Origin of the sequence: Acinetobacter genomosp. 15BJ, from assembly GCF_000400715.1 — a bacterium.
Taxonomy (GTDB): Bacteria; Pseudomonadota; Gammaproteobacteria; order Pseudomonadales; family Moraxellaceae; genus Acinetobacter.
The window spans coordinates 90,407-148,077 of the sequence record NZ_KE007349.1; the positions used below are offsets into that span (position 1 = coordinate 90,407).

Sequence of the window (57,671 nt, forward strand, 5' to 3'; positions counted from 1 at the left end):
ATTCTTTGCGTTTGACCGTTCAGATGCCAATGCAATAGAACCAAGTTCAACCAATCTTGCCACTATGGTCAGTGCAATTCAGCAATCACAAAACCTTGTGATTGTTTCTGGCTATGCAGATCGCTTAGGTAAGTTTGCTTATAATCAAGATTTATCTTCACATCGTGCCAATACCGTGGCGCAATTGTTGGTACAGCAAGGCGTTGAGCCTAAACGTATTCAATTGCAAGTCAGTGGAGGCACGAGTGTCTATCAGGAGTGTTCAGGACAGACTCGTACGACACAAACGGTACAATGTTTAGCACCAAACCGCCGTGTAAATATTCAATGGTAATGAATGAAAGTCAGAGGATTTGAAAAGTCATGCGTATGATGCAAATCACTTAGATTGAAAAAAATGTAATGGTAGGCTTCTAACCAATAACGGACAAGTATAGTATGCTTGTTCGTTTAATTTTCCTAAAATGATTATTTATTTAATATAAAATGTAAAATAATGAATAAAAAAATTTGATAAGCTTTATAGAGTTGAAATATGAGATGGATAATATGTTTCATACTTTTTCATATTGTGAAAAAAATATAAAACTGCATATTATTGAGGTTGGAAATAGAGAGTTAAAGCATGCAGTTATTTTTTTCCATTTGGAAATAGATAAATTTTTTTCTTTAATTAATAGTTTGTCTTTAGATCATTTTCGAATTGTTTTGATCTATAAGTGTGAGGTATTAAGGCAGGACTTTTTAAGTCAAGATTTATTAAATGGATTTAAATATTTGACGGAGAGTTTGAACGTAGAGAATACACATTTTATATTTGAACCCTGTGTGGATGATCTTTATAAGCATGCTTTATATTCCAGTGACTTATTCGACTCAATTACGATTTGCAAAAAGTTTGATGAACTGTGTATGCAAGCATTTTTTGCATCCTGCCCACGTAAGAGTGAGGGCATGATAGATTTTATTGAGAAAGTGAATATTCAAATCAGTAATATTTTATCTGAAGGAGAACCCTATTTAACCAAAGTTGCAAAAAAAATGAGGCTAACACCGAGAGTGCTATCCAAAAGAATAAGAAATGAAGGCGAAGAATTCAAATTATTAGTCAAACAAAAAAGACATGAAAAAGCATTATTTTTATTGAGAAATGAAGATGTGAGTTTGTCGGATATCGCCTACGTATTGGGTTATACAGAACATAGTGCTTTTACACGGGCATTTAAGGGGTGGACTGGATGCTCCCCTGGCCAATTTAGAAAGTATTTAAAATAATGCTATGTGAGGGAAAAATATTGGATATTAGGGATTTAAAGACGTTTATATATGTAGCTGATCACCAGTCTATAACCGTTGCTTCTGAGAAGCTAGGGGTGAATCAGTCAACTGTGACGAAACGTATTTTCAATATGGAAGAAATTGTTAAGGGGGTATTGTTTAATCGAAGAACGAGACCATTACAACTGACACAATTAGGTAAAAAAGTTTATTTCAAAAGTTGTTTTATATTGCGACAACTTGAGTCACTTAAAAATTTTCATACTGAAAGTAGTGAGGTTTTTAGAAAAAATATAAAAATTGGTATTGCTCAAGTATTGATTGATGATTTGTTCGATTCAGTCATGAGTGAGTCCAAAAAAATTAATCCATATTACGATATTGATATTTATAGTGGATGGGGGAGTAGCCTTATTCAGCAAATTCATGAAGGTGAAATTGATTTAGCGGTGTTGATGCTACCACCTAATCTGAGCCTAGCTGCCACAGTTTCTTTTGTTGAGGTTGGTACGCTTCCCTTAGTTATTGTTGCCCGAAAAGGAGATGCTTATAAATATAATAGTTTAGAAAAATGTAGTAAACGTGGGTGGGTACTCCATCCTGAGAGTTGCTATTTTAGGGAAAGCTTAGCCAAACTTTTATATGATAGAAAATTAGGTTTTTATATTAATAAAGAAATTTATGGAGTCGAGCTACAATTACAAAGTATTTTGAATGGTGATGGCTTCGGTATTTATCCAAAATCTTTATTTGATAAATTTATAGTTAATAATGATGGGTTGGAAATAATTGAGTTAAAAGACTTTTCTATATCATTGAGTTTAGGTGTTGTGAAATCTCAGCACGTTGGTCGTGATGAAGCTGATGCATTTATCGAGATCGTGAAGAATTATTATTTTTAGTTATTTCGTTTTATTCGCAACGAAAACATTCTCAAAGCATTTTTATTGTTTTGAGGAATCTAAGATCAAAAAGCCCTTATCAAAGATAAGGGCTTTTATCTATCATGGGTTGTAGTTTTAGCCCAGACTTCATCAATGACAAGGTAATCGTCAAATCTTTATGCTTCTTTTTGATATTCATTAATGACTTCAAGTGCCGCTCGAAAAGCTTCCTGTGTTGCTGGTGCACCACAATACGGAAGGCTGTGCAGCAGCACTTCTTGGATTTCTTCAACAGTTGCACCGTTATTCAAAGCACCACGGATATGCCCTTTCAGCTCGGTTGGACTTTTCAGTGCCGTTAAAAAAGCGATGGTCACAAGAGAGCGATATTTACGCGGTAACACACCTTCACGTTGCCATGTCGAACCCCAAGCATGTTCATTGATCCAGTCCTGTAAGGGTTGGGTAAAAGGCACAGTATTGTCTTGCGCACGTTTTACAAAGGATTCACCCATCACTTCAGTGCGAACTTTTAAACCATTTTCATAATCTTGTTGTGACATATTTTTACTCTTATAGCTGTGAGAAAAGATCGGATTGGTCTCTTGGTGGTCTTTATCCTAACTGAATCATTGTGTGAGCTAAAGTAGTTGATTACGACATTCAGGTTTTTAATTAAAAGCTTACATGTCTCAACAATGAGATCAATATCCAGAACATTTTTGCTTTAGCAAATATCAATGAAACTTACCCATAATGGAAACGGATAACAATGCGGATTCAGTGCAATTGGACACTCTTTAGAGGATGATTTTTGATCTTGTTCTTTGTGTTGAAGATGGCTGTAAATTATTTTACGGTAATTGTAATATTTTGATAAATAAATATAAGTTTTAGCATATTTTACTGTCGAGTAAAAACTTGAAAATTTTTTTTAAAAAAAAGGCTACAATTTTAATCCTCTAGATTGATGAATTCAGCTAGAATAAAAATAGGGATCAATCTCATTTCTAACGATAAAGATAAATCTGTCTGTCGTGCTTAATATTGGAGTTTACATGGGGAAAGACGCATTAGCTCTAACCGTTTCGGAAGACATGTTGTTGTCTCACGATACTGAAACGACATTAGAGCATGTTGTCAGCATTATGCCTCAGTTGATTCATTGGCTGATTAAGTCAGGGATTGGTTATAGCGAATTTAGCATTGCATTAAAAGCGCTGTTTTATAATGAAGCGATCAAAGAATTAGATGCAATCAAGCAAAAGAAAACAGATTCTGCCATTAGTTTATTATCAGGGTTAAATCGCCGTGATGTGCGTAGCTTTTGCCAGACGCATGGTGAATATACTCCAGTAGATCAATTCAATTTACAATTACCAATCAGTGTGCCTGCTCGTGTCGTCGGAATGTGGCTTAATCAGAAGCTGCCTTTGCAAATTCCATTTCAGGGCGATGAAAATAGTTTTGAAAGTATCGTCAAGCAAATTTCTTTAGAGAAACACCCGAAGTCTATTCTATTGGAATTAAAGCGTTTAGGTATCGTTACCGAAGACCATGATCAGGTAATCCTACAAAATTCAAGTTTTACACCAAATCCACAAGCTGATGAAAGCAAACAATTATTCACGCAGAATATTTCAGATCATCTTTCTGCTGGGATTAGTAATTTAACCAAGAATAAAAATTTTCTAGAGCAGGCAATTTTTGCGGACGAGCTAACTCAAGAATCTGTTGATAAGCTAAATCAATTGAGTATTGATTTATGGAATATGATGTCAAAAGCCATTGTCTCAGCCGCAATCGATTACTGTAAGCATGATGAACAGTTATCAGATGCAAATAAAAGATTCCGTCTGGGAATTTATCAGTATGATGAATAACAACATATCAAATAAAAATGTTCTTTACTGCCTTTTCTCTTTTTTAATACAGCCTATTTTATTGAGTCCTCTCCATAGAACTGAATAGGAAACGCTATAACCAAATCTCTGCTCAAAAGGTTCGATCAGATCACGGATCTGATCGAACCTTGTCGTTTTTATAAATTCCTGAAAACTTTCCATATCCTTAATCGAAAAGGGACGTCCGTGGCGAATGGCCGGTAAGGGAATCAATGCCTGAGTTTTTTTCTCAAGCATAATCCATTTATCTAAGGTTGTTCTTGCAATATTAAACTCCTTACAGACCTTAGATTTATGCTCTGTTTGACGATAAGCAGCCATAACTTTTTCACGAAGATCTAATGAATATGCTCGCATAAATTTACCGCAAGCTCCTTTGCTATTTGGGGGGACGTTAAGTCGGTGTGCTTAGAACGAGGCATTCATGTCGGCTGGCGGAAGAAAAGATCGTTATGCCAAGAAATTTATCATTAAAAACAAAATATGTACATATTGAACATATTTTTTTGAATTATTTTTATTTCACTCTACTTGAAAACCTAAATTTAAATCAAATTAATTTATATAAATCATGAAATTATATTTATTTTTATGTCTTTAAGCGTAATTTAATCAACTATTGCGCACTGCTTAAGTTCTATGTTAGTTTTTTAAATATGTGCATATTACACATATAAATTGATTTTATTGAATTGCTTTGCTTAATTGTGAGTTTAAATAAAATCTTTATTAAAATTTATGCTTATCAATAAGATAGATATTATTCAGAAGGGAACGTGTAATGAAAAAAACTTTTCAATTATCGGTAATAGCTGCTTCATTATTGGCCGCGAATGTCTACGCAGCCCAAACAAATATCGGGACAGGCAATACTGCGACTGGTCCGAATACAACAGTGGTAGGTACAGATAACAATGCTGCGGATACAACAGTGGTTGGTTCGAATAATAATGTAACTGGCGGTGAGGGATTTGTCGGTGGTACAGGCAATACTGTGGATGGATTTGGTTCCGCTGTGATCGGAAATAGCAACACGACTCATGATCAGTATGCAGTTGCTGTGGGGAGTAATAATGAGGTGACCGGAGCAGGCGGTACGGCTGTTGGTAATAATATTACTATTCATGATAGTCAAGCTACAGCTGTTGGTGGCAATATTGATGTTAAAGGTCAATACGCTAGTGCTTTTGGTGATTCAGTCACTGTCAATGGTACAGGCGCGACAGCAGTAGGCTCTAACTCAGAAGCAACAGGTGAGTATGCGACAAGCCTTGGTTATGGTGCAAAAGCAACCGCAGACAATGCGATTGCAACAGGTAGCAATGCTATTGCGAGTGAGAAAAACTCGATTGCGATCGGTAGTGGTGCAGAAGCAAGCGTAGAGGGCGGTGTTGCACTCGGTGCAGGTGCAAAAGTAACAGGTCAGAACTCTGTAGCAATTGGGGCAAATACTGTTGCAGATGAAGACAATACCGTCGCAATGGGAGATCGTCGTGTGGTTCATATTGCAGAGGGTGTTGCTGATAATGATGCGGTGAATGTTAAGCAATTAAATGATGCCTTAGCAAATATTGATACCACACCAAGTCAAGCGGATTTGGATGCGATTAACACTAAGATTGCCACTGAAAAAGCTGACCGTATTGCGGGGGATCAAGATCAGGCAGATCAACTTGCAAAAGAAGTGACAGAACGTCAAGCCGGCGATGCAGATTTACAAACAAAAATTGATAACGAGGCGACACTTCGCGCCAATGCAGATGCAGCTGAAATCACGGCTCGTACCGCAGCGATTAATAACGAGGCAACACTTCGCGCCAATGCGGATGCGGCAGAAACCACAGCTCGTACTGCTGCGATTAACGCTGAAAAGGATGAACGTATCGCAGGTGATGCAGCGGAAAAAGCAGAACGCATTGCCGCAATTAATACTGAAAAGGATGCACGTATCGCAGGTGATGCAGCGGAAAAAGCAGAACGTATTGCCGCGATTAATACTGAAAAAGACGCACGTATTGCTGGGGATGTGGCAGAGGCCAAAGCACGTTCGGATGCTGACTTTGCGTTAGGGCAGCGTATTGATGTGGAAACCGCAACTCGTACCTCAGAAGTTAAACGTCTAGATAGTCGTGTGGACCAATTAAATACACGTTTAGATCATGTTGAAACTACAGCAAACCGTGGTATTGCCATTTCATTGGCAGCACAGCAAGCGATTCCAAGTCTACAACCTGGTCAAGTTGCTGTATTTGGTGGCGTTGGTTATTACGAGGGAGAAGCAGCGGGTGCGTTGGGTGCTGTGACGTCATTTAGTGACCGTTTCTCAGGCAGTGGTGCATTTGGTGTTGCTGATGGTGGAAAAGTGGGTGGTCGTGCTGGCGTAGCGTATGTCATCGGAGGGAACTAAGTCGTACTTGGTGATACGCACTGGGTGAGATTTGGTCAGAATAAAAGGATGATGTAATGAAAAAAACTTTTCAATTATCAATAATAGCTGCTGCCTTGATGGTAAGCCACGCTTATGCAGCACCTGTATGGGAAGGGCCAACTGGAACGGGCTCTGGTTTAAGTAATGCAATGGGTGGGCAAACGAATTATGCCAATGTTCCATCTACAGCCAACGGTATTATTTTGGGTCAACTCAATGACGTAGATAATACCAGTATTGGTCTGGGTTATAACAGTAATGCCATGGGGAAAGAGAGTTTTGCTGCTGGTTCAGCAAATGATGCCACTGCTGATTCCTCTATTGCTATCGGGCGTGACACACATGCACAAGCGAATGCAAATGATAGCATTGCGCTTGGTGCTACAGTCGTTGCAGAAAAATCGGGAAGCGTCGCTGTCGGTAACAGCCAACACGTCTATGATGAAAATGCAACAGCGGTAGGTCGTGGTAGTCTGGTTGTTGGTCAACAAGCGAGTTCTTTGGGGCATCTTGCTTGGACGGGCGGTGAAGGTGCGACTGCGATTGGTAGCGAAACATGGGCAAATGCCAAAGGTGCAACCACATTAGGCTTTAATGCCGAAACTGGTAGTGAGAATGCCTTAAATATAGGTGCTCAAGCACATGGCGATGGATTGAACTCTATTCATATTGGTTATAATACTCTAGGTGCGGCAGAAAATACGATTGTGCTTGGTTCTAGTGGGACAACCAGAGGATGGGCTGATGATAAAAACTCCGTCGCGATTGGTTATGGTGCAGATACAGATGGCCAAGGCGCTGGTAATGACAATACGGTCAGTTTTGGTGGCTTATTCAGTGGTTCTGTTCGTAAGGTGACGCAAGTTGCTGATGGTGTGAATGATCAGGATGCGATCAATGTATCACAGCTCAAAGGGGCGATCTCAAGTTTAACTTCTGGTGCCGAACTGATTGCTCATGCAAATGACTTGCTTGCGACAGAAAAAACTGCACGTATTGCAGGTGATCAAGATCAAGCAGATCAACTTGCAAAAGAAGTGACGGCACGTCAAGCAGGCGATGCAGATTTACAAACGAAGCTTGATAATGAGGCGACACTTCGTGCCAATGCTGATGCCACTCAAACAGCAGCTCGTACCACTGCGATTAATCACGAAGCAACACTTCGTGCAGATGCAGATGCCGCAATAACTGTTGCTCGTACCGCAGCAGTGAATATGGAAAAGGATGCGCGTATTGCAGGTGACGCAGCAGAAAAAGCAGACCGTATTGCAGCGATTAATACTGAAAAAGCAGCGCGTATTGCAGGTGATGCAGCAGAAAAAGCAGACCGTATTGCAGCGGTTAATACTGAAAAAGATGCACGTATTGCTGGAGATGTAGCAGAAGCCAAAGCACGTTCCGATGCTGACCTTGCATTAGGGAAGCGTATTGATCTAGAAGCCACGACTCGCACTGCTGAAATTAACCGTCTGGATGGTCGTATCAATCAAGCAAGTCGCCGTTTGGATGATATTGAGAAGAGTGCTTATCGTGGCGTAGCAATTGCATTGGCTGCTCAACAAGCAGTACCAAACATTCGTTCAGGACAAGTTGCTGTATTTGCAGGGGTAGGTCATTTTGAAGGGGAAACCGCCGGTTCGGTTGGTCTAGTCACTTCATTCTTTGCAAATCGTGTTTCATTGAGTGGTTCTGTTGGTTATGCCGGTGGAAATGAAGTCGGTAGTCGTATTGGTCTGAGCTATGCCTTCTAACTGATCACTATAGATAACATGGCAGACGAATAAAAATAATAAAGTAAAGAGAAGCTGAGTTTTCTTGATTGGCAAAACTTCAACTTAGATTCTCTTGAATAGATGTTCCTCTTGGGTTGTTCTCTATCAGCATGGAGACAGCCTTTTTTTATTGAAAATCAATTGAATAATGGAGGTTTGGCGTAATTAAAATGTATTATCTATTTGGGTGTCTGTTAAAATATCAGTAAGGCAAGAAAATAAGCAAGAGGATGTTGCTTGTCAAACTTTGATAATAATTTTTAATGAGAAAACACTATGGGACACGTCAGTTTAAAACCTTCTTTAGTATTCATCGGGGTTTTGATTTTCACAGGATGTACAGATGAAAATGGTGATTTTAGTGTAGGGGTGAGTTTAGGTGGAACTGGAACGGGAGGAGTGGCGGTAGGAACCGAAAGCCCTGTGCCAAAACCTCAATCTGATGTTAAACCTGATCGTATGGAGGAGGATGGATTGTTGTATGCGGTTGCATATCCAAACCCTATCACTCAATACTGTAATGGAATAGAGCGCACGATTCAGTTTGTTCGTCATTATAGTCCACATATTCCCATGGTGATGGGAGATAGGATGGATCTTTTCGCAATGAATGATTCAGCCCCAATACGTTTAAAGCTTCAGGTTATTGTCAAAAATACCACCCCATCTCCAATTTATGAATATACCAATAGTTGTAAGGCAGCTTTTCAACTTACTGGTACAAAAACTGTAAAAACCACACAAACAGATTACTGTTTAAATGACGAAACAGTAAATGTGTATCAGCCAAATGAGTCACGAACATATTTCTACACATTCAATTTGCCGAATATTCTACAAAATTGGACAGCAAGCTATCAGGCACAATATTCAAAAAAATTCTATGCAGAGGCTCAAGGTTCGATCTATGATATTGATAGTATGAAGGAAAGAATAAAATGTGATCCTTTAAACACAGTTTTGTTATTAGATGAATATCCGTCAACAAGATCTGGCGTTCCGCCTACTTCAAACCCCGGAACAGAGAATGGCTCAGATTCAGGACAGAACGATTCAACAGGATCGTCTGAGCCACCAATTTTTGGAGGATTTGATTTGGGAGGAGAAGATACAGATCCTCCTCAATTTGGGGGTTTTGGTTTAGGTGATGAGCTTTAAACCCATCTATCATAAAGAAGCCATCTGATGATGGTTTTTTTTATTGGGAGATTTAACAAGAGCCGAAGTTGCGGGGATTAATAGATGAAGTGTTAGGGGAAATGAAGACATATCAACAATCGATAAATCTGCTACAATTGCGCCAATTTTAAATTCTTTCGCATGCCATTCGTTCATGTCTTAGTTTACAGATACGAAATGGGTGCACTAGTGTAGATTTTTCTCATGTTTAAAGATGAATTAGCGGCACAGGTTGCCCAGCGTCGCACCTTTGCGATTATTTCCCACCCAAATATTTGATATCTATTCAAGCTCATTCAACCTATTTCAAATATAATAATAAAATCATTGTAAGTGCTGTAAAAATATAAAAATATTGCTATTCTTTATCTGACATATCTTTCAACCCCGTTCAATAGATTTCAAGTCTAGTCAGTATGTTTGTGTACATATGTGTGTACATATTTTCTAGAATTAGCTACTTGAAAAAAATATGTACACAGGTGGAGTAAAATGCCTTTAACAGATACTTGGCTGAAGAAGAATCTAGATCGTGAACGTCCAGCTATACATACAGAGCCTGATCAAGATGGATTGAGCGTTCGTGTATCGCAAAAAGGAAAGCTCACTTTTCAGATGCGTTTTCGATATAACGATAAGCAAGCTCGTTTAGACTTGGGAACCTATCCAAATATGAGCCTTAAAGAAGCTCGTATTGAATTGCAGAAAATGAAAGCAATTTTAGAAAAGGGACATGACCCACGTATTCATAAAAAAGTAGAGCTTCACAAGATCACAGAGGCTATAACTTTTGAAGCGTTATTTCGTGAGTGGCATGCGAAATATAGTATTCCTAATAAAAAGAATGCAGATCAATATTTGAGATCATTTGAACTTTATGTTTTCCCAAAGTTAGGTAGCATACCTGCTGAGCAAATCACATTACATATGTGGTTAGATTTACTAGAAGAGCAATTTAAACAGTCACCATCGATAACTGATCGCATTCTTACGAATACAAAGCAGTGTTTGGATTGGGGGATCAATCGAAAATTAATTGAGCAAAACCCCATAAGACATATCACTGGAAAACGTGACTTGAATATTAAGAAAAATAAAACTGTTCGAGTATTACAAGATGATGAGTTATCTTTAATTTTTAAAATTTGTGATGAGTCTAGAACATCATTAAGGAATGTTTTATTTCTCAAGTTATGTTTGTTTTATGGTAATCGATATAGTGAGTTGAGGCTTGCACGGAAATCAGATTTTGATTTTAGTAAAAATACATGGACAGTACCGTATGAAAATCATAAGACAGGAGAAAGTAAAGGGGACATTGTTCGACCTATTATTGATGAGATCAAACCGTGGCTTCAGTCTGCAATGGATTTGAGTAATTTTGAATACATTTTCCCACATGAAAATGGCAAAGAGCCTATGGGGCGTAGTGGGCCAACAGATACCCCTTATAACTTCATGCAATTTGCAAGGAAGAATTATAAAATTGAAATGGAACATTGGTCTATGCATGATTTACGGCGTACAGCAAGGACAAATTTCAGTGCGTTTACGAGTAGGGATGTTGCGGAACTGATGGTTGGTCATGTGATGTCTGGGGAACAGGGGACATATGACTATTATGATTATCAAAAAGAGATGTCGAAAGCTTATAAAAAATGGTGGAAAAAGTTAAGTAATCTGTCTAGCTAGACAGATTACTCATTTGGTTGTTATTGAAATATTTGAGTAGCCATTCATTAAACATTTCTTCATCCCAAAGACTAGAAGAGCCAGCACATTTTTTAATAGGTTGTGGCATCGGTTGTTCGAACATTTTTTGATTAGGTTGTTGGTAACGCCATAATGTTGAAGGAGAGCAATTTTTAAGTTTGTGGCGAATTTCTTTAGATGTTAAGTAGCCCATACCTTTGATCCTTTTGTAGTCATAACAATTAGATGAAAGAACTAATTTCTAGCTTTAAATACAGGTCAGAGAGCAACGCGTATTTTTAAGTCATTAGTTCTGTTTGTTGATGAGGTCACTATAAAATTTAGAAAAGGATTAAAGTAGATCAGTACTCATGTATAAAAGAATTTTAGCATTATCCTGTTATAATATTTTGTAATATAAGGGATTAAATAATTATGGATTCGAAAATAATTTCAGATCTAGCGTTGCTCGAACAGAACATTCTTGAGAATTTCTGTTACTACTATCAGTGTGATTTAGAGGCAGAATTGGGAAATCCATTATATGCAGCAATGACAGACAAAATCATGCTCCGTATGAAAGAAAATGATTTTCGACTCAGTGAGCAAGCATTAAGTCTGATAGAGGGGAGTGATGATATTAAATTGATTCCTTTCAAGCCAGACCAAGTTTTTGAACTTCTAGTACAGATCAATAGCTTAAGAGAAGATATGGAGCAGTTGAAAAAGAGGCTCCAAAAAAAATGTTACTCAAATATTTTAATGACGTATGTTGATGTATTGGGAGGGAGGATATATTTAATTTACAATACGGCTCTTGAAAGGCAAGCTAAAACAACAAAAGCAGCAATAGAAAAACATACAAAAAGCTTGTACCCAAGACGAGAAATAATATGCAGAGTCTTACGTGAGCAGGTAGTTCAACGTGGTCGTAAATGGGATAATCCAACTCAGGCGGTTACATCAATTATTCCTATATTGATCAAAGAATTTGAAAAAGATGATGTCATTTGGATCAAGTCTAAAATTACTCGCATGCAGAATGAGCTTCAAAAACTTGAACAAGATGATGTCCCTATGTTTGAATCACGGTCAGATAATTTAATAAAACGTAAAAAAGCATCATCTACTGTAAAAGCTAAAAAAATCAATAAAATCCAAGTTGAAATTAAAAAACTAGAAAGTATTCTTCATTCTAAAAATCCTTCACTTAAGCTGAAGGATTTGAATTATAAAATGCCATATAACAACACTGCTTATTTAGATGAAACGATCATCCATTGGTTGAGGGGACAACCTGAAATATTGAAGGAAATATTGAATTCAATTTAAGCTTATTTGTTGGTGAATGGTTTTATTGGGTTTGTAAGGTACTTTGGCACAGCTTTCTGTTTGTTATCAGTTTTTTCCTCTATGCCATCATGAATAATTTCCCCTTGTTTAGTAAATCCTGAAGGTCGTGGATAAATAAGTGGGTAATCGTTTTCGGAAATAGGCGAAAGAGTTGTATGAAGGGGATTTGTGGTTTCTGATTTGAGTTCCAGTGTCGCTTTTATGCGGAGAAGGTTGTTATTAAAATCAGATTGTAAATTTGATTTTATTATCCTACGAGAGTTCTCCTTTTCTTCGTCACTTTGAGAAGAATAAATTTGGTCAAGGTCATCTTCATTCGGAAATTGGTTTTCTAGGACTTCCAATTTTTGCTGGGTTGAAACCCATTGGCTGAATAAGTAATCCTGAATTTTCTCATTGAGTGCATGTGCTGTCTCAAGCTCAAATTTGTGCTTACTATTTAGATACGCTTCAAAATCTCGCAGTTTTTGAATTTGTTCCTGTAATTTATTAATTTGAATTTGTTGCTTTAATTTGTCTTCATCAAAACTATTAATGATATGTTCAAGTGTCCCTGAAGCACTGCTATGTTCAAGCTTTTTTTTGATTTGTTCAAGCTTGGATGTTGAGCTTTTACTTATTCTTGCCTGAATACGGCTTTTGTGCTGTTTAGAGGTTTGGTGCTTGTGCTCCCTAAATTTTTTACGAATGGTTTCATAGAAATCTTTAGATGCGGCGACAAATTCTTTTGTTGAAAGTATGGCTTGTTCTTGATCATAACCGAATAGGATTTGGGGTTGGGATATAGACACTGTAAATTGTTTTGGGGTTAATTTGCTCCATGCATCTTTATTTTTTTGGATGAAATCTTCCTTCGCTTTACTGTCTTTCTTCATCCAATTTTCAAAATGTTCGTATGGTCTTGTCATGATGAGCATTCTTATGAAATTAATAGCAGGAATAATATTAACTTATTAGTAAGTTAATGTTAACTATAATGTTAAATTAATATTTACTAAATTTTAATAGTTGCGTATTTGAGTTTTATCATCCATATTTGTGAAATTACAAGTGGGTAGTGTTCGATAGATTCATGGAAGATAGATTTTTACTTTTTTTACTTGCACACGAATTTTCCCCTGTTACTCTGACTCCAATAGCACGATGGTTGTTACTCCAAATAATTCAAATGTATGGAGGGCAAGAATTTTGTTTAACATCTGCAATGAGTGCAAAGGAGTTTGTATTTCATGATAAAAAATTGCAGACTACGCTGAATGAATTACAAGAGCATCAAATAATTGTTAGAGGAATTGATGAAAAATCTTGCAAAGAATTTGTAAGAATAGATATTGAAATGTTTGGTCTTTGGGGGAGTGTAAAAACGATAGGTGATTTTGAGAAAGAGCGATGGTTCTCTAAGATGATGAATCATGAACTTCCGCTGAAGGCTCTTTTTTTTCACCTTGTCGATACCAAATTAAATGACTTTTATGTACATCACTTACAACATACTAAACCGATATTATTTGGAAAAATAGATTTCAAAACGGCATTGGTATTAATGGTATTGGTTAGACATAGTAATCAATTTGGAATTACCAATAAATGCGGAATTCATAAATTAAAGCATAAAACAGGACTGTCTAAAGATGCGATCTTTCGGTGTATCAAAAAATTAAAGCAACAGGGACTCATTCGTACACGAGTCGATGGTACTCAATCAAGCAAGATTATCAGTCGAATGAATCCATTTTACGCACTCAACTTATCGCATGAGCTTTGGGGGGATAAAGCTCGATATGGTCGATTTTATATTGAGAAAAGTAAACCCACTCAGCTTTTTGAAGTACAACGGGTAGGTCGTTTATTTCAGTTGTTTAAAACCTTTAATAGAGAATTGGACTATTATTTAAATTTTAGACAAGATCCACATTCAACATATATCAGTTTGATACAGCATGAACCAAGAATATTGAGTGATCGCTTATGCCAGCGAACGGTATTCAATTTTGAAAATTCATCCAAAATGGCTCAGGATGATTTAGAAAAGGAGCTTGTGCTTAATTTATTGAGTGGTTACTTTGAATTAAAAAAATACCCTTTAGCTCAGTCGTGGTTGAAAGAACTAATTAGCTATAATGAGTTGAACACCAGGTCGAATAATTTTGTTAACGCTTCGATGGCTTGCGCATTATTTCAGTGTTATTTGGAACAGTGGAGTTTAGAGTTATATTCCTCCTCAACTAGATTGAAGCAATTATTACTAAATTTTGATGTTGTAGAAGTAAATGATCTCAAGAGGCTTGAAAAAAACCTTAAGCTAAGTTCTTTGCTTCAGATAAATGATCGCGATTTGAGTAGATTCTTCGAACAAGAAATTCAAAGTGTTACCTTCTTAATTAGTTTTTTACTGACATTGATTGCAAACAATAAGCTTTATCCGTTCCTTGCTAAGCAAAGTAATATTAAGCAGTTGAAGCCTTTCAGTATTATGCCTCGTTCATATCATCAACAAACATATAGCTGCATTTTTATGATTGATCCAACCCTACGAGCAAATGAGTTTTGCTTATTGGATGAAGCAGATGATGATTTCTCCGAGTGTCGAAAACACAAAAATCATGATTCAAATTTCAGTTCTTTTGACTCACCAAGTTTACAGCAATTACAAGATTTTGGTTTGCTTCCTGTGGAATGTAGGGGGGTAGATTGCTTAGTTAATATTTAACTATATTGGCGTAACTTTAGCCTAAGCAAATTTCGATATATCTTTGGATATATCGATGGTTAGCATCATATGGTTCAATGATCTTACCGAGGCAATAGCTTAAGGTACTTAACAGGTATCTTATATTATTATCTATAAGTAATATATTAATAATATAAACAATATCTTATCTAGTTAAGTAAGTACAATGAGTTGCTTAGTTCAGTATTGATATGTGCTGAATTAGCAGGAGACTTTCACTTGGGATATGCTAGGCAGCTAACCGATAAAAGTTCTCTGCTATTTGATTTGGCGTTTTAAAATCCAAACTCTTTTGAATTCTTCGCTGATTATAAAATAACACAATGTATTTTGTAATATCTGCTTTAGCTTCATCTCTGGTTTTATAGTTGCAATGATGCACTAATTCATTCTTGAGTATGCCCCAGAAACTTTCAATCGGTGCATTATCGTAACAGTCCCCACGTTTGCTCATTGAACCTTGAAAATCACATTTTTCCAGTATCTTTCGATATTCATGGCTGCAATATTGGCTGCCTCTGTCCGAATGAACAATTAAGCCTTTCGTTGGTTTTTGATTACGAATCGCCATAGTCAGTGCATTGCAAACAAGTTGTGCGGTCATACGCTCATTTAAGCTATAGCCAACCACTTGTTTCGTGTACAGGTCTTTTACTGCTGCCAAGTATAACCAACCTTCAGCAGTCCAAATGTATGTAATATCGCTTGACCATGCAAGATTGGGCTTAGTCATTGAAAACTGTTGCTCTAGTAAATTTGCGTAGATCGCTCGATTATGATCACTCTTCGTAGTTCTTTTGAAACGCTTATGACGCTTACAATACAGCTGGTTGAGCTTTTTTATTTGACGTACAGCATACGTACTGATTTTGATACCTTGCGCTTGTAAATGCTTAGTTAATCGAATATAGCCATAGCTTTGTTTAGTTTCCTCATGAGCTATTTTGACCAAAATTGTCTGTTGATTTCGCTGAACCAATCTTTTATTCATGCCTCGTTTTAGCCAATCATAAAATCGTGACACTGAAACGTGAAGTAATCTAGCCATAAAGCTAATCGGGAATAAATGTCTTTGCTGTTTCATATAGGCGTACCTTACTGACTTTCTTTCGCAAAGTACGCTGCTGCCTTTTTTAGAAATTCACGTTCCATTTCAGCTGTTTTGAGCTGTTGTTTGAGCTTTTTATTTTCTTCGAGTAAGGCATTTAGATCAGGTGAATATTGTTTAGTGCCTGCTAAGGTGCCAGTCTTTGCTTTATTATTCCAATTTGAAAGAGTTTGCATTGAAATGCCAAGTTGTCTGGCTGTTTCCGATACATTGCCTTGATTGGCTTCAATCAATTTTATTGCTTCAACTTTAAATTCTGCGGTGTAAGTCTTCTGTTTCTTGCTCATGGTAAACTCCTGATGAGTGTCTATAGTTTACCAAGTTAAAACCTCCTGTTTTCTCAGCACACATCATATAGCCCATACTCAAATGGGCTATAGATAACGTATCCATATCAAGTCACTAAAAACATGCAGAACTAACCCTATAGTATGTTCCAAAGTCTATGAGCATATTCAGTAGAGCAGGATGACTACAGCATCCTGCTTTAGAATTAAGATCAGTAAAAAAATATATTCCTCACTTACATATGAACCTTATGTTTCAGTGAGAACCTAAATGTACCAAAATGTTCAATTTCAAAATAATCCATATGATCAGCTTTACCATGAAGCCGAAGTGCTGGCAGGAGTAGACCATTTCATTCAAGAGGTTTGCTTAGGTAGTTATGACCTGTATCCTCAAAACCTGATGATAGACCTACAAAAATTAGTTCAGTCATTTAAGCCAATCTATAACGCTAATTTTTTCTATTGCAATACAGTGCAGATATTCATTGAGGTGGTGAACATCGTTGATCACACACTCAGTCTAATGCCACAGGCAGACTATGATTGTATAGTCTGTTTGGATGAGATGACCGTCTGGCATATTTTGACTTACATCCAGTCATTATCAGGCTGTGTAAAACAGCAACTGATCGATTTTCAACAACGTGAATTAAAGAATCAGCAAAGCCTATTCGACTATACATCCTCATTGATCAATCATTATGCAAGACTATTAGTTGTACGTGTGGATTTATCCATTCTTCAGGAATATCAAGCCTTATACAACATTCAGGCATTTAACAAAGCATTAGACACTTTGCTTCGTCGAATCGCAGATCAGGATACTTGCTTTAATGCTTTGCAGGGTTATGCATGGGCATTAGAGCATGGTGTTAGCAAAGGCTATCACTGCCATCTTCTGCTTATGTACGATGGGAATGTACATCGAAGTGGTTTTGAAATGGGGCAGTGGGTAGGTGAGTGTTGGGAGCAGATTACACATGGCTGTGGTTATATTTTTAACTGTAACCATCCTGACTATATGGATACATATAAAGCGATGGGAACATTAGGCATTGGCATGATTCATCGTGATGTTGAGCATGAAGTTTTTAACTTTCTTAATTATGCTGCCCCTTATCTAGTGAATTGTGAAAAAGAGCAGCAGCATCCGAGAGGAAAAGATAAGTCAAACATGCGCAGTTTCGGTAAAGGTGTGATCGATTCGAAAAACCGAAGAGGTTTATAAATATTGATTTTTCACTAGAGAACATGACTGATAGTCATGTTCTCTATGTTGTGCAATCTGATATCAAAATGACAAAAATCTGTAACCATTATAGTTTCAAGTAACTGATTACAACGGTACTTGAGTAAATAGAAAACTGTGGAACTACTATAGCTTAAAATTCTTTAGAGTCAGTTTGTGATTTTATATAAGTGATTCTTTCTTTCGCAGGCTTTTCAAGTAACTCTACATGTATTGAATATTGGAACAAGTTTTTTGCAGGTAGCCTGATTTTCTCAAAAAATGGAACTTGATCTTGCTTTATCCGAAACTCTTTCAGACCATTGTTAATCTCATTGAGATAATTGCGGTACTGACTAAACAAGCCTAAATATTGGCGATGGCTATTTTCAATCAAAACTTGAGAAAACTCCTTTTGATTTAGTCGATGCGAAAGAATAAATTCTAGATGCATTCCAATGGGTAGTATTTCCATCATTTGTTGGATAAATTGCATAATTAGCTCAACATGTTGTTGTGAACTAATTTTTTGAGTTTGTACTAAACTTAGTAGGTTTCCAATAAAGGAGATTAAATGATTTTTAAGCTGTATAGAGGATGACAAAGTATTATTAGCTAACTGATTAACATCTGTAAGTGGGGTTCTTTTGTCTAGTAGTAATTTAAAAGTCTGTAGTGAAGCTAAATACTCGCTCGCTTTGTCTGTATAAAATAAAATGTTTTGTTCTATGATATCCTGAGAAACCTTTAAGACGCACTGTTTTACAGCCTCAATTTTTTTACTTAAAATTTGAGTTTGGATAACCATTGCTACCATTAACGTCGCAGTAGAAATAGCTTGAGCTGCAACAATTGTGGTTTGTAATGTTGATTGCAAAGAGCCTAATCCTTGAACAAAAGTTTCAACACCTACAGAACTGACTTCTTTTAAAGGAATATGTTGAATAATGCCTACATGTTCGAGCCCCTTTTTCCAGTAGGCAACACCATCTCTAAAAATCACCTGGTCATTTGCTATAGCTACTAAAAGCTCTTTTGAGAATTTTTCGATGTCGTAACTAAATACTTTATCTAACATACTGATACCTTAGAACTCATTGTAGTTATTTTTATTTTCTTCATGCTTAATCCTCATCATCGCAACAATACAAGCAGCAGGTATCGTAACGCGATAAGCTGGAGCTGTAATATCTTTTGCAGTTAAAGGTAATGTTGCGGCTGCAACGAATGGATTTACCTTAATAAAATTTTTAGCCATATTTAATCCAGCTAAAAGTCCACCAGCTGTACCTGAAGCGGTTCCACCTCCAAGACTATTTTTAATCGTTTTAAGAGGGCTTTCTTTAATTGAGGTTAGTCCTAAGTATCCTTTTTCTTTCAATTTTTTATTGATGAAGTCCAGCTCATTAAGTTGAGTGATTCGACCAAAAAGGGTTCTTAGTACTTTTTCTTCAAGAAGACTGATATCAGAAGTATCTTTATGGAAATCTACACCTGTTTTTTTTGCAACATCTTCTAGTAGTTCACGATATACAACCCCTTTTCCTCTGACAAGGTTGACTACTGTATCTCCGCCAAATAGTTGAATTTCAGCAGCAATTGCTTTCCAGCTATTTTTATATAAATCGTCTTCAGTTGAGTACATGCTCATGTTTTTAACAAGTGTGCTTTTAAGCCCCCCTGTCCATTGTTCTGTACCTTCACTATCAGCGATTAAAGTGTTTGATAATAACTTAAGATCTTGAAAATCAGAATATTGTAGAAATGCTAGATCAGGATCTTCGCGAAATTTTGCTTCTGTTGCCATATGAAGTGTTCTCTTTATTACAAAATTTAAGTAAAGCTATTAGGATGCGCGGTAATACCCCCATTTTAATTGAATTAATGAGTAGAAAAACCAACCCTCTTATCATTGTTTAAAATTAGGTGGGCTAGCATTAACTGACATGTGAGGTCGCTCATGATTATAAAAGTGCAGACATGCAGTTGTATAGTCTTGAGCCTCGCTTAAATCTATGAATAAATATTGATTCAAACACTCATAACGTACTGTACGATTAAAACGTTCAACATATGCGTTCTGCTGTGGATTACCAGATTGCGTGAATACATGTTCGATACTGTGCTTTTCACACTACTTTTCCATGAGATCATTAATGTATTCTGGGCCATTGTCGGATCTGATTTGCTTGGGCTTTCCTCGCCATGCAATGAGTTGGTCGAGCCCTCTTAGTACCTGTTCAGCAGGTAATGAGAAGTCAATCAATATATCCAATGACTCACGGTTATAATCATCAATGACCTTATGAATAAGATAACCAAGGGAGCTATTTCAACTGTAATCGAAAAGAGAACAAAGAAAAGTTTGCGGTTAATGATTTGCTTGGTATAGGAATGATCCATAGAGATCAACCAAAACAACGTGAGAATGCTTTTCGTGCAGGTATATAGTTTGTGAATCCTAAAAAAGTAGACCAACGTTTAGTGCCAAGACATCTCTGAATATGAAAACATTTGGAATTAGCCAGTTTGATGTAAATTGGCGAAGAGGCATATAAAGAATAGGTCATTTTGAGAATAGAGAACACTGTTAATACCATGTTCTCTATTTTATATATTCCTAACATCAAAAAGACAAACTCACGTTACCTTGGTCGGTTGTCAATTCAGCCTCAAGGACTTGATCACCACGGCATTTCAATAAGTACGATACCGTTGAACTATAATTCATTTGTACAGGCATCTTGCTATGGAAATCTGCGGTGTAATAACCACAACGACCACGATTAATACTCATACCTTGTAAAACAAAAGGTTGATCGTTGGTCGACTGGATTTCTAGAATATATTCAATCGCCCCTTGTACATTAAATGCAGATTGTGACTCACGACTGGTAATTTGAGCACGAACAGATAATGCAGGCTGTTCCATTTCCATGGGAATATGATTGCTATATTCAGCGTTGTTTGGATCAAGATCAGACTCCATCATGGATTTGAGCGCTTCAGGATATTTCTCCCAACTCTCAAGAAATGACTGAGCTTGTTTGACCGCAGCAGGCAAATACTCGGTATCATTTTCTACAATCTGAGTTAAAGCTTGTACTTTGGCTTCAACCTCTTCCTTACTATATGGAGCATATTTAGATTGCTCCTTTTGTGTAGCAGTATTAGATGAGCTGTGTTTAGCTTGATCTGTAGCACTTTGTTGAGCTGGCTGATTGTTTTGGCCACAAGCGAGCAGTAAAGTTGAAAGTGCTACTGTGGAAAGTATTTTTTTCATGATTGCACTCCGTTATAACTTAGGTCGAATAACAACGAACCAAATGAATAATAGGATCAAGATACCACCTACAATTTTACCGATGACTGGAAACATTACCGCAGGCCACACTAAGCCTTGCCCCAAATTGTAAGTAAATGGCTTGTAGTTATACTGTCCCCAAAAGTGTTGATAGATGGCAAAGAAAAAACCAATCACCAAGTAGCTACTAATCATCCATGTCTTAATATTTGAATTCATTTACTTTCCCCCAATTGCATATTTTGCCAATGCGATAAATAGTCCCATCACGATCATGAAGCCAATAAATGGCAAACCTAAAAAGCAAATCACTGCAATGATGCAGATGATGCCAGCAAGTGTTCTCATGGTTATTCCTTCATGCACTGATAGGAAATATTGACCATATCTTTTTGGAAGGATTCAGTTTGCTGCAAGGTGTAGAGGTTTTCTTTAAGCCCATCTTCCCCATATTTATTTTCAAGTTTGTCGTAAATACATGAACAGGTACTGCCATCAATGCCACCTGTTTTACAACCACTGATAAATTGACGTTCGGTTTTGCTGGCACAACCTGAAGCCATTAATGCAACAGAGATGAGTGCAAGTGAAGTTTGAATTTTCATCATTTCCCCTAATTTTTTATTGTGTTATTTGATGTGTAATAAATTTTGCTGAATGGACTAAAGTGTAGATGCAACAAAGCTTTCCAAGGCTAGACAGCGTTTAGATTAGTCAAATAAGCAAAAATTTATGAATGCTGTTAATGCAACAGAGAAATATAAAATCGTTTCAGGGAAAACAATATAGATAGGAAAAACTTAGTCATGGGTATGACTCCTTTGGCTATGAAAGAAGCTTCACCACGTTACTGCTAAATAATGGTGGCGAAACGAAAGAGGGTTAGCAGACTGATAGCCAAAGGATCAGCACACCTGAAGGTGTCCCCCTCCCGTTCCGCCGCAGAGGGGGCACGCAGGGTCGCCCACCAAAAAGATATACTTTTTAGTGTGCTTTGGCTGAACGGTCTGCTAAAACCGACTGACGATGTAGGTCAGCAGTTGAATGATAAAATTAAGGTTTCGCTGAGTCAATCAAGTGGTGTGAAAAAACAAATAAAATCAAAGGTAGAAAATGCATTTTATGTGAGGTTAGGGGGTTATTTAACAATGACAATAAATGATCGATTTATATTTAATGCTTGTGCAGGCTTGAGGTTGGTCATTGCTTGAGACATTTAGATCATTGATTATGGAAGTAAAGCAGAATCCAAGAGTACTGATTGAATTTGTATATTTCCACTTCATGATGAAGTGGAAATATATCTTGATGATGCTAAGACGGATTAGCAGTCTATAATTTCAATTTTTTCAGGGTCATTTTGAGCTGTAATAATAAATAAATTATGATCAAACTCTGATCTGTCATTTTTAAATTTTTGTTTATATTTTAACCCCTTAGTCGTCTTAAATACCATTTCAAAACTAAAGATAGCGTCTTTATTTGCAGAAATTGTAATTGTGACTTCTCGTGTTGTGGTGTTCGTTTTCAGTACAGGAATGTAAGAGGTCATATGCTCAATGTTTTGGTCTTTAATTAAAGAAATATCAATAACGGGAGAGCCGATATTAATGACTTCAAAATAGTTGTAATTTCCTGCGAATTTAAACTGGATAACAGGCATTGAATTCAGCTCATCTTTTAACTCTTGATCGCTACGTTGATTAGCTAAATTACTTTGGTTTTGATTATATTGGGTGATCAGCAAATCATACTCATTTTTAGCTGTTTCAACTAATGCTTGCTGTTCTTGTACGCTATTTCTAAGTTCTTGGGCTTGAATTTTCAAGGCGCTTGTATTGAGCATATAACCTAGAATTAATAAAATGAATCCTAATGGGGCAAATGTTCCCGCTAGAAAATCCCCAAGGGCATTGGGTTCAAGTGCTTTTATTTTATTAAAATCAACCCCAAAAAAATGATAGATACCAAAAAAGTAAATGCCAGTGATGATAATAAAAATGACAAATTGAACTATGGGTATTTCAAGAAACTTAGTCTCTGCTGTTGAGGTATTGCTTCCTGTAGGGTTATTGCTGGTATTCATGGGAATTTTCCATCTTATTTGAAAGTTATAACTATAAATAAAAACGAGGTTGTTCAGCTTTCTTGAGTAAAGCTTGTCCTCTTGTAAGTGATGATCTCAGATCAAGTTTTGTTCGTCTGCATACAGTCATTAGAGACCATCAAAATGAGAATCTTTTGCAGTAAATTAAAGCAGTGAAAACTAGACCGACGGCTCTTTAAAAGAGCGGGAAATGACGGTAAGAGCATCAACTCTTTGAGATCATTAAAATAATAGCTTGGTCAGGGCTATATTCCAAATAATTTCATATACATAACATACTAATGAGAATCATGAAACTCTTTTGAGAGGACATGAAAATATGAAAACAGAGCCTGCCATCGAGCAGGCTTTTTTATGCCCAAAATTTAAGGAGTCGAGCCATGAGCTTGAGCTGTCCCTTTTGTCATTCAACAAATGTGATATTGGTTGAAGCAAGTACACAACAATCAAATACGACCTTAACCAATTTGGTCACACCGACCACATTGGGTGCATTGGGAACCACGGTCGCAAAGTCTTTCAATCTGCCACCGATTGTCGGTGGAATTGCAGGAACAGTATTGGGTAGTGTGTTGAATTCATTCACTGAACAAAGCACATCATCACAGCAGAATTTGTGCTTTTGCCACAATTGCTACCAAAAATTTCCAACTCATCTTTTGCACTAAAGAATATTCATATCCACACAGATTCAAATTTCAGTTTAATTTAAAAGGAATACAACTATGGCACATCAACTTGAACAAATGGCTTATGTCGGTGATACCCCTTGGCATGGTCTAGGTAATCAACTAAGTCAAAACCAACCGATAGAAATCTGGGCACAACAAGCAGGCATGGATTGGCGGATCGAATCCTCTAATGTCAGTTATATGGCACAGAATGAACGAGGACAAAGCATCATCATGCCTTATGAAGAACAACGAGTACTTTATCGTTCCGATACTCATGCACCACTATCAGTCGTCAGTCAACGCTTTCAGGAAGTCCAACCGAGAGAGATTTTAGAATTCTATCGTGACCTGACTGAGCAATCAGGTTTGGAATTGGAAACCGCAGGGGTACTTAAAGGCGGTAAAAAGTTCTGGGCATTGGCACGCACAGGACAAACTTCATCACTCAAAGGTAAAGATGTCAGTAATGGCTATATTCTTCTAGCTACCGCTTGTGATGGAACTCTTGCTACCACCGCACAATTTACCTTAATCCGAGTGGTGTGTAATAACACGTTGGCGATTGCACTGAAAGGTCAGAACAGCAGTGCAGGGGTGGTGAAAGTTCCTCACAGTACCAAGTTTGATGCAGATAAAGTCAAACAACAACTCGGTATTTCAGTTCGTACATGGGATGAGCACATGTATGAGATGAAACAACTCAGTCAACGTAAAGTCACCCAGTATGAAGCAGCCGCTTATTTCGATGCTGTGTTTAATAACACCACGATGAGCATCACTGACCAAGAAGACAACATTATTCAGTTCTATCGAGATGTTGCCACTCAAGCACAAGCCAATGGCAAGGAAAAATCTGAACCGAATGCCAAGTCGATGAGTAAAGCTATGGAGATGTTTAATGGTCAGGGACGAGGAGCAAACCTCTCTTCAGCCAAAGATACCGCCTATGGATTACTGTGCTCGATCACTGAATTTATCGACCATGAACGTCGTGCTATGAGCACTGACCATCGACTTGATTCAGCTTGGTTTGGTGCAGGTGCATCAATCAAACAACGAGGATTGGAACAAGCGTTAAGCATGATTTGATCATGTAAAAAACTAAATTTCAGTCATGGAAAGTTAGACCTAACTGAGCATTTTTAAAGAGAATCTTTAATTTTAAAAATTATGAAAACCATAGCTTCGGCTGTGGTTTTTTTATGCCCATTTTTTATCACTCACATCCTTTTATACCACTCAAAAATCAGGACTTCAATATGAACACCGCAATTTTAAACCCATCTATACAACAGGTAAGTACCCCATTTATTGCCCCAAAGCTATTCACAGCCAAACGCTTGGTCAATACCAAAAATATGACTCAAGCAGAATGGCTTGAAGTCAGACGTCAAGGTATTGGCAGTAGCGATTGTGCCGCAGCTTGTGGACTCAATCCCTACATGTCGATGCTAGAGCTGTGGATGATCAAGACAGGTCGAGTTAAACAATCCATTGAAGATGAAAGCACAGGTCATGCTCCTTTATATTGGGGCAAACAACTTGAACCTTTAGTCGCTGAATATTACAGCATGCATACCAACAATAAGGTACGTCGCATCAATGCAGTGTTGCAACATCCCGAAGCAGATAAGCATTTTATGTTGGCAAATTTGGATTACTCAGTCGTAGGCAGTGATGAAGTCCAGATTTTAGAATGTAAAACCGCAGGTGAACATGGCGCAAAGTTGTGGCGAGATGGTGTGCCTTTATATGTATTGTGTCAGGTGCAACATCAACTCGCTGTAACAGGCAAAAAGGCAGCGCATATTTGTGTGCTGATCTGTGGTCATGAAACTCGTATCTATAAAGTGGTACGCAGTGAATCAGTCATTCAACATATTATGAATGCAGAGCGTTACTTTTGGGAATGTGTGGAAAATGACACGCCACCTTCAGTTGATGCCAGTGAGTCGGCAGCTAAAGCCATTCAGCAACTCTATCCTCAACATATTCCACTCAGTATCGAAGATCTCAGTCAAAATGAACAAGCCAATCAGTTGTTTGCTCAACTGATTCAAGAAAAGCATCATATTGAAAAACACCAAAACAGCTTTGATGAAACTAAGCATCAAATTCAGATGTTAATGAAAGATGCTGAACGAGCAACTTTTGCCAATGGTTCAGTGACGTGGAAACGATCTAAAGACTCGATTGCTTTAGACAGTAAGGCTGTACTCAAACTTCATCCCGAAATGCTTGAGCAATTTCCACAAAACAAAGCAGGGACACGACGCTTTCAGATTTATAGGGCTTTGTTGCACAAAGATTTGAAAGGCAAAGCGCCCCTAATTGAGCCAAATTTAAGGCGTAACTTGGGTAAGTGGTCGACCTAATTCCGTAAATCTGTTGAGGACTGCTACACGTGCATGAACCTCATTGACTTGGCTATCAAAGCTCCTTGCACTGAGTTTATCTCCTAATAATTTGATGCAGTGCATTTTAGTCTCAACCAAACTTCGGCGATGATAGCCTGACCATTTTTTCCATAGTGTCCTACCTAAACGTTTAATTGTTCGAAGTAATTCATTTCGCTCTAGCGAGCTACTCTTTGTATCTTTCCATGGTTTCGCATTTTTTCTAGGTGGAATCACCGCATGTGCTTGCCGATCTGCAATGACCTGACGGCATTGCTTGGTGTCATAAGCTCCATCGGTATAAACAGAGTCAATCTGCTCATCTTGTGGAATCTGATTAAGTAAATCACCAAGCACCTGTGAATCACAGACATTATTGGTTGTGAGCTGAATAGCGCGTATTTGTAGGGTTTTGGCATCTATACCAATATGTAGTTTACGCCATTGGCGACGATATTCAGCTCCATGTTTCTTGCGTTTCCATTCGCCCTCACCTAGAAACTTCATCCCTGTAGAGTCTACGAGTAGATGCAGCCCATCGCTACTTTTTTGGTAGCTGATTGCAATATCAATATGCTTTTGTCTTCTACAAAGCGTACTGTAATCTGGTGCGGTCCAATTTAATCCGCAAAGTTTAATCAGACTTTGCACAAAGCCAGTGACCATACGTAAAGATAGACGGAATAAGGATTTAATCATTAAGCAGCATTGGATGGCTGCGTCGGAGTAGGTTTGATTTCGCCCTTGTTTGCCTTTTGATGGAGCATACCATTGCGTAGCAGGATCAAACCAAAGGGCAATATTTCCGCGATTAATGAGTGCTCGGTTATATGCGGGCCAATTGGTTGTGCGGTAGATTTTGTGTGTAGGCTTCTTCATTTGAAAATTATATCGCTGAAAAAGCCTTTACAGATAGGTTTGTGCAACAAAGCCGATTTATAGCGATGATTGAATCCATCACGGCTATATATCTATGAAATATCCATTCTCTTAAAAAGTGCAAAAAACCGCCCCGATTCACCAACACCCGAAGGTGTGGTGAACCCAAATGGCAGTCTTTGCGAAGTCATAGCTTTTCATATTTCTGTTTACTTACATAACAAGGGGTAAGCAGTAAAATTTTATTTATAGGACAAACAACATGATAAAAGGTTTAGCGATTACACCGCCAATACTCGGCAGAATTAGTATCGGTAAAGTGGTCGAAAAGAACGGTAAGCGTCTGCCTGAAAAGGATGACCAATTTACTATTACCAGCCAAATCCAAAATAAAGATGGTTGGGTGAAGCATCCACTTGATGAACAGCTCAGAGCTAAAGCACCGAATCAAAAACTACGCTCTATTCCTGTACGGATGATCTTTAATGATCCTGAACTGAACCTGCGGGCAGAGTACAGTTTATTTGACCGCCAAACAGGACGCCCCATTTGTGTAGGTAATGGAGAAACTTGCCAACGGCTGACCAATCAAGGTGTAGAACAGCATGCATGTCCTTCACCTGACCTATGTCCATTGGCACAAGGCGGCAACTGTAAGCCTTATGGACGACTACATGTCAATCTAGATGAATCGGATGAACTCGGGACGTTTATTTTTAGAACCACTGGTTTTAATAGCATTCGCACACTAGCAGCACGACTGAGTTATTACCATGCTGCTTCTAATGGTTTACTTTCGTGTTTGCCACTGCAACTGACCTTAAGAGGTAAGAGCACTGCACAAAGCTATCGTATCCCGATTTATTACGTGGATTTGACCTTACGTGATGGCATTAATTTGCAGGAAGCGATTACCAATGCAAAGCAAATCAGTGAAAAAAGCAAGGCAGTAGGATTTTATCAGGAAGCATTAGATCATGTGGCAAGGCAGGGTTATGGTAATGCCAGCTTTGAAGTAGGCGGTGAAGAGGGCTTGGATATTGTTGAGGAGTTTTATAATGATGAAAAGAAGCCAGAGCAGCACCAGCAAACGCATGATCTGACCGATGTTCAGTGTATCCAGAAAGGTTTGCAGCAGTCGGTGAAGGCTTTAAATTGATACAGAATCCCTGTGTAAAACATGGGGATTAATTATTAGATTAAATTATCACAGTCTTTATTTTTTAAATATAAAAATGCATGAAACTAAATTTTAGAAAAAGAACTTTACTTACGTCGTAAATGCATTTACATTTTATACATAAATTATTGTTGGCTAAAATAAAGCCAAGGAAAGATAACTAACAAAAATCACCTAAATTTGAGCAAATGCAATATTGATGTTGCATAGAGCCCATAACCAAAAACCAAATTTTACACTTAACAAAATTAGTAAATCTCATAATTTTTTAAATTTTATGGATTTTTCTATCTATTTCTATGGATTTTTTATGTCTTTAATTATTAAAACCCAAGCAAATGGGATTCATCAGCATGAAACTAAAGCTATTGATAAAATTAGAGAAGCATTTAGTGTTGAAGATGAAATGAGAAAATATAGCCCTTGGTATGGTTATGCTGGCTATACTTTGGTGGATCGAATTACTAAGAAAGAGGGGGAGTTTGACCTAATCTTGGTGACAAACAGTGTTGTAATAGTTGTTGAGTTGAAGGATTGGAATGGTAAATCAATAAAATCTGTAAATGGCAACTGGTATATGGATGAACGTGATATGGGAATTTCCCCAGTCTCACTAACACGCCAAAAACAATTCATTCTTGTCAATAAGCTTAAAGCACTTAAAGATAAATTTACAGGTAATCCAGGATTTGTCCCTAGAGTTTATTTTTTTGTTGTAATGTGTGGAAAAGTAAATTTTTCTGGATTACCAGAGGATGAAGCTAATCATGTCATTAGTATTGATAAATTTATCAAATTTTCTAACAAAATTGCATTTAATAAAGAATTTAAACCGCATCCAAATGCTCAACATTTAGATAAGGACTTTGGCTTAATCGATAAAATCTTTGTTACTAATGACACACAACCTAAAAAGGTTATTGTTCAAAAGTATAAGCAGGAGGAAGAACTCCTTGCTCATCCTCAAAAAATTTATACAGAGTATGAGGCAATATCGACCATTTCTCGTTCTGATAAAGCATTAATCAGACAATGGTATTTTGCTAACTTTAAGGAAATGAGCCTTCAATCACCAAAGCAAAGGGCTGCATTACTAAATCATGAACGTATCATTAGTGCCGAATTTCAGCAAAGTAACCAATTATATAAGACTGCTCTTGTACCCTTGATCATGCCTGAAGAGGATCAAATTACTGAACAGTACAATGAGTTGGTTGAATATCGGCAAAGTCATCTTCGTTTTAATGATTTTATCACTAGAATCAACCCTAATTTGTCTGAGGAAGATAAATTAGATTTGATTCAAATTTTAGTGAGTAAATTCGCTGAAATGCATAATCTAGGTATTTCACATGGAGATATTAATTCACACTGTATTTGGATTTCTCCTCAAAAAGATGTCGCTATTTCACACTTTTTAACTTCTAATTCAGAAAATATCGATAATCAGATTGAAGACTTACAATCAAGTCTTACATTTCTTCCAAGAGATTTTCAAGCCAAATTAGCAAATGTATCTGCGTTTAAAAAAGACGTATATATGTTAGCAATAGTTGCTTGGCACTTATGGGAGAATAATCGTTTAACTGCTAAAGCAATAAGTAATGTGTGCGTTAATAGTGACCATTGGATTGCTGACTTAGTAAAAAAGGCAATTACTTTTGAAATTAATGATGCTAGTCAATTGCTTAGAGAATTTAATGCGAAAAGGCCTACGCAAGCAGTAGAGTTTATTGCTGACGTTGCATTATTAGAGGAATATGTTACAGCAGATAAAATATATAAGATTTATCCAGAGGAGGATGAAATCTACGAAGATGTAGATAATAAAACCACTTTATATCGTTCAGGTGATCATCTTGTAAAAGAATGGTCAGATGTTCATTTGGATAGATTCTCATCAAGTGATATTCTTAAATATCAACATTTTTTTGAGCGACTTAAAGAGGCTACAGCCCAAAACTTATCATATTTACCGAATTTAGTACGATATGGTATTTCAACAAAGTCTAGATCTTTATTTGTTGTTTGTGATGTTGTTGAGGGTGTAAAAGTTGACGAAATTGAAGCTGAAAAAGAAAGCAGATTGCAGTTGGCTGCTAACTTGGTAGAGGCGATCATCCATTTACATAAATTGGGCTTACCAATTGGTCGCATTAATCATGATAGTGTGCTGTTCAACTCAGAAAACAGCAGTTTTGTTTTCAATGATATTATTGATATCAGACCATACTTAGATCATAAGAGTGAATATTATCCTGCACATATCGAAAATCCTACCAGTGAGCAGTGCCATAACCATGCCATTATGTATATGGTTTGCCAAATCCTAAGGTTTAAAATAGGTGATGATAGTACAGATTTTAAATGGATTAGTGATGCTGTAAAACTTGAGCTCAATGAAACAGAGTTTCCTTTAGGTGATTTAAATCGTCTATTGGAAAGTATTGAAACTACGCAAATTAACAGCGATACACCAACCATTCGTATTCCAGTACCTGATAAATTCACTGAGCTACAGATTTTTGCCGATAATAAGCGTATCTATGCAGCTTTAGAGAAGGGTCGTAATGGTAATGACATTATGGTCAAGTTACAGGGGATTGGGGGTTCAATTCATTTTATTATAGATCCTAATAGCAAAAGTATTCGCTTTGTGACAGGCGTACGTGAATCTGATGTTGTGCCACATTACGTCATAGATCAGGCTGTGCTAGAAATAGATATTAACTTAAATATTGAGCATTCAATTGGTAGACCAGATTATACAGAACTATCTAGTTTCCTGTTTAATTTGGAGGAATTTTCAACTGCAATTGATGATATTTTGCAAGATCAGTTTAATGACCAAGAGGATATTTTAGAATTAGAGACTGATTTTCCTCAGTCAACTGATGTATTGGATATTGATCAACAGTTACTAATTCATGATTCACAGGATCCTTGTGTCACAGATGAAATTGTAAATAAGATAACATTAGACTATGTCCATAATGATACTAATAAGCTAGCTGCTTTAAATATTGATACAAAGAAATTATGGAAGGCAATCTTAGAAACAGAGACTGAAGCTTTACCATACATTGTTTTATCACAACCGTTGCAATTGGTTGATACCAAAATTTATATTGCAAGATATGAAGATGATAACGATGTATTAGACAAATTTCCGAAAGATGCGTTAATTAGCTTAATCCATAAGACTATTGATTTTAATGGTGAGGATAGAGAGTTCCGTGTAGGTGATATTGATATTCAAAATTCTTTAGCTGGGGAGTTAAGAGTTAAAGGCGTAAAATATGCTGATAAAATTAAGGTAGGACAAGTTTTATATTTACGTACTAAGGCGGATAAATCATCATTTCTTAAACGTAAAAATGCATTAGAACAGATATTAAGACGACAATCTGATATCCCCAATTTAGTTGACTATTTTGAGCCGACTTCACAAATTATCCCCAAGAATTATAATATTACTGTTTCGGATAAAGACTTTGAAAGATACGATCAGAAAGATCAAAATGGAAAAGTAGTTGTCAGTCTGAATGACCTTCAACGTGAAGCATTCCGTAAATTAATTAACTTTGGTCCAGTCTCAATTTTACAAGGTCCTCCAGGAACAGGTAAAACTGAATTTATCGCAGCCTTTGTTCATTATGTTTTTGAAAAGCAAAATGCCAATAATGTTTTAATGGTTAGTCAATCGCATGAAGCTGTTAATACTGCTGCTGAGCGTATTCGTAAACACGCTCAGCGTTTAGAAACACCATTAGAAATTGTACGTTTCAGTAATAGAGAAAATGCCGTATCAAATAACTTAAAAGATGTGTATTCAGACTCTATTATTTCTACACATCGTCATTTGTTTTTAACTGAGATGGAAGATAGAGTTCTATCTTTGAGCCAGTCTATCGGAGTTGATAAAGAATATTTAGCTTGCGCTTTATTTTTGAAGGTAAATCTATTTGGTCACCTATCAAGAATGTTGGTTTCAACAGAGTCTGAAGATGAAAAATTATTGTCTAAAACTGAGTGGAATGGGTTATCGGCTAAGCTGATTGATCGTCTTAAAGATTATTCGCAAGAGCTACATACTTCTTTAATTGGATTGAATAGCCGCCAGATTTTAGATAGAGAAAGTCAAATCTGGGAAATGTTGGATGAGAGTTTTGAGGTGCAAGGTAAAGCTGCTAATAATGCCAAAGCACTTGTACAAATTGCATTTGATTATGATCAATTGATTGATAGTCCAAATGCCAACTATGAGACTTATCTTTCCAAGACACGGCAATTCATCTGCGGGACTTGTGTCGGGATTGGGCATCATTCGATTGATATTGCAAATCAAACATTTGATTGGGTCATTATTGATGAATCTGCGCGATCAATTTCTTCAGAATTAGCTATCGCAATGCAGTCAGCTAAACGTATTTTATTAGTTGGTGATCATAAACAATTGCCTCCTTTGTATTCACCAGAACATGCTAAGGCATTGGCACGTAAATTAGGATTTTCAGAAAAACGTATAGAGGCAAATCTGAAAAGTGATTTTGAGAGACTATTTAATTCACCTTATGGGAAGGTGGTACAAGGGAAACTACTTTCTCAATATCGGATGGCCCCTGCAATAGGTAATATGGTTTCGGATTGTTTTTATGATGACCCACTTAAAACTGAGGTAATTGAACCATTTGAGAAGCCTTATACAAGAGAAATGGTACGAGTTGTGCCGAATATCTATCTTAAATGTTCAGTTCAAGAACTACGATCTACAGTGACATGGGTTGATACGTCTGAGAAGTATAGTGATGGTGTAGGTACAACTTTCTATAACAAACATGAAGCTCGTAAGATTATGGCATTGTTAGAGAAAATTCACTCAGATAAGCAATTATTGAAAGAGTTAAAAGACAGATCAAAGCCAAATGAGCCACCTATCGGTATTATTTGTATGTACGGCGAGCAAAAACGATATTTACGTAAGCAATTTAATTCGAAGTCTTGGGATGAAGAATTTAGATCCTTAGTTAAAATCGATACTGTTGATAGCTATCAAGGAAAAGAGAACAGAATTATTATTTTATCTATTACACGTAATAGTTCTGATAATAAAATTGGTTTTATGAATATGCCAAATCGTATTAATGTGGCTTTATCTCGAGCGATGGATCGGTTGGTAATTTTTGGTGCATCTCGTCTATGGGATATGCCAAGACATAAAGAAAGTCCATTAGGATTGGTTCTTAGTTATATCCTGGAGCGTACAAATGATGATCAGCATTATCAATATATTGCTGATCAGAAACTTGCACCAACTAAGAATCCCAATTCATTGAAATTTAAATATAAAACAAGTTCGAATCGAGGTGGCAATCATGAGTAATTATAGTATTCCTTATCATGATATTGATATCTTAATTCCTTCTCAAAAGTTTGAAGTAAACTTTAGTTATACATCAAGTCAAATGCCTAACTTCATAGATTCTATGATTATGCGTTTATTGCGTATAAGCCCATTGTCTGTGAAGAATATCGCTAAATTTTTAGGCATGAATCAGCGAGAGTCTCGCATTGTATTAGATCAACTCATTACTAATAATGAAGTTGAGCTTCAGCAAGATGGACTTTTTCATTTGACTAATAAATCAATGAAATATTTCACCACGGTAGATTCAATACCGAAAGTTGCATCTATTTTGGAGCATACTCACAGTTTGATCTATGAATTAACCAATTTTAATTATATTGCTCAAAAGCCAGATAACAATATGTATGGCATTAAATTGATTGCGACTAGTACTCATGCTGCAAATAGTGAAAATATCGTTAGGGACCGATTTCAGAAGCAATTTTATCAACTTATCGAAGAGGATATTATTACCTTAAAGAAAATAGAAGGCAGACCTAGTATTTATAAAATGGGTACAGTGAAAAAGGTTAAAGAATGTACTGTTCGTAAGTCGCTCGATCTTCATGTTGATGCTCAGGCTGAACCACAAGCCATAAAAGTTTTGGACTCGATTATGAGTGATGAACTCAAAGATAAAACTTATCAAGCATTGGGGCAAAGTAAAAAGGGTAACAATATTCGTGATATTTTGAATAATCTAGATGGGTTTGAGCAGTTAAAACTTAATCAATATTTTAAGGATGGCCGTTTTCTAGCACCTAATGCTTTATTTGATAGTATTAATCCTATTGAAAGTAAATCATCTGATGGAAATCATTTGTTTATTGGTCCTTGCTATAGTCAGAGCAATTCAAAGATTATATTGAATAAAATTAAAGAAAGCATTGCTAAGAATCATCAAGTCAGCAGTATCTACTGGTTAGCGCCAGATGATGTCTTTTGGGGTAAATCACTAAGATTCAATACTTTTATTAATGCTTTAGGGCAAATTAAGACTAAACAGAATACTGATTTACAACTGAAATGCTTTTTACCGATGCATGATGAACAAGATCGAACTTCTGTAAATAATTACCGTAAGATTATTGCGAAAGATCAGCAAAAGTATTTTTATGGGATTAAGGATGGGATACTTGACGGTAATTTTGAACTTATTGTTGTTAAAAATGAATTTGCTGTAATTGTTCTACATGTTTTAGACTCAGAAGCTGAGTATTTAACATCATTTCCTTTTGGTTCAATTAGTTATGATAAACAGTTGGTGAATGGTTTAGTTAGTTTGTTTGAAGCATGGGAAAGACCAAAAGATGACGGTGGAATTAGTTTTGGCCAAATGTTTAAAAAACATAGCCAATCGTAAGCTATCTTTTTAATGGTTAAAATTAAGTGACTTATTATTCAAAGTGACGAGTTACTTACTTTACATCTCGCAATCAATTGCGTGAATTTAACTTTACAGCATGTGGTGAATCTTCAATATACGATTTAAGCAGCAAAGGAAATAGACCAACAAAGTAAAGCTGTAAGCTTTAATCAAAATGCTTTAGATGCAACAGCTAGATTAAGTTCTAGTAATGCACAGTTTGAGATAAATTTGGAGGAAGGATTAGATTTAGTGGAGGATTTTTATACTGATGAGGCTGAGCAAACTCAGCTTGAGTTTGAAGTCAAGGCGAAGTCTAAACTCTCTAAGGAGCCAAGTTCTGTAGAGGATATTCAACAAGGGCAAGGGAGTGTTAGGGCGGTGAATTAGTCCATTTTCTAAATTTAGTTTTGATAATGGTTGGAGAAATAAAACGTATTTATCAGATGATTAGATATTTCACATAAACCAAATCATTAGGATTAAAGAAGTCATTGCAGTTACGGATATTAGCCGTTCAGTTATATATGAAAAACTTAATCCTCAATCTAAATGTTAGATTCAACATTTCCTAAGCCAATTAAGTTGAGTGTGAATTGTGTTGGTTGGTCGGCATTTGAGGTAAACCAATGGATTGAGCGAAGGTTAGCAAGTCGATAGTTAGGGGGCGAAAGCTCCCAAATTTGAAGTAGTTTAGTTTTTGCAAAGAAATAGATTTCATGTATATTAGAAAGAAATAAAATTTATAAATAATAGGGTTTTATATGACAGAGGAGCTGCCTGACAGTGCAATATCATCTTGGGGAGGCTTCGTCTATCAAGGAAAGATAGCACTTTTTCATTCTATTAAGCTTCTATTGGATGAAAGCTTCGAGGGGAAAGAAGTCAAGAAATTTGCTTTACAGTTGGATAGTACTGATGACTTTGCCATTTATTCGGATGGTATTGCAATATCGGTTCATCAAGTTAAGGCTAAGGCATCTCCTTATAGATCTGCATTTGAAAAAGCACTAAATAAGTCGTCAAAAATATGTATAGATTGTTGTCCTAATACAAAAAGATACTTCCATATAGCTAATGAAATTGATGATTCTAGTGATTATGAAAATGAGAAAAAAGCGATATTATGTAGCAACCGCACAAAGATATAATAATCAATTGCTTACATTTAGAAAAAGCCGAGATTAACTCGGCATTCTTGTTTGGAAATCAATGGCAAACTCTGATTCAGTGCGTGGTTCTGTATTGTAGAATTTAAAGCCTAAACACTTGACCTCTTTATAACCATGCGATTTGACTTCATTTAAGAACTCAACATAGTTTTTTGAATCATCTTGTTCTGCGTCAAAAACAATTTGGCTTTCATCGTCCAAACTTATCAATACTTCCTCTTTCCAAGCATCCTTTTCAAGTAAATGACCGCCTTTAGGCTCAATTAGGCATTGATAGTACATTTCGCCATTTTCAGCATCATTAATGATCAGCATATAGTCAGGGCTGAACCTTCGACCATCTTTAGGACTAAACAACCAATAGTCCAGTTCATTGCGTATCAAGTAAATTTCTGCACCCTTGTAGCGTGATTTAAGCTCTTCAATCTGAGTTGCAACAAACTTAACAAAGCGTTTTTCTTCGCTTGTGCCATAGTTCTCACTGTAGGCGTACCAATCGGCAGTTTCAACATCAAACTGTAGATCGGGGTTGTCATGGCTTGACTGTGGTTTTGCACGTTCATCAGGTGCATGATCACTTGTTTCACCATCTAAATCTTGGATAGGGAATGAAACCAAGTAGATGTTCTTTTCTTGCTGAAAGATAGACGACAGTGATTTTGGTCTAAAAATATGACTTCCTGTAATTTGTGGCATGTGCCGATCTATGGCTTTACGCACTTCGGGTAGAATCACACCGACCAATAATTGCAGTTTTTCATGGGCTTCAAGTTGATCAATATCCTTACCTTCCGAATACGAATATTTAATCTCATATAAAGGTAGATATTTTTCAATCAACTCATCAATGCTCTCTATCCCAACAATATGATTTTTCAGATGGTTAAATCGAAAGAAATTATTTTCTGATGACATTAATGCCTTACGGATAATAAACGGTGAAAAGTATTCATCCGTTAAATGAATGGTTTTATACTGAATCCCTGCCTGAATACTATTTTGCTCTTTATCCGTTAAGCTTCTTGTATAAAGTCGGTAGGTACTTGCTTTGATTTCCCTCCTAAAAGTAGCATCAATTTCTGTATCCGTTGTTTTACTGCGGTGTAGTTGTTGATTAACCAATACAAAACCTTTTCTATAGGTTTCACTATTGAGGAATTCGGACTTGAGTTTAATCGTCCGTTTTTCCATACTTTTATTGACAATTCCCTCATCGAGTAAGGCATATTGCAAGTTATCTAAGAACGTGCCTGTTTTAACAAAGTGGTAGAAGAAAGTTTCCAAAATACGCCCATGCTCATGAGGTGCATTATCAAATTTACGTTTGAATGGGTCGAACTCATAACTATGTTCTTCATCAAATAACCCTCCAATTTGAGAAATCTTATAAGCTCTTGGCAGTTTGTATGGACACAATCTTGCACCACGACCAATCAACTGAATATCTTGTAGTGATACTTTTTTAGACTCTGAAATATCAAAATGAATGATGTCGTACAGGCTTAATACATCCCATCCCTCATTGAGTGCATTAACAGAAAAAATTGCTCGAATGACATTTCTTTTACTATCTAAATGAGGAAGTAGATATGCTTTCTCCTTCTCCTTACTGTTATACGGCATGCTGTTATCTTCACGAAAACGCATTTTAATTTCAGCAATAAACGCATTTAAGCCATTAGGGTCTTGAGAGGATACCAGCCCTGATTTTCGTGAACCAAGCCAACTAAACATTTGAGAGATAAATCGGTTTCGATCTTCTTCTATGAGTGATTGCTGTGTGCCTGAACTTAAGTTTTTTAAATGATCTAAGTCACTTATTTTGAGTGAACTAATTACTTTATGGAAAAACTCCCGATCTTCCTCACTCTTAGCAATTTTAGTGGATTTAATCAAAATAATCGGATTAATCTCAACATTCATTTCACGATCAGCAAGTAATCTGCGGTATTCACTCATCACAACCGCATTGATGACCAATAAACGCTTTTGATCTTCAATCTGCGTTTCTTCGTTATAAAGGAAGCCGACTTCCTTGCTGTATCCATCCTTATTGAATTGCAGAAAATCGTAACGATGAATCAACTTATCACGATATTTTTTATGGATGAGAGGGTTTTCTAAATCTACGGTAGCGGTAAACTCTAACAGTAAATTATCGGGACGAGCATAGATTGCCGATTGAACAGCCGTTTCCCAATTGCGAATATCTTCTTCATCGGTTTTCTTGAGTTTTTTACGTGTATCTACGTTTAAACGGTGTGCTTCATCGGCAATCACCACAACAGCATTATCCGCAAAATCTTGAGCAGTTAAGCTATTTTCCTTGTCTTCTGTCAGGCGATTATATAACAGTGCTGTGCTGAAAAACATGAAGTTAATCGCATCTTTTTGGGCATCTTGAAAGCGATCAATCGCACGGATATGAATAGTTTTACCATTTAATTTAACCCCTTTAGGATTAAATAAATACTTGTCAAATTTATAATCGGTGAAGTTTTTTACCGCCTGATTCTTAATTTGCAATTGGTGTACCAAGAACACAAAATTGCGGTAGCCTTTTTGATATAGATACAGAATAGCAGCAGCCATCGTGAGCGTTTTACCCGTCCCTGTCGCTAGGTTAAAAAGTAGATGCTTTGCTTTGTCAGGGTCTTGCTCAAATAACCAAATAAAATGCTTGATCGCAACTTCTTGATAATCACGTAATGTCTTTGAGATGTTATCAGTTATATAAGTCGGGAGTTTGTAATCTTGCACCCATTCCTGATATTCAGGGTTAGATTCAATTTGACTAAATAAAAATTGGTCTAGCGTATCTTTAACTTTATTTTTTACACGTTTAGTCATTTTTAGCACCATAGAATAAATCGGTTAAATTCATTTCTTCTTCTGAAACATGGTAACGACTGTCACGCATATCAGCATGGTTAAGAAACAATTGGTTTTCATCCAAAATGCTAATCAACAATTCCTTGCGTTGATCTAAGTCAAGGGAACGGAAGTTTTCGTCCTTTTCAAACTCATTTTTATCAAACCAAAATTTTAGAAAGGCATTTTTAGCCATATCAGCATAGACTTCATCCAATTCGCCTTTGCTATTCGCTGCCATAATTTGATTTAAAAAATCTTGGTTATATTTTTTTAGCTCAAAATAAACAAATGAACCACCACCTTGCCAATCCACCGATTTAGAAATACCACCTTGTTCACCCTCAAGGACTTTCAGTAAGCGAGCTTTGGTTATATCTTCGATGTAGTCCATTTGCTCAATACCAATCCATCTGCGTCCCATCTTGTGAGCGACAGCACATGTTGTTCCTGAACCTAAATGGTAGTCTAGAACGATGTCATTTTCATCAGTTGATAGTTCTATTGCACGTTGAATTAGATTTTCAGGTTTTGGGTTCTCAAATACAACATCACCAAACATGGCTTGTTGGTGCTTTGTTGCGTTTGTGGTGGTATCAGTAGAAGTCCATAAAATTGTATCAGGTGTTACATCAGACCAAAGTGTTGATGCAGCTTTTCCTTTACCTGCTTCAATAGCATCTTCTAAATATACTTTTAATTGTGGTTTAGTTAAGCCCTTTGAACCAAATTGAATGCGATTTCTTTCAAGTAAACTGAGGTATTCTTTTTCTGTTGTACGCCAATGACGACCTTTAGGTGGCGTATAAACATCTCCATTATTAGGATTGGTAATCTTATATTCTAAATTTTCACGGACATTAGGAGCATCAAATGGTTCAATTTTGTATTTACCTAGTTCATCCTCAAGATCAAAACCCTCTATATCCAAGGCTAATTTAAAATGAGCCTTATTGATTGCTGTTTTGTCTTTAGCGTATGTAAGAACGTGTGTGCTTGAAATAGATAATAAACCATCACTAGAAATAGATTTTCTTGATTGCCAAATTACATCCGCAATAAAATTTTCCCGTCCAAAAATATCATCTGCTAATACCTTTAGGTAATGTGCGCCATCATCTGAAATAGTGATGAAAATAATGCCGTTTTCTTTTAAAAACTCTCTAGCAATTTCAAGGCGATTTTTCATAAAAACCAACCAAGAGGATAATTTAAAGTTTGAATTATATGCAAAAGTGTCCGCAGGTTTTGTATCTATAAAATAATAAGGTGGGTCAATGAATATACATTTTACTGCATTAGAAAATCGTTGCTTCAAAGAATGCAAAGCGAGTAGGTTATTACCTTTAATTAAAAGGTTTTGTTGTAATTCACCATTTTGATCAAAAAAATTTATTTTAGTTTCAGATTCGTCTACTGTGTGCTGTGCTGTGCTGTGCTGTGCTGTGCTGTGCTGTGCTGTGCTGTGCTGTGCTGTGCTGTGCTGTGCTGTGCTGTGCAAGGGTGCGAATAATATTGAAAATTAGTCAATGCTTTTGGCTCAAATAACGTATCAATATCTTTTCCATCAATTTCTTGATGTAAAAAGCGTTCTTCACGCCCTGAATCCTCTTTACTCATACCTGCTTCAAGCACAGTATCTTTAAAAGGGAAGCTTAAAACCACATCGTTATTATTATTTAAAAAACCAATTCGATCATGGCTTGTGGAGTAAAGCCCAATTTTATTGCTATGGCGTGTGTATCTGCCTTTTTTCAGTGAATTATCAGACATTAAGAATATCCTATTTAGGTTTGGTAAGTGGTTATAGTCGAATTTCTTTACAATCAATCGCTTTAAGTATTTGAAGCATAAATATTGCCCCAAACGTACCACGATTGATCTTGTTGCTAATGTTTTGTGGTGTTTCTGATATACCCATTGCTTCAAGCTTTTTGGATAGATCAATCAGGCTTATATTTTTTCGGGCAATTTCTGCCTTAATTAAGCCTTTGGCATAGTCTTTCCATTCATCGTCACTCACGGTTTGACCTCATAAAAGATAAACGACATAGCATGTCGCTATAATATTTTAAATCATTATATTTGATGATTAAAACTATTACAATATATTAAGCATATCTTGTTTGTGATGGGTGATTTTATGAAAAAAGAATCTAAGCAACATTTCCTACTATCAGCAAAGGCTCGTACTTTATCTGTATATGAAATTATGCAAATCACCCATGAACAAGCTTTCTTATTGTTCAAAGAAATGCGGTGGGGAAAAGAACAACCGATATGCCCTCATTGCGATACCCAAGATCATCACTATTTCATACGTGGACGCAAGCAATGGCGTTGCAAGTGCTGTAATCATACGTTCAGCGTAACATCAGGTACGATCTTTGCCTTTCACAAACTACCACTCAAAATCTATTTAGCTGCTATTGCCATTTACTCTAACGCTGTAAAAGGCTTATCTGCTTTGCAGTTAGGTCGGGATTTAGGTGTTCAGTATAAGACTGCTTTTGTATTGGCACATAAAATCCGTGAAAGCCTTATAGATCAGCGTGACGATGAATTACTATCAGGTGATGTTCACATGGATGGTGCGTATGTAAATGGCTATGTACGCCCTAAAAACCACAAGGATGACCGTGTAGATCGGCGCAAGGCTGAATATCAAAATCCAAATAAACGGTGCATTGTGGTACTACGCCAAAAAGCAATGAACAGTAATCTACAAGGTGCTGATAAAACCAAAACTTATGTAGTTTATAGTGAAAACCAAAAAGACATTAATCATCTTGCCAATCAGCATATCAAACACGGCTCAACAATCCATGCAGATGAAAGTACCGCATACGATACACTAAATGCTCGTTTCACGACTAAGCGTGTCAATCATCAATATGAATACCGTTCTAAAGATGGTGTGACCAATAATCTTGCTGAAAGCTATTTTAGTCGGTTCAGACGTATGCAGTTAGGGCAGATGCACAAGTTTGGTGTGATGTACCTTGCCAACTATGCCAATGAAGCTGCTTATCGTGAAGATACTCGTAGATGGTCGAATGGTGAAATCTTTACTGATATTTTAATGAAATGCGCTCAAACTCGAACACATAAAGATTGGTGTGGCTATTGGCAGGGCAATAAGCGTAAATCAGAGCGTTTAGTCTGCTAATCCGCTATGCCCCACAAATGAGGACGATGATTGCTATGGGCTATAATAATACCTTTATCTCTTAATCGGTTCAGCACTTTGATGAAGCTAGGTGAAATATCATTGCCTACAGATGAATCTATGCCTTTAATGTCCAAAACTTTCATCATTAAATCTTTGTAGTTCATTGGCTCTTTTGCTTCACGCAAGCAAGTTAAGACTAATGACTGTAGTTCACCTCTTCCAAAATAAGGGTTTCTTTGATTTGTACGCTTAGATTTAACGCTTCTTAGATCAAATTCAGGTGAAAATAACTTAATAGTGTGATCTACATGCAGTAGCATTTCAGAGATACGTTGAATTTCTTTTTGATGTGCTTCAATTTGACCAAGCAATTCCGCACGTTTTTTAGTTAATCCTGATACGATATGTGATTCAGCCATAATCCCTTTCCTTATGTGTAAAGGAATTATTTTAAATGGCGAATCACTCTATTTATTGTGCTGTTGCTACATAATAGCGGAAAAAAGCAATAGTTGAATTTTATAAATATGATGAAGATTCTTATTGTAAATTAGATCGAATTGAGAGAGTAATTAAAGAAAAAATAGAAGAATATTTGAATAAGAATTCTTTGGAAAACTCTTTGCTACTTGTAGAGCAGAAATATCATTATTTATCAGAAATGATCACTTCAAAAGTTATTGAAATTCATTCCTTGATCCATCGGGGAACAAGTCAGAATAGAGCGGCCTATGAAAATACAATTGAAAGTGATTTAATTTTAGAAATTTTAATTACAGACTTTAATTTAGTACAGGATCTTCCATATGAGATGAGAAGATTGCGAAATCTTTTTGCTGATACTTTGGAAAATTATGTATGTGAGAGTAATGAATATTTTACAATACAACAAATAGGCTTATTTAATGAGGTTTTTAAGCATATTTATAAAATGGATGATGCAGATTTAGAATATATAAAACAATCTATCCGCTTATCATCTTCTGATCAAATAAGGAATGATGATGTAAGTACTTATGCTGAAATCATTACCGATATCTCAGCTAATATTGTATTAGTTGATCTTCCTCATTATTCTAAAGATTCAAAAAAATACTTACCTACAGCCTTGAAGTTGCAAGATAGACGTGCTGAATCATTTAAAGCTAAATTGATAGAACAACTTCGTAGTAATAATTTATTAGTAAAAATTTTATATGAGTACAATATTTTAATATCAGGTAGTGAGGTTCACAAAAATATTGAAATTAATGCTTATAATGACAGTGTGACACGAATCACTATCGATGAAAATAAAGCGGAAAATCATATATTGAAAGAGCTTCCTGTAAAAGTAATTTGTACACCTATAGCACAGAGCGAGTTGAATAATGCTTAAAAAAATTATGCATGAAGCTGTGATTGATTCAGGATTTATTTTGGAAAAATCGTTAGATAATACAGATTTTTTCATTAAAGAAAATGGTGAAGCTCAAAGGTACTTGATTGTACATGTCTTAGATCAATTATTATCTGTTGAAAGTATTCATGATCTCATTAATGAATCTCTTCCTGAAACATTGCAAAAACATCCTGCTTTTAAAAAAAATTGTGATTTAATTCTTATTTATAAAGTTGATTTTTTGAATGATTTTAATGGAATTGAAGAACAGATTTTAGAAATAGAAGAGAATCCGTATTATTTTAAAAAATATTTTTTCTATTATTCAGATGCTGAAGAAAAATTACTTCTTGGAAAGAATTATGGGGATTTTAAAAGTCAAATTAAGAAAATGGATGAGTTTGATGAGTACAAAAAAGACCCTCTAAAGCCTTCATTTCATAGCTTAGTTACAAGAGTGTTTATTAAATTTCCATTCTTAGAAATTCCGAAATTTAGTAAATCATTTCAAAATTTGTTTGATAGTGTAAGTGAAAAAGTAAATGTTGAAAATTTAGTAAAAACCTATGATTTTATTGGAAAATTTGAAGCAGATAGTATTGATGAGGTTATAGCGGAGTTATTAAATGAAGAATTGGAAAATATCAAAGCTTCAGATTCAAGCATTTAAGGCATTTACAAATATAGAATTTGATTTCAAAAAGTCTTCATTGATTACTTTAGAAGGTCCAAATGGGTATGGAAAAACATCTACCTTTGATGCTATTGAATTGCTATTTACGGGGAAAATATCCAGAATATCAGATCTTTATAAGCTTGTGATGGTTGAGACAAAAAAGAAGTTTAAAGATAATCTATATTGGAACAAAAAAGGTGGTGAGGTTGATTTAAAAATTAAAGTAGAGTTGATGAATGATCATGATGATGAAAAACTGTTTTTTGTTAGATTGGGGTTTGTCAATGATTTAAAAGTCGAAATTAATAATAAAGCTAATAATTTTGATATTTTTAGTTTATATAAATTAGATGATTTTAACTCTGAACCTACTGAGAATAAGTTAGAAAATAATTTTTTTGAACAGTTTTTTGGTGAAAGTTTTTGTTCTAACTATTCAATGTTAAATTATTTACACCAAGGTCAGAGTCAATTTATTTTTTCGAAAAAAATCACTGATCGTAAGAAGGCTTTGGAAGAACTAATAAAAACAACTGAAATAAAGAAACGTATTGATATTTGTAATAAAGTCGAAAGTAAATTAACAAAACAGGAAAAAGCACAAAAGGTAGAAATTGATGAGATAGATGCTAAGTTAAAAAATATCTTGGAAAAAAATATTTCTGAAAATGAATATGATGTTATATATAAAAAAATATCTACACAAAGAACATCCCCAAAATGGGATGATGAAGAAATTTTTTTACAAGAGGCTGATGTAAATTATAATAATTTTATAAAAGAAATTGATCTATTAATAGAGTGTTGTAAAAGAAAAGAAGATATACGCATAAGAAATCAAAATTCAGCTATTGAAAAATTTATCATTGATAATGATAGTTCTTTGTTGCTGCTTGTATCTATAGGTAAGCATATAAGTAATTTTGATAATCTTCAATTGATTAATAAAAGACTCTTAGAGGTTGATCAAGTTTTATTGATATTGGATAAGGATTTTAATGCTATTTCTCAAGAGGAAATTACAAAATTAAGTTCTTTAGGGGTGGTTATTTCAGATAAACTTAAAGAAAATATTATTGAGAAAGATAAGAAATTAGCATTGCTCTCAGAAAAAAAAGCGAAGTTATTAGAGCTTAATAAAATGCGAAAGGATTTATTTGAAAAACATAAGCAAAGTTTTGGTGAGGATGGAACTATATGCGCTTTATGTGGGATAGATTGGGGAAGTGTAGAAAAACTTATTGAAAATATAAGGGTGATTTCAGATTTATATTCAAAAGAAATTGGAAGTTCAACAGAAGATCTAAGTAAGGTCTATTTGATTATTTCTTCTGAGTTAAAGTTGATTAAAGAGTTATATATAAAAGAAAAAGATGCTTTTTTAAAAGATTTTAATATTAATTTGTTCACCAAATTAAATATAAGCCAAAACTTTTTTAAAACCTTGAACGGTTTGAGTTCTCGTCTTGAGAAAATGGCAATAAGTTATTCTTCTGAATATACAGATGATGATATTGAATTGGAAATTAGAAAAGATAAAATTATTTCTAATTTAAGAGGTTTAAAAAAAATAGAAGGGGATGTTCTACCTGTAGGGTGGGAGGAAGCTATAAGTGTAACTTTTGAGAAACATAAAGATTTCTATGACTTACTGGAAGATGATTTAAATCATAAGAAAAACTATGTAAATAAAAAGTTTAAAGACTTTAAGGATTTTGAACTTCAGCAGACGAAAAAATTGTTAAAGGAAAAGAGTGATTTATATAATGCAAACTTAAATGCAAAAGCTAAAATAATTAGGTTGAAAAAAACACTAATTGAAACTGAACGTGATTACTCTTCAAGAATTATCGCTAATATTGAATTAATATTTCATATCTATAGTGGGCGCTTAATACAAAATTATCAACGTGGTCTAGGACTGTTTATAGACTATGCAGAAGGGCAGCAAATTCGCTTCTGTACTGCGGAAAGTTCTGACCATGATGCGACACTAGCAATGAGTTCTGGTCAATTGGCTGCATTGAGTCTAGCTTTTTTCTTATCATTAAATAGAGTTTATTCCGAGAACTCTTTAGTTTTAATTGATGATCCTGTGCAATCCTTAGATGAAATCAATATTGCATCTTTAACTGACTTATTACGTTGCGAGTTAAAAGATAGGCAATTAATCATTTCCTCACACGAAGATGATATTTCTAGATATATGAGATATCGATTTGAACGGGCTGGTTTATCTCAGGTATCGATTCATATGCAGAGCCATAATACAGATAGTTTAATTCAATGAAACTAAAATAGACCAAATTGATTAGCACGTCAGAGGTTGTCACACTTATGAGAAGGCGTGAGTAAAAATCTAGGGTTGAGTCTTTTTAAAATGGTAATCTATGCCAATTGAGGAGTTTATGTTTTTGGGATTACTTAATGCCTACTTTAAATTGGATAGGAAAAGAAGCAGTTGAAAAGCACCATAAAGAAGTTCCTTATCGATTACTAGAACCTGTGGCTGGAGTTTCATGCAATGAGGATGAACAGGGCGGCAATCTTTTAGTTCAAGGGGATAACTTACATGCATTGAAGGCACTTTTACCACGCTATGCAGGAAAAGTTGATTGTATTTATATTGATCCTCCATATAACACTGGGAATGAAGGGTGGATCTATAATGACAATGTAAACAGTCCTGAGATCCGTAAGTGGTTAGGGGAGATTGTGGGGAAAGAGGGCGAAACGCTAGATCGACATGATCGTTGGTTATGTATGATGTATCCTCGACTATCTATGTTGAAAAGCTTTCTTAAGGAAGAAGGCGTAATTTTAATTTCAATAGATGATAATGAAGTAGCAAATTTACGTTTAATTATGGATGAAATTTGGGGTGTAAATAACTTTATATGTCAGTTAGTTTGGGAAAAAGGGAGAAAAAATGATGCAAAATATGTATCAGTAGGGCATGAATATATTCTTATTTACGCTCGAAATAAAAATAAACTCAAAGAGAAAAATATAAAATGGCGGGAGAAGAAACCTGGCGCTGATGAAATTCTTATAGAGCTAAATCGATTAAGAACGTTATACAAGAATGATTATGCTTCAATTGAAAAAGACCTATCCAAATTTTACAAAAATCTAGCGAAAGATCATCCTTCCAAAAAGCATTCAAGGTATTCCAAAGTTGATAACAAAGGAATTTGGCGTGATGACAATATGTCATGGCCAAAACCTGATGGGCCTAAATATAATGTTATTCATCCTGTTACAGGCTTACCTTGTGCTATTCCGCCGAATGGTTGGAGATATAGTACTTTAGAAAAAATGCAAGAACAGATAGGATTAGGAAAGGTTGTTTTTAGAGCGGATCATAGTGAGCCACCTATAAGAAAGACATACTTAATACAAACAGGTGAGGACGAATTTGATGATGAGTCCGCAGTGCAAGTTGCTGGAAGCTACTTTTATAGAAGTGCCTTACAGGCAAAAAATGAATTGAGAGATATTTTTAAAACAGAAATTTTTGATTATCCAAAAGATAGTGATGTTTTAGCAAGATGGATAGATTATGTGACTCCAAAAGATGGGTTAGTGCTGGATAGCTTTGCGGGTTCGGGTACAACAGCACATGCAGTATTAAAACTCAATGCAAATTTTGGAAGTAATAGAAAGTTTATTTTAGTTGAAATGGATAAAAATATTGCTACAAAAGTCACTTTTGAAAGAATTAAAAGAGTAACTAAAGGTTATATAAATAGGAATGGGGAAGATATAGAAGGGTTGGGTAGTAGTTTTCAATTCTGTAAGCTTTCACAAGAACCATTGTTTAATGCCAGTGGTCATATACGCAATGATGTTTCATTCTCGCAATTGGCTGAATTTGTATGGTTTTGTGAAACAGGTACGGGCTATACAGGAAAAGCGGACTCTCCTTTACTGGGAATTTATGAAGGTCGTGCAATTTATCTACTTTATAATGGAATTTTAAAAGATCTTACCGAACAAGGTGGCAATATTCTTACAAAGCAAGTATTTGATGTTCTTCCGAAGTTTGAAGGAGTTAAAGTGATTTATGCGGCTGCTAATCGTTTAGGGGGCAAGGCTAAACGTGAAAATATTGTATTTAAACAAACACCATATGCTTTAGAGGTTTAAGCTATGACTGCGTATATTGCTAAAGAATATCAAGATCAAGTATTAGACAGTGTAAAAGCGTATTTTCAAGTCTGTCATGAGTTTGCAAACGCATCTACGGCCTTTTATGTGACTACAGAACGATTGTGGGGTAAGGGGCAAACCTATAATGCATTAAATGGGTTTAATAGTGAGATGCCTTATTTTTGTTTACGTGTGCCGACGGGTGGGGGAAAGACATGGTTGGCAAGTAAAAGTGTAGCACTAATAAATAAACATTTTTTGAGAGTAGCTCAAAGTATCATCTTGTGGTTAGTTCCAAGTAAGACGATACGTGAACAAACTATTACTGCTTTAAAAAATAAACAGCATCCATATTCATCAGCATTACGTGAAGCAGGTGAAGTCACAGTCATGGATATTGAAGAAGCAAAAAGCATTACTCGTTCAACGCTTTTAACTTCAACAGTTGTTATTGTTGCTACACGCCAAGCTTTTCAAGTAGAAGAAGAAGAAAGTAGAAAAGTTTATCAAAATAATGGTGCGCTAATGCATCATTTTGAGCATCTAACAGAAGAACAAAAGTCAGAATTATTAACAGAGGGAGAAGGGAGTGATCTAATAGTTCCAAATTCTTTAGCTAACGTTCTTAGATTACATCGCCCTTTTATTATTGTTGATGAAGCACATAATAGTCGTACTGAACTTGCTTTTGATATGTTAGCTCGTTTTAAGCCAAGTGGCATTATGGAGCTTACAGCAACACCAGATACAGTGAGAACTCCAACCAATGTTTTACATAGCGTCTCTGCTGCTGAATTAAAAGCAGAACAAATGATTAAATTGCCGATTGTTTTAGAAACAGAATCAAATTGGCAACAATGCTTAGCATATGCGATTCATAAAAGAGAGTCTTTAGAACATATAGCGTTAGAAGAACAGAGACAGGGTTTTGAATATCTGAGACCGATAGTACTTATTCAGGCTGAAGCAAAAAGTAAAGTTCGTGAAACATTGGATATTTATGCTGTACTTAATGAACTAGAAAATAATCAGAATATTCCAAGAGAGCAGATCGCTCTTGCTACAGGAGATGAGAAAGAACTTGAAGAAATTACAGCAAAATATCCTAAAGGAATTTTAGATAAGGCTTGTAAAATTAAGTATGTAATTACTCAAAAAGCTTTAGCTGAGGGTTGGGATTGCCCATTTGCTTATATTTTAGTGAGTATGGCTTCTGTGCAATCAAGTACAGCAGTTGAGCAATTATTAGGGCGTATTCTTAGACAGCCAAATGCATCACATAGACAGAGTGAACAGTTAAATCAATCTTATGCTTATGTTGTATCAAAAAGTTTTTCTGACACAGCTGAAACTTTGAGAGATAGCCTAGTTGAAGGGGCTGGTTTTGATACTAAAGAAGCGGCTGAATTTGTTAAAGCAGGTACGGGTGAGCAAGCTCGTTTGGACTTTGGAAATTCTAAAATTATTGTGAAACCAATAACAATTCCGTTACCTGAAAAGCCAGATTTAAAGTCTGTTACACCTACGGTAAAAAAGAAAGTAGAATGGAATAATAAAACCAATGAATTGACGATTATTACCCCGTTGACTAAAGAAGAGACTGTGGAACTAACGAAAACTGTTTCACAACTAGAGTCAGTGCAGCAGATTGAGAAAGGGGCCGAGGTTAGCCGTCAATCTATCGAATATTTTCAGACACCTGCGGAATTGGGTAAAGAGCTTAAAGTCCCACTATTAGCATTATCGGTTCAGGGCGAGCTTCAATTATTTGATGATCCAGAAGTTCTTGAATATCCTTGGAATTTAACAACAGTAGATGCAAAAGTTTTGCATGATGATATTTCAATTTTAAATTCAGCTTATGCTTCAAATGATTTTGGAACTTTAGATATTGATGAGACTAAAGGTAAGGTAAAAGTTACTTTTCTTCCAAAACTTCAGAGAGATTTAGGTTTGGTGTATAAACCTGAAAATTGGGATGAAGTCAAATTAGCAACTTGGTTATGTAAGAATATCTTAGAAGAATCATTAACTCATGAGGCTAAACGAAATTTTGTTCTTGCGTGGCTAAATGATTTGTTAAGTAAAGATGATTTTGATTTGGCTCGAACAAATACTCAGAAATATATAATTCGTCAGTTGATTGAAAAAAGAATTAATATTTTACGAAAGGAAGCTGTTAATGATGCTTACCAAAATTTCTTATTTGGCAATGATGAGCTTCATCAAATAACAGTCTCAAACGAACAAGAATATCAGTTTAATTTCCATCCAAATGTTTATGCACCTTCTCGCGATGATAATGGTGAATACGGATATTATACATTTAACAAACATTACTATGGCCGTATTGGGGCTTTTGATAGTGGTGAAGAGTTTGCTTGTGCATGTTGGTTGGATCAGCAAGCAGTTAAAGGAAATATTGAGTTTTGGGTGAGAAACTTAGTTCGTAAAGAAGGCTGTTCTTTTTACTTGCAAAAGGGAAATGGTCGCTTCTATCCAGATTTTATATGTAAACTACCTAATGGAAAAATTTTAGTGGTTGAATATAAAGGGGCTGATAAGTGGGAAGCTGCTAAGGATGATCGCCAAATTGGGGAGCTATGGGCTAATTTATCAGAAGGACAATGTAAATTTATTATGATTAAAGATAAGCGCTTCGATCTGATTGAGAGCTTGTTAAGCTAATTTAAGTAATAGTTGGGAGAGTACATGAAGTTAATTCATATCATTGATACCGATCAAAATATGTGGATTGATGTTGATGTATTCTTTCAACAATCTGAAATGGAACTTACACAATGGCGTAGTCAAATAAGGGAGCAATATAAAAGGAATAAAACCAAGCCTCATTTTACATGTGCTTGGTGTCAATCACCTGTAACCCTCGCTAGACGTACAGATCACATGCAGATCAACACTTCGGCAACATTCTTTTTCAGACATATTCCTGAGTTGGAAAATACCCCAAACTTCAAGTGTCCTGTAAAGCATATTAAACAGCTATCGGAGCAAGAAAAAACTGCTTTAAAGTATCAGATTGCGAAAGAAACCCAACTACATAAATTGCTAAAAGAGAATATATATAAGAGTCTACAAGTAGATGAATCTTTTAGTGATATTCATATTGAACAAGTTCGTAAAAGCATTGACCTAAAGCAATGGCGTAGACCAGATGTATCTTCGTTATATAAAAAGCAATTAGTTGTTTTTGAAGGACAACTTTCTACAACTTTTTTGAATGTCATTATTGATCGTAAGATTTTTTATCAAGATAACAATGCTTGCCTACTATGGATTTTCAATCATTTTGAGCCGACTGAAAAAGCGAAGAAGCAGTCAATGCAAGATATTTACTACAACAATAATGCAAATGCATTTGTAGTGAATGCCTCTACAGTTGCTCAGTCAATTCAAACAAAAGCTTTTACTTTAGAGTGTCATTATTTAAAGCCTGAAATAAAGAATAATCAAATCATTAATCAGTGGAATACTGAGTTTGTCGAATTCCAAAACTTAGTTCAGAACGAAGCTACAAAGCAAATATACTTTTTTGATTATGAAGCTGAATATCGAAAGTTAAAGCAAAAATTAGGCTTACGGCATAGTTATTTACAAGAGAGTAAGAATCAAAAAGATAAACTAAAAGTTCAGAAATATATCGAATCACTAGAACAGGTTGATCTTGAAACAAAAGTTCCATCAAAAACTAAATCTGAATTATTGGCGGAATTTACTGAGCTATGGGTAAAAACTCATTATCTTACCGATAGTCAATTCAACCTTCAGTGGTTCTCTATTCGTAAAGAGCTTGAACTAATGGGAATTAGTACACCCAAATACCTTTTACATGCACCCTATAAAACAGTGGTTAACTCAATTTTAAGTGCAAAATTTGGCTATGCAGTTGGTAATAATATTAACGATATGGTAAGTGTAGCTCATAACTTAATGGAACATCATCCAGCTTACATTAAGCATTTTATGCTTACTTTAAAAGTAACTGGAAAACCTAACTTATTGAATGAGAGAGATAGTTCGGGTAAATGGAAAGAACGCTATAAAAAATATACCCAACAGTCAGAGGATGCCAAAATTTATAATCATGATTTAAATCAATTTATTGAGTTTTTAGTACCTGAGTTTGAAGGACGTTTGATTTCTTGGGGGGAAGGTAGTACACCTTATTCTAACGCACAATTTGGCGGAGTAAGCCAAAAATGAAATACCAACCGCCTTATACCATCACATCAAAAATCATCCATCTAATTGCACAGATCAGTGAGAATATAGGGCGTTTGACTGTTTTAGAGGAAATCCAAGACAATCTAAAACTTCGTAAAGCCAATCGTATCCGTACCATTCAAGGCTCACTAGCAATAGAAGGAAATACTCTCAGTACTGAACAAATCACAGCGATCCTTAATGGTAAGACAGTAATTGCACCTCCGAAAGAAGTACAGGAAGTTCGTAACGCAATCAAAGCCTATGAAGCTTTTCAGCAGTGGCAACCAAGCCAAGAATCAGACTTATTACAAGCGCATCAAATTTTAATGACAGGCTTGATTGATGAAGTCGGTCAATATCGTCATGGTGGTGTTGGTGTGATGTCAGGTAATCGAGTGGTGCATATGGCTCCACCTGCGAATCAGATTAACCGTTTGATGGCTGATTTACTTGATTGGTTGAATGACAGCGATATACATCCACTGATTCAAAGCTCAGTCTTCCACTATGAGTTTGAGTTTATCCATCCATTTGCGGACGGCAATGGTCGAATGGGAAGGCTATGGCAAACTTTAATATTAAGCAGATGGAACCCAATCTTTGCTAATATTCCAGTTGAGAGTTTGATTCATCAAAATCAGAAAGCCTACTATGAGGCTTTGCAAACAAGTACCGATCGGACTGATTCAGCACCATTTATTGAATATATTTTGCAGATGATCTTAGATGCAATCCTGAGTTCAAATGATACCGCTCAAGATAGCGATCATGTTACCGCTCAAGTTGACGTACAAGTGAGCGACCAAGTTCAGCGTTTAATTTCGGCAATGAAGCAAGAAGACTACACTTTGGCTGAATTGATGCAATTGGTTGGATTAACTCATCGAGCAACGTTCCAAAAGAATTACTTGAATCCTGCTATAGAAGCAAATTTGATTGAGCGTACAATCCCAAATAAGCCGAAAAGTCCGAAGCAAAGGTATAGATTGAGTTTATAAAACTAAGTGGTTCCGTAGGTGCCCAAACGATGGCTCAATTCCCCAAGCCACTGGATTACCAACTATGCCTATATAACTCTAAATCTGCTACAATTACGCCAATTTTGAATTCCCACTTTTTTCAGTTTTGGTACATATTTAGAAATGTGTACATAACTGTGTACATATTGTAGATTTTTCTCATGTTTAAAGATGAATTAGCTAATCAGGTAAAGGTTCGTAGAACCTTTGCTATTATTTCCCACCCCGATGCGGGTAAGACCACCATGACAGAAAAACTGTTGTTATGGGGTAAGGCGATTCAGGTTGCAGGCATGGTAAAAAGCCGTAAGTCTGACCGTTCAGCAACATCTGACTGGATGGAAATGGAAAAAGAACGTGGGATCTCGATTACCACGTCAGTCATGCAGTTCCCTTATAAAAAGCACACGATTAACTTACTCGACACGCCGGGACATGAAGATTTCTCGGAAGATACCTATCGTACCTTGACCGCAGTTGACTCAGCCTTGATGGTCATCGATGGTGCTAAGGGTGTCGAAGAACGTACCATTAAATTGATGGAAGTGTGTCGTATGCGCGACACACCAATCATTTCATTTGTGAACAAAATGGACCGTGAAATTCGCGAGCCTTTAGAACTGCTCGACGAAATTGAAAATGTCTTGAATATCCGTTGTGTGCCAATTACATGGCCTTTAGGTATGGGGCGTGACTTTGCAGGTGTCTATAACCTGCTTGAAAACAAACTTTATGTTTACAAAGCAGGTTTTGGTTCAACCATTACTGATATCGAAGTGCGTGATGGTTATGACTATGCTGATATTCGTGAAAAAGTTGGTGAGTTGGCGTGGGCGTCTTTTGAAGAATCACTTGAATTGGTGCAAATGGCAAATGAACCACTCGACCGTGAGTTATTCTTGCAAGGTAAACAAACCCCTGTATTGTTCGGTACAGCATTAGGTAACTTTGCGGTTGACCATGTCTTGGATACATTTATTAATTGGGCGCCAGAGCCGAAGGCACATCCAACTCAAGAACGTATTGTAGATGCCAATGAAGAAGGTTTCACAGGCTTCGTGTTTAAAATCCAAGCCAATATGGACCCGAAACACCGTGACCGTATTGCCTTTATGCGTATTTGCTCAGGTAAATATGAAAAAGGCTTGAAAATGAATCATGTACGTATCGGTAAAGATGTCCGTATCAGTGATGCATTGACTTTCCTTGCGGGCGAGCGTGAGCATTTGGAAGAAGCTTGGCCGGGTGACATCATTGGTCTACATAACCACGGTACCATCCAGATTGGCGATACCTTTACCAGCGGTGAAGATCTACATTTCACTGGTATTCCACACTTCGCTCCTGAAATGTTCCGTCGCGTTCGCTTAAAAGATCCTTTGAAATCGAAGCAGTTGCAAAAAGGTTTGAAAGAATTATCTGAAGAAGGTGCAACACAGGTCTTCATGCCACAGATCAGTAACGACCTGATTGTGGGTGCAGTGGGTGTGTTACAGTTCGATGTGGTCGCTTATCGCTTAAAAGAAGAATATAAAGTGGACTGTATTTATGAGCCAGTCAGTGTGCATACGGTTCGTTGGGTGCATTGTGATGACGAAAAGATCCTGAATGAGTTTAAGAAAAAAGCGCATGATCAACTTTCAGTTGATGGCGGTGGTCACTTAACTTATCTTGCACCAAGTCGCGTAAACTTGCAGTTGATGCAAGAACGCTGGCCAGACATTCAGTTCCGTAACACACGAGAACACTAGAATCTCCCTTGCGGAGCTTTAACGCTCCTCACTCATCTTTATAAAAGAGGGACTTTTTCACGAGTCTATAACTATTTAGATTCGTGATGCTCCTCCCTTTTATAAAGGGAGGTTGGGAGGGATTAAAATAAAGGATGATGCAATGAACACTTTAAAACCACTTTTAGCTGTCAGTATGATGATTGGCATGATGGCTTTAACGGCATGTGATCATCCGAATAAAAATGAAAGCACTGCAGAGCAGACCAAAGAACAGGCTGCGTCATCGGTCGAAAAAGCTGATGTTCTTCCTTACTTAAATATGAAAGAAGCTAAGGCTGATTACGCCTTGCCATTTTGTGAAAAAAAGAACTGTATTGATGTCGATATTCAAACCATTAAAACCCAAGATGAATGGCTCAATGCGTGGATTGCCAAGAATCAGGCCAATGTGATTCAGCAACAAATTGAACAGAATAAAAATCTGACTCTACAACAGGCGATTAATGCCTATGTGAAAAAGTCAGATGAATGGCAGGATAAATACTCCAAGAATAAAGCCTATGAGCTTCATCTCAGCACGCGTATTGCCTCACAGCGTAATCAATATGTGTTGTTGCAAGTGGGTGTGGATACACAACAAGAAGATATTGCAGTGAAAGATCGTTTCTACTTTTTTGTGGCAGATCGTAAGTTGCAAAAGAGTGTTAGCGTTTTGGATGTGATTCAGAAAAATCAGCAAAATGCCTTAAACCAGATTATTCAAAGCCACTATCAAACATGGGTAGACAAGCAATCGGCAGAAGTGAAAAAGCAGGTGCCGAAAAAATTATATTGGGGACAGGCAGATTGGTTCTTTGATGGTGAGGGTATTGGATTACATTATCGTGCCAATGAAATTAGTAAGGATGCACCACAGTTGGATATTTATTTGACCACTGAACAAAGTAAACAGATGCTTCAAGCTGAAATTTACCAGCAAATGTTCTAATCGGGTTGAGTACAAGATTTTTGAGATTCGTATAGAAATTGCATGCACTGCTAGCGGTTTTGTATGAAGTTCGATAGCATTTAAAAATCTTGTGTAATAACAATGCTGATAGGTTTTAAATGAAAACAATTGCTAAATACAGCGTGCTTGCTTGTGCAATTCTACTTGCTGCTTGCCAACCGAAATCAGAACCTAAAGAATCACAGGATAAACCGACAGATCCACCAGTACAGCAAACTGCTGAGCCGATTTTGCGTGGTGAAACGGTGAAGCTACAGGTGACGCTACCTGAATGTAAAGGTAATACCTGCCCAGATTTTACCGTTGAACGATTACAAAGTAATTTCCCATTCATTGACCAGTTACTGGATCAGCAGATTCTCGATCAACTGAGTAAAATGCTCGATGTCGTTGATGCCGATGCTTCGGCAGCATCTACAGCAAAAACGACTGAGCAAAAAACAGGTTTAGATGCACAGGCACAGGACTATGCCAATGCCTTTGTTAAAATAGATGATGAGTTAAAAGCGCTGAGTAGTAGTCATCAGATCAGCTTGATGGTTAAGCCTAAGATTTTGCAACCGAAAGGTAAGCTGGCAACCGTAGTATTGAATAGCAGCAGTTATTTGGGTGGAGCACATGGTTCAACCTCACAACGCTACTATAACTTTGATTTAGCGAACCAAAAACAGATTCAATTACATGACCTATTATTGCCGAAGCAAAAGGCAACTTTAGACAAACTGGCGCATGAAGCATTTAAAGCGTGGATTATCGACTCTAAACTTGCAACTGATCCGAAAGAATATGAACAGGCTTGGCCATTCCAAGTCACCGATAATTTCTTATTGGGTGAGCAGGGTTTAATCCTGCAATATGGCGAATATGACATTGGTCCTTATGTCGTCGGTTTACCGCGTTTAGTGATTCCATTTAGTGAATTGCAGGGTGTATTAAAACCTGAATATTTACCAAAAATTGATACGCCAGCAGCATCTACGCCTGCTGCAAGTACCCCAAGTCAAAGTTAATGCAACTGTTCGATACCCATACCCATTTTGATGTTGCCGATTTTGATCATGATCGGCAACAACTGGCTGAGCAAGCAAAACGGGTT

Annotated in this window: 47 protein-coding genes and 6 pseudogenes (1 of these 53 cut by a window edge); 34 read left to right on the plus strand and 19 right to left on the minus strand. The window is 36.3% G+C overall.

The annotated features are described in order from the left end of the window. From F896_RS03595 to F896_RS03585, 3 genes are all read left to right on the plus strand, one after another. Window positions 1-334: OmpA family protein (locus F896_RS03595; RefSeq protein WP_016164770.1), on the plus strand; the 334-nt coding region annotated here is incomplete at its 5' end. A 215-nt stretch (window positions 335-549) separates the two neighbouring features. Next, window positions 550-1,275, plus strand: coding sequence for a helix-turn-helix domain-containing protein (locus F896_RS03590; protein ID WP_016164771.1), 726 nt, complete (start codon window positions 550-552; stop codon window positions 1,273-1,275). Between the two features lie 20 nt (window positions 1,276-1,295). Then, window positions 1,296-2,180 carry a LysR family transcriptional regulator gene (locus F896_RS03585; protein WP_016164772.1) on the plus strand — a complete coding sequence of 295 codons (885 nt, stop codon included), beginning with the start codon at window positions 1,296-1,298 and terminating at the stop codon, window positions 2,178-2,180. A 158-nt stretch (window positions 2,181-2,338) separates the two neighbouring features. Here F896_RS03585 and F896_RS03580 read toward each other — a convergent pair whose 3' ends face one another. Then, entirely contained in the window at window positions 2,339-2,725 is a 387-nt protein-coding gene (locus tag F896_RS03580) for a carboxymuconolactone decarboxylase family protein (RefSeq protein ID WP_004655805.1), read from the minus strand. A gap of 495 nt (window positions 2,726-3,220) precedes the next feature. Here F896_RS03580 and F896_RS03575 point away from each other — a divergent pair, with 495 nt between their 5' ends. Then, complete coding sequence (locus F896_RS03575; protein WP_016164773.1) at window positions 3,221-4,045, plus strand: hypothetical protein; 825 nt, start codon at window positions 3,221-3,223, stop codon at window positions 4,043-4,045. Window positions 4,046-4,069: 24 nt separating this feature from the next. On the opposite strand, the gene F896_RS03570 is transcribed toward F896_RS03575, so the two are convergent. Then, on the minus strand, window positions 4,070-4,423 hold the full coding sequence (locus F896_RS03570) for a COG3415 family protein (protein WP_016164774.1): 354 nt from the start codon (window positions 4,421-4,423) through the stop codon (window positions 4,070-4,072). 424 nt (window positions 4,424-4,847) lie between these two features. Between F896_RS03570 and F896_RS03565 the strand changes: the two genes are divergently transcribed. The 5 genes and pseudogenes from F896_RS03565 (at window position 4,848) to F896_RS03550 (ending at window position 11,140) form a co-directional block, all read left to right on the plus strand. Continuing rightward, window positions 4,848-6,473 (plus strand): YadA-like family protein, encoded by a 1,626-nt coding sequence (locus F896_RS03565; protein WP_016164775.1) that lies wholly within the window; start codon window positions 4,848-4,850, stop codon window positions 6,471-6,473. 56 nt (window positions 6,474-6,529) lie between these two features. Further along, on the plus strand, window positions 6,530-8,248 hold the full coding sequence (locus tag F896_RS03560) for a YadA-like family protein (RefSeq protein WP_016164776.1): 1,719 nt from the start codon (window positions 6,530-6,532) through the stop codon (window positions 8,246-8,248). Window positions 8,249-8,545: 297 nt separating this feature from the next. After that, window positions 8,546-9,427: a hypothetical protein gene (locus F896_RS03555; RefSeq protein WP_016164777.1), complete on the plus strand. Its 882-nt coding sequence runs from the start codon at window positions 8,546-8,548 to the stop codon at window positions 9,425-9,427. Between the two features lie 225 nt (window positions 9,428-9,652). Then, window positions 9,653-9,721: pseudogene (locus tag F896_RS21460) on the plus strand (hypothetical protein); the annotation flags it as partial. A 219-nt stretch (window positions 9,722-9,940) separates the two neighbouring features. Next, window positions 9,941-11,140 (plus strand): tyrosine-type recombinase/integrase, encoded by a 1,200-nt coding sequence (locus F896_RS03550; protein ID WP_005146803.1) that lies wholly within the window; start codon window positions 9,941-9,943, stop codon window positions 11,138-11,140. On the opposite strand, the gene F896_RS03545 is transcribed toward F896_RS03550, so the two are convergent. Then, on the minus strand, window positions 11,133-11,354 hold the full coding sequence (locus F896_RS03545) for a hypothetical protein (RefSeq protein WP_000541019.1): 222 nt from the start codon (window positions 11,352-11,354) through the stop codon (window positions 11,133-11,135). The two genes, F896_RS03550 and F896_RS03545, sit on opposite strands and share 8 nt — an antisense overlap. 221 nt (window positions 11,355-11,575) lie before the next feature. Here F896_RS03545 and F896_RS03540 point away from each other — a divergent pair, with 221 nt between their 5' ends. Continuing rightward, window positions 11,576-12,472 carry a hypothetical protein gene (locus tag F896_RS03540; RefSeq protein ID WP_005146801.1) on the plus strand — a complete coding sequence of 299 codons (897 nt, stop codon included), beginning with the start codon at window positions 11,576-11,578 and terminating at the stop codon, window positions 12,470-12,472. Window positions 12,473-12,474: 2 nt separating this feature from the next. Here the strand turns inward: F896_RS03540 and F896_RS03535 are convergent, their stop codons facing one another. Next, window positions 12,475-13,401 (minus strand): hypothetical protein, encoded by a 927-nt coding sequence (locus F896_RS03535; RefSeq protein WP_005146799.1) that lies wholly within the window; start codon window positions 13,399-13,401, stop codon window positions 12,475-12,477. Between the two features lie 164 nt (window positions 13,402-13,565). Between F896_RS03535 and F896_RS03530 the strand changes: the two genes are divergently transcribed. Next, complete coding sequence (locus F896_RS03530) at window positions 13,566-15,203, plus strand: helix-turn-helix domain-containing protein (protein WP_005146795.1); 1,638 nt, start codon at window positions 13,566-13,568, stop codon at window positions 15,201-15,203. Window positions 15,204-15,453: 250 nt separating this feature from the next. Here the strand turns inward: F896_RS03530 and F896_RS03525 are convergent. Continuing rightward, a protein-coding gene (locus tag F896_RS03525; RefSeq protein WP_085940850.1) for an IS3-like element ISAba21 family transposase occupies window positions 15,454-16,619 on the minus strand; the annotation gives its coding sequence in 2 pieces (ribosomal slippage) (window positions 15,454-16,361 and window positions 16,361-16,619; 1,167 coding nt in all). Between the two features lie 271 nt (window positions 16,620-16,890). Here F896_RS03525 and F896_RS03515 point away from each other — a divergent pair. Then, a complete protein-coding gene (locus F896_RS03515; protein ID WP_016164778.1) occupies window positions 16,891-17,850 on the plus strand; it encodes a YagK/YfjJ domain-containing protein in 960 nt (319 codons plus the stop codon). A 154-nt stretch (window positions 17,851-18,004) separates the two neighbouring features. Here the strand turns inward: F896_RS03515 and F896_RS03510 are convergent, their stop codons facing one another. The 3 genes and pseudogenes from F896_RS03510 to F896_RS20560 form a co-directional block, all read right to left on the minus strand. Beyond that, complete coding sequence (locus F896_RS03510; RefSeq protein WP_016164779.1) at window positions 18,005-18,928, minus strand: hypothetical protein; 924 nt, start codon at window positions 18,926-18,928, stop codon at window positions 18,005-18,007. Window positions 18,929-18,937: 9 nt separating this feature from the next. Then, window positions 18,938-19,657, minus strand: coding sequence for a YaaW family protein (locus tag F896_RS03505; protein WP_005146790.1), 720 nt, complete (start codon window positions 19,655-19,657; stop codon window positions 18,938-18,940). A 102-nt stretch (window positions 19,658-19,759) separates the two neighbouring features. Further along, window positions 19,760-20,167, minus strand: a pseudogene (locus F896_RS20560) (integrase core domain-containing protein); the annotation flags it as partial. On the opposite strand from F896_RS20560, the pseudogene F896_RS21305 reads away from it, so the two are divergent. Further along, a pseudogene (locus F896_RS21305) lies at window positions 20,164-20,408 on the plus strand (hypothetical protein); the annotation flags it as partial. The pseudogenes F896_RS20560 and F896_RS21305 sit on opposite strands and share 4 nt — an antisense overlap. Before the next feature lie 68 nt (window positions 20,409-20,476). Here F896_RS21305 and F896_RS03500 read toward each other — a convergent pair. The 5 genes from F896_RS03500 to F896_RS03485 all read right to left on the minus strand — a co-directional run bounded on the left by F896_RS03500 (window position 20,477) and on the right by F896_RS03485 (window position 23,240). Then, entirely contained in the window at window positions 20,477-21,133 is a 657-nt protein-coding gene (locus F896_RS03500) for a hypothetical protein (RefSeq protein WP_005146787.1), read from the minus strand. 12 nt (window positions 21,134-21,145) lie between these two features. After that, a complete protein-coding gene (locus F896_RS03495) occupies window positions 21,146-21,373 on the minus strand; it encodes a hypothetical protein (protein WP_005146785.1) in 228 nt (75 codons plus the stop codon). After that, window positions 21,374-21,502 carry a hypothetical protein gene (locus F896_RS21355; RefSeq protein WP_005146783.1) on the minus strand — a complete coding sequence of 43 codons (129 nt, stop codon included), beginning with the start codon at window positions 21,500-21,502 and terminating at the stop codon, window positions 21,374-21,376. Between the two features lie 2 nt (window positions 21,503-21,504). After that, window positions 21,505-21,759, minus strand: a complete 255-nt coding sequence (locus tag F896_RS03490; protein ID WP_005146782.1) for a hypothetical protein — start codon at window positions 21,757-21,759, stop codon at window positions 21,505-21,507. 719 nt (window positions 21,760-22,478) lie between these two features. Then, window positions 22,479-23,240, minus strand: a complete 762-nt coding sequence (locus F896_RS03485; protein ID WP_005146779.1) for a hypothetical protein — start codon at window positions 23,238-23,240, stop codon at window positions 22,479-22,481. Between the two features lie 401 nt (window positions 23,241-23,641). Here F896_RS03485 and F896_RS03480 point away from each other — a divergent pair, with 401 nt between their 5' ends. From F896_RS03480 to F896_RS03470, 3 genes and pseudogenes are all read left to right on the plus strand, one after another. Beyond that, window positions 23,642-23,929, plus strand: coding sequence for a hypothetical protein (locus F896_RS03480; RefSeq protein ID WP_005146776.1), 288 nt, complete (start codon window positions 23,642-23,644; stop codon window positions 23,927-23,929). A 57-nt stretch (window positions 23,930-23,986) separates the two neighbouring features. Next, window positions 23,987-25,024 (plus strand): DUF932 domain-containing protein, encoded by a 1,038-nt coding sequence (locus F896_RS03475; protein ID WP_005146770.1) that lies wholly within the window; start codon window positions 23,987-23,989, stop codon window positions 25,022-25,024. Window positions 25,025-25,194: 170 nt separating this feature from the next. Continuing rightward, window positions 25,195-26,223: pseudogene (locus F896_RS03470) on the plus strand (YqaJ viral recombinase family protein); the annotation flags it as partial. A gap of 54 nt (window positions 26,224-26,277) precedes the next feature. On the opposite strand, the gene F896_RS03465 reads toward F896_RS03470, so the two are convergent. Beyond that, entirely contained in the window at window positions 26,278-27,210 is a 933-nt protein-coding gene (locus tag F896_RS03465) for an IS5 family transposase (RefSeq protein WP_005064486.1), read from the minus strand. Between the two features lie 262 nt (window positions 27,211-27,472). Between F896_RS03465 and F896_RS03460 the strand changes: the two genes are divergently transcribed. The 6 genes and pseudogenes from F896_RS03460 to F896_RS03445 all read left to right on the plus strand — a co-directional run bounded on the left by F896_RS03460 (window position 27,473) and on the right by F896_RS03445 (window position 36,314). Then, window positions 27,473-28,369: a recombination directionality factor gene (locus tag F896_RS03460; RefSeq protein ID WP_005146768.1), complete on the plus strand. Its 897-nt coding sequence runs from the start codon at window positions 27,473-27,475 to the stop codon at window positions 28,367-28,369. A 331-nt stretch (window positions 28,370-28,700) separates the two neighbouring features. Next, window positions 28,701-33,773, plus strand: coding sequence for an AAA domain-containing protein (locus F896_RS03455; RefSeq protein ID WP_005146767.1), 5,073 nt, complete (start codon window positions 28,701-28,703; stop codon window positions 33,771-33,773). After that, window positions 33,766-35,160 carry a hypothetical protein gene (locus tag F896_RS03450; protein ID WP_005146766.1) on the plus strand — a complete coding sequence of 465 codons (1,395 nt, stop codon included), beginning with the start codon at window positions 33,766-33,768 and terminating at the stop codon, window positions 35,158-35,160. The genes F896_RS03455 and F896_RS03450 overlap by 8 nt, the downstream gene beginning before the upstream one ends. 81 nt (window positions 35,161-35,241) lie before the next feature. After that, window positions 35,242-35,553 (plus strand): annotated as a pseudogene (locus tag F896_RS21465) (hydrolase or metal-binding protein); the annotation flags it as partial. 64 nt (window positions 35,554-35,617) lie between these two features. Beyond that, window positions 35,618-35,823, plus strand: a pseudogene (locus F896_RS20575) (helix-turn-helix transcriptional regulator). Window positions 35,824-35,927: 104 nt separating this feature from the next. Continuing rightward, the gene (locus tag F896_RS03445) at window positions 35,928-36,314 is read left to right on the plus strand and encodes a hypothetical protein (RefSeq protein WP_016164781.1); all 387 of its coding nucleotides are present in this window, start codon (window positions 35,928-35,930) and stop codon (window positions 36,312-36,314) included. Between the two features lie 33 nt (window positions 36,315-36,347). On the opposite strand, the gene F896_RS03440 is transcribed toward F896_RS03445, so the two are convergent. From F896_RS03440 to F896_RS03435, 4 genes are read right to left on the minus strand one after another with little or no spacing between them, the layout of a single operon-like run. Then, entirely contained in the window at window positions 36,348-39,185 is a 2,838-nt protein-coding gene (locus tag F896_RS03440) for a DEAD/DEAH box helicase family protein (protein WP_002121599.1), read from the minus strand. Continuing rightward, window positions 39,178-40,707, minus strand: a complete 1,530-nt coding sequence (locus tag F896_RS20240; protein WP_228130627.1) for a site-specific DNA-methyltransferase — start codon at window positions 40,705-40,707, stop codon at window positions 39,178-39,180. Before F896_RS20240 ends, F896_RS03440 begins: the two co-directional genes overlap by 8 nt. Beyond that, the gene (locus tag F896_RS20920; RefSeq protein WP_016164784.1) at window positions 40,620-40,979 is read right to left on the minus strand and encodes a hypothetical protein; all 360 of its coding nucleotides are present in this window, start codon (window positions 40,977-40,979) and stop codon (window positions 40,620-40,622) included. The genes F896_RS20240 and F896_RS20920 overlap by 88 nt, the downstream gene beginning before the upstream one ends. A 31-nt stretch (window positions 40,980-41,010) precedes the next feature. Further along, the gene (locus F896_RS03435) at window positions 41,011-41,229 is read right to left on the minus strand and encodes a DUF6471 domain-containing protein (protein ID WP_002121548.1); all 219 of its coding nucleotides are present in this window, start codon (window positions 41,227-41,229) and stop codon (window positions 41,011-41,013) included. A 120-nt stretch (window positions 41,230-41,349) separates the two neighbouring features. Between F896_RS03435 and F896_RS03430 the strand changes: the two genes are divergently transcribed. Beyond that, the gene (locus F896_RS03430) at window positions 41,350-42,375 is read left to right on the plus strand and encodes an IS1595 family transposase (protein ID WP_002121625.1); all 1,026 of its coding nucleotides are present in this window, start codon (window positions 41,350-41,352) and stop codon (window positions 42,373-42,375) included. Here the strand turns inward: F896_RS03430 and F896_RS03425 are convergent. Next, entirely contained in the window at window positions 42,372-42,797 is a 426-nt protein-coding gene (locus F896_RS03425; RefSeq protein WP_002121608.1) for a hypothetical protein, read from the minus strand. The two genes, F896_RS03430 and F896_RS03425, sit on opposite strands and share 4 nt — an antisense overlap. 89 nt (window positions 42,798-42,886) lie before the next feature. Between F896_RS03425 and F896_RS03420 the strand changes: the two genes are divergently transcribed. The 11 genes from F896_RS03420 to F896_RS03370 form a co-directional block, all read left to right on the plus strand. After that, the gene (locus F896_RS03420; protein ID WP_322783590.1) at window positions 42,887-43,756 is read left to right on the plus strand and encodes an ABC-three component system protein; all 870 of its coding nucleotides are present in this window, start codon (window positions 42,887-42,889) and stop codon (window positions 43,754-43,756) included. Continuing rightward, complete coding sequence (locus F896_RS03415) at window positions 43,749-44,429, plus strand: ABC-three component system middle component 1 (RefSeq protein ID WP_005146753.1); 681 nt, start codon at window positions 43,749-43,751, stop codon at window positions 44,427-44,429. The genes F896_RS03420 and F896_RS03415 overlap by 8 nt, the downstream gene beginning before the upstream one ends. Continuing rightward, window positions 44,386-46,725 (plus strand): ATP-binding protein, encoded by a 2,340-nt coding sequence (locus F896_RS03410; protein ID WP_005146752.1) that lies wholly within the window; start codon window positions 44,386-44,388, stop codon window positions 46,723-46,725. The genes F896_RS03415 and F896_RS03410 overlap by 44 nt, the downstream gene beginning before the upstream one ends. Window positions 46,726-46,862: 137 nt before the next feature. After that, complete coding sequence (locus F896_RS03405) at window positions 46,863-48,584, plus strand: site-specific DNA-methyltransferase (protein ID WP_016164786.1); 1,722 nt, start codon at window positions 46,863-46,865, stop codon at window positions 48,582-48,584. 3 nt (window positions 48,585-48,587) lie between these two features. After that, window positions 48,588-51,275: a DEAD/DEAH box helicase family protein gene (locus F896_RS03400; protein WP_005146748.1), complete on the plus strand. Its 2,688-nt coding sequence runs from the start codon at window positions 48,588-48,590 to the stop codon at window positions 51,273-51,275. 24 nt (window positions 51,276-51,299) lie between these two features. Beyond that, window positions 51,300-52,811: a DUF6035 family protein gene (locus F896_RS03395; protein WP_005146747.1), complete on the plus strand. Its 1,512-nt coding sequence runs from the start codon at window positions 51,300-51,302 to the stop codon at window positions 52,809-52,811. Then, entirely contained in the window at window positions 52,808-53,812 is a 1,005-nt protein-coding gene (locus F896_RS03390) for a Fic family protein (RefSeq protein WP_005146746.1), read from the plus strand. Before F896_RS03395 ends, F896_RS03390 begins: the two co-directional genes overlap by 4 nt. Window positions 53,813-53,994: 182 nt before the next feature. Continuing rightward, window positions 53,995-55,584 (plus strand): peptide chain release factor 3, encoded by a 1,590-nt coding sequence (locus tag F896_RS03385; RefSeq protein ID WP_016164787.1) that lies wholly within the window; start codon window positions 53,995-53,997, stop codon window positions 55,582-55,584. Between the two features lie 142 nt (window positions 55,585-55,726). Next, window positions 55,727-56,554, plus strand: a complete 828-nt coding sequence (locus F896_RS03380) for a hypothetical protein (RefSeq protein ID WP_016164788.1) — start codon at window positions 55,727-55,729, stop codon at window positions 56,552-56,554. Window positions 56,555-56,673: 119 nt separating this feature from the next. Further along, complete coding sequence (locus F896_RS03375) at window positions 56,674-57,585, plus strand: RsiV family protein (RefSeq protein WP_016164789.1); 912 nt, start codon at window positions 56,674-56,676, stop codon at window positions 57,583-57,585. Then, window positions 57,585-57,671 carry the start of a TatD family hydrolase gene (locus tag F896_RS03370; RefSeq protein ID WP_016164790.1) on the plus strand. Its footprint extends 729 nt past the window's final position, so only the first 87 of its 816 coding nucleotides appear in the window; it begins with the start codon at window positions 57,585-57,587; its stop codon lies off the right edge, out of view. Before F896_RS03375 ends, F896_RS03370 begins: the two co-directional genes overlap by 1 nt.

Bases quoted from the DNA above. Each gene is read 5' to 3' on its own strand.
- F896_RS03425 (WP_002121608.1), bottom strand. From the start codon at position 42,797: ATGGCTGAATCACATATCGTATCAGGATTAACTAAAAAACGTGCGGAA.
- F896_RS03515 (WP_016164778.1), top strand. From the start codon at position 16,891: ATGTACCAAAATGTTCAATTTCAAAATAATCCATATGATCAGCTTTAC.
- F896_RS03540 (WP_005146801.1), top strand. From the start codon at position 11,576: ATGGATTCGAAAATAATTTCAGATCTAGCGTTGCTCGAACAGAACATT.
- F896_RS03430 (WP_002121625.1), top strand. From the start codon at position 41,350: ATGAAAAAAGAATCTAAGCAACATTTCCTACTATCAGCAAAGGCTCGT.
- F896_RS03535 (WP_005146799.1), bottom strand. From the start codon at position 13,401: ATGACAAGACCATACGAACATTTTGAAAATTGGATGAAGAAAGACAGT.
- F896_RS03480 (WP_005146776.1), top strand. From the start codon at position 23,642: ATGAGCTTGAGCTGTCCCTTTTGTCATTCAACAAATGTGATATTGGTT.
- F896_RS03560 (WP_016164776.1), top strand. From the start codon at position 6,530: ATGAAAAAAACTTTTCAATTATCAATAATAGCTGCTGCCTTGATGGTA.
- F896_RS03375 (WP_016164789.1), top strand. From the start codon at position 56,674: ATGAAAACAATTGCTAAATACAGCGTGCTTGCTTGTGCAATTCTACTT.
- F896_RS03590 (WP_016164771.1), top strand. From the start codon at position 550: ATGTTTCATACTTTTTCATATTGTGAAAAAAATATAAAACTGCATATT.
- F896_RS03405 (WP_016164786.1), top strand. From the start codon at position 46,863: ATGCCTACTTTAAATTGGATAGGAAAAGAAGCAGTTGAAAAGCACCAT.
- F896_RS03505 (WP_005146790.1), bottom strand. From the start codon at position 19,657: ATGGCAACAGAAGCAAAATTTCGCGAAGATCCTGATCTAGCATTTCTA.
- F896_RS03380 (WP_016164788.1), top strand. From the start codon at position 55,727: ATGAACACTTTAAAACCACTTTTAGCTGTCAGTATGATGATTGGCATG.
- F896_RS03550 (WP_005146803.1), top strand. From the start codon at position 9,941: ATGCCTTTAACAGATACTTGGCTGAAGAAGAATCTAGATCGTGAACGT.
- F896_RS03410 (WP_005146752.1), top strand. From the start codon at position 44,386: ATGAAGAATTGGAAAATATCAAAGCTTCAGATTCAAGCATTTAAGGCA.
- F896_RS03495 (WP_005146785.1), bottom strand. From the start codon at position 21,373: ATGAATTCAAATATTAAGACATGGATGATTAGTAGCTACTTGGTGATT.
- F896_RS03390 (WP_005146746.1), top strand. From the start codon at position 52,808: ATGAAATACCAACCGCCTTATACCATCACATCAAAAATCATCCATCTA.
- F896_RS20920 (WP_016164784.1), bottom strand. From the start codon at position 40,979: ATGTCTGATAATTCACTGAAAAAAGGCAGATACACACGCCATAGCAAT.
- F896_RS03500 (WP_005146787.1), bottom strand. From the start codon at position 21,133: ATGAAAAAAATACTTTCCACAGTAGCACTTTCAACTTTACTGCTCGCT.
- F896_RS21355 (WP_005146783.1), bottom strand. From the start codon at position 21,502: ATGAGAACACTTGCTGGCATCATCTGCATCATTGCAGTGATTTGCTTT.
- F896_RS03555 (WP_016164777.1), top strand. From the start codon at position 8,546: ATGGGACACGTCAGTTTAAAACCTTCTTTAGTATTCATCGGGGTTTTG.
- F896_RS03440 (WP_002121599.1), bottom strand. From the start codon at position 39,185: ATGACTAAACGTGTAAAAAATAAAGTTAAAGATACGCTAGACCAATTT.
- F896_RS03460 (WP_005146768.1), top strand. From the start codon at position 27,473: ATGATAAAAGGTTTAGCGATTACACCGCCAATACTCGGCAGAATTAGT.
- F896_RS03415 (WP_005146753.1), top strand. From the start codon at position 43,749: ATGCTTAAAAAAATTATGCATGAAGCTGTGATTGATTCAGGATTTATT.
- F896_RS03395 (WP_005146747.1), top strand. From the start codon at position 51,300: ATGAAGTTAATTCATATCATTGATACCGATCAAAATATGTGGATTGAT.
- F896_RS03445 (WP_016164781.1), top strand. From the start codon at position 35,928: ATGACAGAGGAGCTGCCTGACAGTGCAATATCATCTTGGGGAGGCTTC.
- F896_RS03510 (WP_016164779.1), bottom strand. From the start codon at position 18,928: ATGTTAGATAAAGTATTTAGTTACGACATCGAAAAATTCTCAAAAGAG.
- F896_RS03475 (WP_005146770.1), top strand. From the start codon at position 23,987: ATGGCACATCAACTTGAACAAATGGCTTATGTCGGTGATACCCCTTGG.
- F896_RS03580 (WP_004655805.1), bottom strand. From the start codon at position 2,725: ATGTCACAACAAGATTATGAAAATGGTTTAAAAGTTCGCACTGAAGTG.
- F896_RS03450 (WP_005146766.1), top strand. From the start codon at position 33,766: ATGAGTAATTATAGTATTCCTTATCATGATATTGATATCTTAATTCCT.
- F896_RS03565 (WP_016164775.1), top strand. From the start codon at position 4,848: ATGAAAAAAACTTTTCAATTATCGGTAATAGCTGCTTCATTATTGGCC.
- F896_RS03545 (WP_000541019.1), bottom strand. From the start codon at position 11,354: ATGGGCTACTTAACATCTAAAGAAATTCGCCACAAACTTAAAAATTGC.
- F896_RS03455 (WP_005146767.1), top strand. From the start codon at position 28,701: ATGTCTTTAATTATTAAAACCCAAGCAAATGGGATTCATCAGCATGAA.
- F896_RS03465 (WP_005064486.1), bottom strand. From the start codon at position 27,210: ATGAAGAAGCCTACACACAAAATCTACCGCACAACCAATTGGCCCGCA.
- F896_RS03575 (WP_016164773.1), top strand. From the start codon at position 3,221: ATGGGGAAAGACGCATTAGCTCTAACCGTTTCGGAAGACATGTTGTTG.
- F896_RS03490 (WP_005146782.1), bottom strand. From the start codon at position 21,759: ATGAAAATTCAAACTTCACTTGCACTCATCTCTGTTGCATTAATGGCT.
- F896_RS03400 (WP_005146748.1), top strand. From the start codon at position 48,588: ATGACTGCGTATATTGCTAAAGAATATCAAGATCAAGTATTAGACAGT.
- F896_RS03570 (WP_016164774.1), bottom strand. From the start codon at position 4,423: ATGCGAGCATATTCATTAGATCTTCGTGAAAAAGTTATGGCTGCTTAT.
- F896_RS03530 (WP_005146795.1), top strand. From the start codon at position 13,566: ATGGAAGATAGATTTTTACTTTTTTTACTTGCACACGAATTTTCCCCT.
- F896_RS03485 (WP_005146779.1), bottom strand. From the start codon at position 23,240: ATGAATACCAGCAATAACCCTACAGGAAGCAATACCTCAACAGCAGAG.
- F896_RS03385 (WP_016164787.1), top strand. From the start codon at position 53,995: ATGTTTAAAGATGAATTAGCTAATCAGGTAAAGGTTCGTAGAACCTTT.